We start from the raw sequence: 57,671 nt of genomic DNA, 5'->3' as shown, positions 1-57,671 counted from the left end.
CACATCGCAAGCAGATTACGTATAACACGATGGGATTGAATATGCTCATCTTGACTTAGAATATATGCTCGCGCGTCATTCAGTCGTCCTTGTGAAAATAAAAATTGGAATAATAATTGTGTAGCAAATAATTGTGCTTCTAATTCAATTTTATGTTCACTTGTATAGGTCACTTCGAATGTCTTTTCTAGTACTTCTCTAAAGTCCTGATCATCTGTTAAAAGTACATAATTAATACCAAACAAGAATGCCTTGTTTGGTTCATTCAACTCTATATTTAATTGACTTAACTCATAGAAACTATCTGCAACATGAAAATCATTTACAATATTTTCGTAAAATATTTGCTCTGCTTTTCTACCTAAATTTATTTTCGTTAAACATTGTGCATAATGTAATTGAATATCATAATCTTCAGGTGACAATTCGAGCACTTTGCTATAGTAATTTGCTGCTTTATTATAATCTTGTTGTTGCCATTTTTGTATAGCCATTTTGCGGTAAAAAGTTTCGTCGAAAATCATTGGTATTATCTTATTGTCTTCACGTGCCATTAATTGTCACCTCCTCTATCAACTTTTATATGCATAGGATTACCAAATACAAAGCTATAATCAGGTATATCTTTAGTGATGACCGTACCAGCTCCGACTTTTACATGGTTTCCTATTCTAACTCCTGGTAAAATCGTTACATTCGCACCAATCAATGTATAATGCCCAATGGTGACTCTACCTTGTCGCCATTCATCAATAAGTACTTCATGCGTTAATATTGTTGTATTATAACCAATAACACTATTGTTGCCAACAGAAATTAACTCTGGATAAAACAAGTCAGGTAAAACTTTATATGCAAATGCTGTATTCTGACCTATAGCCATTTTTAAAAACTTGCGATAAATAGAGCGTTTTAGACGCATGCTTGGTATAAAACGAGAAATTTCAATAATAATAGTTTGTTTAAAAACCTTAGGAAATCTCACTATTTTATAAACTTGCCACAGAGGGTTTATGGAGAAACGTTTTTGTTTGTTTAATCGTCTCACCATACACACTACGCCCTTTTACCTGGCCATTGAAGTGGTCCAGAATTTTTAAAAGTTGAAGGTTGATACTTAACTCTTCTATATACAATAAGAATAATGCTAACAACGATAAGAATGACTGATACGAGTTGTGCAACTCTAATATGACTTGTAAGCATTAAACTATCAGTTCGCAGTCCTTCAACGAAGAATCGGCCAATTGAATACCAAATAAGATAAATAAAGAACGTTTCCCCTATTTTTAGATGTTTCCTCAAATTAATTAGAATTATAAAACCGAGAACATCCCACGCAGATTCATATAAAAATGTAGGATGATAATACTGACCATCGATATACATATTTCTAATGATAAAATCCGGTAAATGTAAGTGTTCTAAAAACGCCTTCGATACAGGTCCACCATGGGCTTCATGATTCATAAAATTACCCCATCTACCTATACCTTGAGCTAATATAATACCTGGCGCTACAATATCACCGATTTGTAACGGGTGTAGATTTTTAGACCTACATACGATAACACCTGTAATAAATCCACCAATTAAACCACCGTGGATTGCTATACCTCCATGCCATATCTTCGGTATTTCACCTGGATTTTGCATGTAATATGGCCATTGGAAAATCACGAAGTATAAACGTGCCACAATAAAACCAAATATAGCACTATAGAATATAATATCTATTAATGTATCTTTATGTAAGCCAACATTTTTTAGTGCAGCTTGTGCAATAAAATAACCCAGTAATATACCACATGCGATAATAATTCCATACCAACGAACATGTATAGGTCCAATACTAAAAGCAATTGGATCAATGTATCCTAGAGTTAAACCCATTTCGTACTACTCCTCACTTTTATGACTATTGCGAACGATTTCTTCATTTAAACGCTCACTAAACTCTTCAGCTGTATTAATTCCCATTATATTTAATCGATAATTCATCGCTGCAACTTCAATAATTACGGCAACATTTCGTCCAGGTCTTACAGGAATTGTTTTTTTAGTAATTTCAGTATCGAGGATTTTCAAAGTTTCCTCATTAAGTCCAACTCGATCATATAATTTATCTTTATTCCAATTCTCTAAATTAATATTTAAACGAATTTGTTTCTCAGTCAAAATAGACCCTGCACCAAATAGAGTCATAACATTAATAATTCCCAGTCCTCGAATCTCAAGTAAATGCTCAATCAATTTAGGTGGTTTGCCTATTAATTCGTCTTTAGTGATTTCTTTAATTTCAACATTATCATCAGCGACAAGTCTGTGACCACGTTTAACTAATTCTAATGCAGTCTCACTTTTACCTATACCTGAATCACCTGTAATTAATACACCTACTCCATAAACATCGACGAGTACTCCATGTAAAGATGTGGTTTTAGCTAATTCATGCTCTAAAAATGTAGTCAAACGACTCATCAAACTTGTCGTAGCATCTTTAGCAATAATAATAGGTGTATTTAGTTCTTTTGCTGCAGAAATTAATTCTTCAGGGGGCTCCAATCCTCGCGTCACAATAATTGCTGGAGTTTCAGGTCGACATAATTTTCTCATTCTTCCTTCTTTCTCATCATCAGGAAGTAGATTATAGAAAGATAGTTCAGTAGTTCCTAACAATTGAATTCTATCTGAAGCATAGTGAGAGAAATAGCCTGCCATTTCTAGACCAGGACGTGATATATCCGTATTTTTTATTGGTCTATTTAAGCCTTTTTCCCCAGCGATTAAATCTAGATTAAGTGTATTAACCAGTCTTTCTGTTGTTAACATGGGTTCACCTCAAATTATAATATCCCTTCGTATCTATTCTCTATTCTATTATCATATCAAAAATGAACTCACAATCTATATTAAAATGACGATTTAACTTTTAAAATATTCTTAAATAACCATTAACTTAAATATATGAATGTTAATTTTTTTTAACATCTGAGGTGAGTATTTTAACCATTAATAAATTATAGGTTTGAATTCTTGTATTAAAGTTATAAAACACTCACTTTAACTTGCATATCTCAATAAATACTTTAGAAAAAACTTTATTAGCTATGGACTTGTTGCAATGGTTAATAAGAATTAAAAACTTACAATGAATATATCTTAATTTTAAAAGCTATCATCATGATAAAGAATTAAGGCTAGGACAATATTAATGTCCTAGCCTATCAAAGTTGGTTAGCATTAGTAAAGGTTAACTAAAACTTTGAAGCGTTATCTTTACTAATTGGCTATTTATTCTATACTGTCTCTTTCTAAAACAGGTTTTAAATATGTTCCAGTATAAGAGTCATTATTTTCAGCAATTTCTTCCGGAGTACCAGTACCAACTATAGTACCCCCGCCTTCGCCACCTTCAGGTCCAAGATCAATAATGTGATCTGCAGTTTTAATTACATCTAAGTTGTGTTCAATAATCACAACTGTATCACCGTTTTCTACTAATCGATTTAAAACTTTTAACAAACGGCTAATATCATCAACGTGCAGCCCCGTTGTAGGTTCATCAAGGATATAAATAGAACGTCCTGTGGAACGCTTATGCAATTCAGAGGCTAATTTTACACGTTGAGCTTCACCACCTGAAAGAGTTGTCGCCTGTTGTCCTAAAGTAATATAACCTAAGCCGACATCAACAAGGGTTTGAAGCTTTCGATTAATTTTTGGAATATTTTCGAAGAAATGTGTTGCTTCTTCAACAGTCATTTCTAATACATCGGCAATATTTTTACCTTTATAAGTTACTTCCAAGGTTTCTCGATTATAACGTTTACCATCACACACTTCACATGGTACATAAACGTCTGGTAAAAAATGCATTTCTATTTTAATGATACCGTCACCTTTACAAGCTTCACAACGTCCGCCTTTAACATTGAAACTAAATCTACCTTTTTGATAACCACGTATTTTAGCTTCATTCGTTTGAGCAAAGACATCTCTAATATCATCGAAAACGCCTGTATAAGTGGCTGGATTTGAACGTGGAGTTCTACCAATTGGAGATTGATCAATATCAATAATCTTATCGAGGTGATCAATACCATCAATTGTGTCAAAATCTCCAGGTTTTATTTTAGATTTATTAATTTTTTGGGCAAGTGATTTATATAAAATTTCATTAACTAATGAACTTTTACCAGAACCAGACACTCCAGTAACAACAGTCATTACTGATAAAGGAAATTCAACATCGACGTTTTTAAGATTATTGCTTCTAGCACCTTTTATGCTAATTTTCTTATTAGTTACTTCTCGTCTATGTTCGGGTACATCAATACGTTTTTTGCCACTAAGATATTGTCCAGTTAATGATTTTTTATCTTTCATTACTTTAGCAGGTGTACCACTTGAAACAATTTCTCCACCATGATTCCCTGCACCTGGACCTACATCTACTAAATAATCTGCTGCTCTCATCGTATCATCATCGTGTTCAACAACAATTAACGTATTTCCTAAATCTCTCATTTCTTTTAATGTACTAATTAGGCGATCATTATCTCTTTGATGTAGCCCAATTGAAGGTTCATCTAATACATACAATACTCCTGTTAGTCTTGAACCTATTTGAGTAGCAAGACGAATACGTTGTGCTTCCCCACCTGATAAAGTACCAGATGAACGATTTAAAGTAAGATATTCCAAACCTACGTTATTTAAGAAAGATAATCTTGAAATAATTTCCTTAAGGATTTGGTTTGCTATCGCTCTGTCTTGCTCACTTAATTCAATCTTTTCATAATAATTCAAAGCATTTTTAATGGAGTATTGCACGACTTCACCAATATTAAAACCGCCAACATAGACAGATAAAGCTTCTTGGCTCAAACGTTTACCATGACACGTTTCACATGGAAGTTCTGTCATGTACTTGCTCATCATTTCACGGGTATACTCAGAAGGAGACTCATGGTAGCGTCGATTGATATTAGGAATAACCCCTTCGAATACCATTTTGCGTTTACGTGTGCCCCCATTACGTTGAGTGAAAGTAAACTCAATTTCTTTATCTCCAGAACCGTGCATCAAGATATTCTTTTGTCTATCTGTCAGCTTTTTATATGGTTTATCCATGTTGATCTTATAGACTTCACATACGCGTTTTAACAATGTTGGATAGAAGTCCGAACTTGTAGGCTCCCATGGTTCAATTGCACCTTCATTTAATGATTTATCTTTATCAGGAACAACTAAATCCATGTCTACTGTTAGTTTTTGACCAAGACCATCACATGTTGGGCATGCACCAAATGGACTATTGAAACTGAACATTCTTGGCTCTAACTCACCAATTGAGAATCCACAAATAGGACATGCATGATTTTCAGAAAATTTTAGTTCATCACCATCAATGACATCAACAGTTAAGTTACCTTCCGCTAGTTCTAAAGACGTTTCAATTGAATCTGCTAAACGCGTCTCAATTCCATCTTTAACGACTAAGCGGTCGACAACTACTTCAATAGTATGATTTTTATTCTTATCAAGTTCGGGCACTTCATTGACATCTACAATCTCTCCGTCGACACGTAAGCGTACATAACCCTTTTTACCTATATCTTCAATTAATTTTTCGTGTGTTCCTTTTCTATGAGACACTACAGGTGCAAGTAGTTGGATTTTTGTACGTTCTTCAAGTTCTAGAATTCTATCCACCATTTGTTGAACAGTTTGAGATTCTATTTCTATTCCATGGTGCGGACAATAAGGTTTACCTACGCGTGCATAAAGCAGACGTATATAGTCATAGATTTCAGTTACAGTTGCAACAGTTGATCGTGGATTTTTACTAGTTGTCTTTTGATCAATAGAAATGGCAGGTGATAAACCTTCAATTGTATCAACATCTGGCTTATCCATTTGTCCTAAAAACTGACGTGCATATGCACTTAGAGACTCCACATATCGTCTTTGTCCTTCTGCATAAATCGTATCAAATGCCAAAGAAGACTTACCAGAGCCTGAAAGTCCAGTCATGACAATAAGTTTATTTTTGGGTAGCTCAATATCTACTCCTTTTAAATTATGTGCACGTGCGCCTTTAACGACTATTGACGGTCCTTTCATTTAAACGTCACCCTTCTGCTTTTAATTCAAATAACATATCTCTTAATTCTGTTGCTTTCTCGAAGTCTAAATCTTTAGCTGCTTTTTTCATTTCTTTTTCTATATTTTCAATAGTTTTTTGTCTTTCTTTTTTAGTCATTTTCTTAGGTAGTTCTGTTTGTTTCTGATCATTAGTTTCATCACTTTCTACTGTAGCACTAATAACATCATGTATTTTCTTATTAATCGTTTTAGGAGTTATACCGTGTTCCTTATTATGCGCCGTTTGAATATCTCGACGTCTTTGCGTTTCATCAATTGCATATTGCATTGAATCAGTAATTTTATCTGCATACATAATAACTTCACCTTTATCATTACGTGCAGCACGACCTATTGTTTGAATTAAAGAACGATCTGATCGTAGAAATCCTTCTTTATCAGCATCAAGTATAACTACTAGAGACACTTCAGGTATATCAATACCCTCTCTCAACAGGTTAATCCCTACAATAGCGTCATAAGTTCCCATACGCAAATCCCGAATAATTTCGATACGTTCTAATGTTTTAATCTCAGAGTGTAAATAGTTAACTTTAATACCCGCTTCTTTCATATATGTGGTTAAATCTTCACTCATTTTTTTAGTTAATGTTGTTACTAACACACGTTCATCTCTATCTATCCGTTCTTGAATCTCACTGAGTAAATCATCAATTTGATTTTCAGTTGGTCTAACGTCGATTTTAGGATCGAGTAAGCCAGTTGGACGAATAATCTGTTCAACCATTTCATCAGTATGTTCTAATTCATAAGGTCCAGGTGTAGCAGAAACATATACAAGTTGTTTAGTTTTATCTTCGAACTCTTCAAATTTTAGAGGTCTATTATCAAGTGCACTTGGTAAACGGAACCCATGATCTACAAGCACCTGTTTACGAGCTCTGTCACCGTTATACATACCACGAATTTGTGGTAAAGTAACGTGTGATTCATCAATCATTACAAGCCAATCATCTCCAAAATAGTCAAGCAATGTAAAAGGTGTAGAGCCTAAAGGTCTTAATGTAAGGTGAACAGAATAATTCTCAATACCTGAACAGAAGCCCATTTCACGCATCATTTCGAGATCATAATTCGTGCGCTGTTCAAGTCGCTGAGCTTCTAATAATTTATTTTCATCGCGTAATTCTTTAAGTCTTTCTTCTAATTCTTTCTCAATTCGTTCAATTGCAACTTTCATCTTTTCTTCACGAGTTACGAAGTGAGAGGCTGGGAAAATAGCAAAATGTTCACGTTCACGTATCACTTCACCAGTTAAATAATTGACCTCTCTGATGCGATCAATTTCATCTCCAAAGAACTCTACTCTAATACACATTTCTTCTCTAGATGCAGGAAAAATCTCTACAACATCTCCACGCACTCTAAAAGTACCACGTTGGAAATCAATATCATTACGTGTATATTGAACATCTACTAATTTTCGTAGCAATTCACTGCGATCCATTTCCATTCCAACTCTAACGCTAACTACTAAGTCTTTATATTCTTCCGGATTACCTAAACCATAAATACAACTTACACTAGCAATAATTATTACATCATCGCGTTCAAATAACGCACTTGTAGCCGAATGACGTAATTGGTCAATTTCATCATTGATGGAGGCGTCCTTTTCTATGAAAGTATCAGTTGATGGAACATAAGCTTCTGGTTGATAATAATCGTAATAACTTACAAAATATTCTACTCTATTTTCAGGGAAGAATTCTTTAAACTCACTATAAAGTTGCCCAGCTAATGTCTTATTGTGTGCAATAATCAATGTAGGTTTACCGACTTCTTTGATGACGTTACTCATAGTGAATGTTTTACCTGTTCCTGTCGCACCAAGTAAAGTTTGATGACGTTTTCCATTATTCACACCATCAACAATTTTTTGTATCGCTTGAGGTTGATCCCCCTGTGGTTCAAATTCAGAATTCAACTTAAATGGAACATGTTCAACCATTCTGACATACGCCTCCTATTTAATTTCTCACTCATTTAAAATTTAACACTCACGTTTATAGTCTTAAGTTTCATTATGTATTATTCTAACAAATTTATAACGACTAAAGCAAACGTTTGTTCGCTTGAGATTTTTTGAAAATAAAAACAAACATAGTGAAACACCATGCTTGTTTAAAAAGTTATTTAATTTAAGTCTTTCTCGTTTAAAGATACTATAAAACAATCTTCTGTAACCTTCAAAAGATTTGTTTACGCTTTCTATATATTGATATTTCCTAACTAGAATCATCTTGATTCTTATGAAATTTCAATTTATCAATGATTAAATAACCTGCTAGAAGACTCACTACATCTATAAATATAATCCATTCGTTATGAAAAAAACCTTTATAAATCGAAGTACCTATTAATATTAGCGTTAATAATGTACCTATCCATTTACTTCTAGTGACAACACTAAATAATACCACTAATATACAAGGAAAAAAGGCGGCACATGCATACCAAATCATTATCGTCACCCATTTCTTCTATTTAAGATTGTCATAGTCGTTTCACGTAACTCAGTTCTTGGAATGAAGTTTTCTGTAAGCATTTCAGGAATAACATTATCTATGAAGTCTTTTACTGAATTTAAATGATCAAATTGAATAATTGTCTCTAGACTCATTTCATAAATTTCAAAGAATAAAGGTTCTGGGTTACGTTTTTGAATTTCTCCAAAAGTTTCATATAATAAATCAATTTTGTCTGCCACTGAGAGAATTTGACCTTCTAAAGAATCATCTTTACCTTCTTGTAGTCGTTCTCTGTATACTTTTTGATATTGTTCAGGAATCTCCTCTTTTATGAATGTATCTACCATTTCTTCCTCTACTTGGGAGAATAGTTTCTTTAATTCTCTGCTTGCATATTTAACAGGGGTTTTAATGTCACCGGTAAAAACTTCCGCGAAATCGTGATTTAACGCCTTCTCATATAGACTTTTCCAATTGATTTCATTTCCATAATATTCTTCAACAGTTGCTAAATACTGGGCAATTTTAGTCACTTTAAATGAGTGGGCAGCGACATTATGTTCGAAATATTTAAACTTACCCGGTAGTCTTATTAATTTTTCTAAATCAGAAAGTCTTTTAAAATATTGATGTACACCCATATCACGATACCTCCCTGTAAACGAAATTTGTCTAATTACTTATAGTTATTATATCAATCCATTTTATTATTGAAAGTAAATTCATATTTTTATATATTAATTTTTTATAAAGGTAAGAGATTCTAGTTTGCATATATCTTAGAATATCCTTGTTTGATAATTAAATTTCAATAAGAGTTTAAATCGCTTACTTATTAAGTTGATGACATATAGTGTAACTTGAATAAAAAAGCTGTAACAATAAACACTGTTACAGCCTTGTTTAAAATACATATATTAATTTTTTCTTTTTCACTTTTATAATTTAGTCTTTTAGTGAATATAATTGTAAGAACCTGGATTATAAATTGTTCTATATGATTTAACGTTTACGCCACCGTTCCAGTTCATTTCAGAAACAGTTAATGTACCATTAGGATTTACTGACTCAACAACGCCTACATGTCCATACGCACCAGCACCATTTTGTCCAGGAGCGCTTTGGAATATAGCTCCTACTTCAGGTGTGTTATTTACATTGAATCCAGCTTGGCTAGCAGATGCTGCCCAGTTGCTAGCATTGCCCCATAAACTACCAATTGGTTTTCCTAATTCAGCACGACGATTAAATGCATAGTAAGTGCATTGTCCATCAGTATATAGGTTACCTGCATTCGAAATACTTCTTAAACCATCATAAGAAGTTTGAGAAAAATTGATTGGTGTTTCATAATTTTCATAAGTAACACCTGATTCATCAGTTGAAGTTGACTCAAATGTAGTTTGCGGAATAGAGATTTCTTCACTTTCAAATTGTGATGGATTAACGCCACTCTCTGAAACAACTATTTTATCACCAGGGAAAATAAGCGGTTGGATTCCTGGGTTTAATGTATATAATTGTTCTAAAGTGATGCCGTGTTCTACTGCGATATTATATAAACAATCTCCTGCTTTAACTATATATGTTCCTAAATTAGATTGATTCGTTGTAACAACGTCTGGTGAATTTACGTCCTGTTGAGACGCCTCTGATTCTTGAGCGTTAGCTGCAGTGTTGATTGCAAAAAATGCTGCAATCGAACTTAAAGTTACAGTTAGCGTTTTTTTCATCTAGTTGTCATTCCTTTGCTAGTTTGTTCTTAAATTTACAAGTTCAAATATAGCACACCCCAAGCTTGAGATGTTTAATGTTATAGCGATGTAATATAACAGTAAAAAGAGAATGATTACAAAAACACGATATAAAACGCTAACTATCTTTACAATAACGGTGTAAAGGGTTACTTTTCTAAGTTTGAAACTATATGTGGTAATATTATAAATTGCATATTACATATTATTATTAGATATTTTATTACACAAAACATTACCTACTTAATGTTTATTAAATTAAAAACCTCATTTACTAGTCACTAACACTAATAAATGAGGAACTTAAATTATTAAACTTCTTCATTGTCCATTTCTTTTCTTAAATAAGCTTCTATAAATGGCCCAATATCGCCATCCATGACTGCATCAACCTTACCAGTTTCTTCATTTGTACGATGGTCTTTAACCATTGAATAAGGATGGAAAACATAAGATCGTATTTGACTTCCCCACCCAATTTCTTTTTGTTCACCACGAATTTCAGCCATTTCACGTTCTTGTTCATCTAATTTTAGTTGGTATAACTTAGATTTTAACATTTTCATTGCTGCTTCTCGGTTCTTAATTTGCGAACGTTCATTTTGGTTATTGACTACAATACCTGTAGGATGGTGAGTAATTCTGATCGCTGATTCTGTTTTGTTAATATGCTGACCACCAGCTCCTGAAGCTCTAAAGGTATCAACCGTTATATCATCCGGATTAATTTCTATTTCAATTTCATCATTATTGAAATCTGGAATCACGTCACAAGAGGCAAACGACGTATGTCGTCTACCCGAGGAATCAAATGGTGAGATTCTGACTAATCGGTGCACGCCTTTTTCTGCTTTTAAGTAACCATAAGCATTATGACCTTTAATCAATAGCGTTACGCTTTTTACGCCTGCTTCGTCACCCGGTAAATAGTCCACCGTCTCAACATTGAAGCCATTTTGTTCACAATAACGTTGATACATTCTTAGTAACATACTCGCCCAATCTTGTGATTCAGTTCCTCCGGCGCCTGGATGAAGTTCAAGTATGGCATTATTTGCATCATGTGGCCCATCCAGAAGTAATTGCAATTCAAATTGATCCATTTTATCTTTAAATTGAATGACAGTATTCTCAAGTTCTTCTTTCATATCTTCATCATATTCTTCTTGTAACAATTCTCTAGTTGCACTCATATCATCAACTTCATTGGCTAAATTGTGATACCCATTCACTATCGACTTTAAAGCGTTATTTTTATCTATAATTTCTTGAGCTTTATTTTGATCATTCCAGAAGTTTGGATCTGCCATCATCTCTTCATATTCTTGGATATTAGTCTCTTTATTCTCTAAGTCAAAGAGACCCCCTAATTTGATTTAAATTATTTTGATATTCGTCTATATTACGTTTAATTTCAGATAATTCCATTGATTTTCTCTCCTATTACTGAATGTTTAGCGCTTTTAGCATTTATCATACTATATCTTACATGAAATTCATCTTTATGAAAATTAACATTCAAACTTAAAAAGTTTGAAGTCACGACATTAGTATCAAGAAAATAATAATAAAGACCGAGCCATTAGAATATGCCTCAGTCTTTATTATTGAACATTGCAACATTTAGTGTTGATTTATGCTTGTCCATGGCAATTTTTGTACTTTTTACCACTGCCACATGGACATGGGTCGTTTCGCCCTACTTGATCACCTTTTACAATGGGTTGAGATTTTACTTTTTCTTTACCATCTTCAGCAGTTAGATGTTTACCCTCACCTAAATCTTTTGTTTTTTCACGTTCAATATCATCTTCAAACTGTACTACTGATTTTAAGATATATTTACAAGTATCTTCTTCAATATTTTGCATCATAATATCAAACAGTTCATGGCCTTCGTTTTGATAATCGCGAAGAGGGTTTTGTTGTGCATATGAACGCAAGTGAATACCTTGACGTAATTGATCCATTGTATCGATATGATCTGTCCAGTGACTATCGATAGAACGTAATAAAATCATTCGTTCAAATTCACTCATTTGATCGCCTAATTTTTCTTTCTGACGCTCATAAGCTTTTTCTATTTTCGCCCAAACAACTTCAAAGATGTCTTCAGAATCCTTACCATTGATTTCAGACTCCGCTAAGTCTCCTTCTTGTAAAAAGACATCATTCACATAGTTTATAAACGGTGCATAATCAGGATTATCATCATCTTCATTAACATAATAGTTAATTGAACGTTGTAATGTTGAACGTAACATAGCATTGACTACTTGAGAGCTATCTTCATTATCTATAATTTCGTTACGTTCATTATAAATAATTTCACGTTGTTTACGTAACACCTCATCGTATTCAAGGATACGTTTACGCGCATCAAAGTTGTTACCTTCTACACGTTTTTGAGCAGATTCAACAGCTCTTGAAACCATTTTAGACTCTATCGGAGTTGAATCGTCCATACCAAGTCTATTCATCATTTTTTGTAAACGTTCTGAACCAAAACGAACCATTAATTCGTCTTGAAGTGATAGATAGAAACGACTGTCACCTCTATCACCTTGACGTCCTGAACGACCACGTAACTGGTCATCAATTCGACGAGATTCATGACGTTCAGTACCTATAACAGCGAGTCCACCAAGTTCTTCAACACCATCGCCAAGTTTGATGTCTGTACCACGACCAGCCATGTTTGTCGCAATGGTTACAGCACCTTTTTGACCAGCGTTTGCAATGATGTCCGCTTCGCGTTCATGGTTTTTCGCATTTAATACATCATGTCGGATACCACGTTTTTTAAGTAAATTAGAAATGTATTCTGATGTTTCTACTGCCACGGTACCTAATAAGATAGGTTGTCCTTTTTTATGCTTCTCAACTACGTCTTCAACTACTGCGTCAAATTTACCCTTTTGACTAATATAAATTAAATCTGCCTTATCAACACGTTGGACAGGTTTATTCGTAGGAATTTGAGTTACTGTCATATTATATATGTTGCGGAATTCTTCTTCTTCAGTTTTTGCAGTACCAGTCATTCCAGCTAATTTGTTATACATTCTGAAGTAATTTTGGAATGTAATAGATGCCATAGTCTTAGATTCATTTTGAATCGTAACACCTTCTTTAGCTTCGATAGCTTGGTGCAATCCTTCAGAAAAACGACGTCCAGGCATCGTACGTCCTGTAAATTGGTCCACAATAAGTACTTCGCCATCAACAACCATATAATCCACATCGCGTTGTAACGTTACATGAGCTCTTAATGCAGTATTAATATGACTAATGATTTCAACGTTTTGAACGTCGTATAAATTGTCTACTTTAAACATACGCTCAGCTTTGTCAGCACCTTGTTCAGTTAGATGAACGGCTTTTGTTTTTTCATCATAATTATAGTCATCTTCTGCTTTGAGCATCTTAGCGAATACATTAGCTTGAGTGTATAATGATGTAGATTTTTCAGCTTCACCAGAAATAATTAAAGGTGTTCTCGCCTCATCAATTAAAATAGAATCGACCTCATCAATAATTGCAAAATGTAATGGACGCATAACTCTTTCTTCAGCATAATTCACCATATTATCTCTTAAGTAATCGAAGCCAAGTTCATTATTAGTACTATAAGTAATATCTTGTGCATATGCTTCACGCTTTTCTTCAGTAGACTTACTATTTAAGTTAAGTCCAACAGATAAACCTAAGAAATTATATAATTGAGCCATCTCTTCACTTTGAAAACTTGATAAATACTCATTGACTGTAATCACGTGAACGCCACGACCGGCCAGCGCATTTAAATAAGTTGGCATTGTCGCTGTTAAAGTTTTACCTTCACCTGTTCTCATTTCAGCGATATCGCCTTTATGAATCGCGATACCACCCATAACTTGTACTCTATAAGGTATCATGTTAAATACACGCTTAGAGCCTTCACGTACAAGTGCATATGCTTCAGGTAAAATTTTATCTAAATAATCATTTTGTTTTTTTACATCATCAATTTCGGATAATTCTTTTTGGAACGCTTTAGTTTTTTCACGAATTTCTTCATCAGTTAATAATGCAGTATCTTCCTCTAACGCGAGTACTTTATCTGCAAGTTTACCTAAGCGTTTCGTTTCTTTTTTATTGCCGTCAACAATTTTCGATAAAAATCCCATTACATGCGTCGCTCCTTTAGCTAAAACTGTTTGGCTTACAACAATTTATCTTATCATTAATACCATTAAAATTATACTTATATACTCATACCTTGAGTCTTACTAATATCTTCCTTGTTACTTTCCTCATTGAAAATGAAGTTCTTGTTAGTTATGACTAGTTAGACTATAATCCAACCATCAATTGTAGCTATCCCTATAAATCAACAACATATTTATTTTAACACGATAGAAACAATTTTTTCTCGTCATAAATAAATAATTTTTGAATATATTATAAAAACCGTAGTTTAAATAACTGAAATTGAAATTATACAATTTTAGAATCGTCAAACCACGTTAGCATAATCAAAGATATGTGTCCATCAATTAACGGTTAAATGATTAGTGAAGTAGTATATGCAAATAAACAACTCAAAAATAAAAACTTACTGTAGGAGCAAACAAAATGAACAAGGCTAGAAGCCTAATATAAGCTTCTAGCCGAGTCTAATACACGTATTTTACAATCATGCGATTTTACGCCATATTATCATAGTAGTATTTAATTAATTCATACATTTGTTGCATATCGTAACCCCATCTTGCGTAATACTCATATGGATCAACATGATCTGTTCCGCCCCAGTATCTGCTTACCGCGTTATGACTGATAACAGAACCTTTTCCTTCATTTGTGTCAGCAAGTGTTGGAGTTATTCCATTTTGTTTTAACATAAATGCTGCAAGCCATGCTTGGTTATTCACTGATTTCGCAAAATCTACGAAGTTATACATTCTTACAAGTTCAATTTGATAGAAGTATGGATTCGCTTTAGGTCCAGCCCCCCATACATAATATTTTGAAGGTGCAGTAAGATGTATTTCATTATTATCAACGAATGCGTGTACAAATGCTGTATTGTATGTTGCATACATGTTATCAACCCATTTTTGTAAAGATCGATGGTCTTCCCCTACCTCATGGATTACAACACCAATATAAGTACCTTCCTTATATTCCAATTTTGGAAGAGTGTTCATACGTGGATCATTGACAACGTGAGAATGTTGAAGATGATGTTGGATAATATATTGATTTACTTTAGAGTTTTCAAACGACGGTTCATCATCTGTAGTAGCTTTCTTCGCATTATCAGTATTTCCCGAGAATTGTGTAGTAGTATTATTTTGATTTTGCTGATTCACCATAGTTTGTTTTGAGGATAGACTTTGGGCATGACTAACGGGTGTATAAAAGAGCAACATTGACATCAACATCATACACGTAGAAAAAAGAATTGTTATTTTTGGCATAATTTCTCACCTCTTTCATATTGTTTTAATTATTAAAATTATTATTTAATAATTTCACTTATAGTATTATTCTAATAACAAATTAAAATCAAGTATTTATTTGCATTAAAAGTGAAATATTTGTGTATCTTATTAAGAATTTTCTAAAAAATAAATTTCTATACAATTAATTAGCTAAAAAACCTTAAATTAAAAAAGAGTAGCCTATCTGACCACTCTCTAAATCACCCATTTAAAAAGAGACTTCCTATCAATACAAAATAGAAAGCCTCTTTAATCACTTCACATATTAATCAATGTGTCTATACAAATTTTATTCAGTTGTTTCGATTAATCCGTATTTACCGTCTTTACGTCTGTAAACAATGCTTGTCCCATCTGTCTCTCTATCTGTAAAGATGAAGAAATCATGTCCTAATAAGTTCATTTGTAATACCGCTTCTTCTGAGTCCATTGGTTTTAAACTAAATTGTTTTGAACGGATAATTTCAATTTCGCTATCGCTTACAGATTCTTCAGCACCACTTACTTCCCCAGGTGATGCTTCTTGTACTTCTGCCACAAATACTTCTTGATCTCCACGATCTCTATGTTTACGATTTACACGAGTTTTATATTTTCGTACTTGTCGTTCTAATTTACCAGTGATTAAATCAATGCCAGCATATAAATCATCATGTCTTTCTTCAGCTCTTAATGTCACATCTTTCAACGGAATAGTAACTTCAATTTTAGTAGCTGAATTAGAATAAGTTTTAACTTTAACATGTGCTACTGCGTTTGGCACATTATTAAAATAACGCTCCAACTTACCAATTTTGTCCTCAATATAGTTGCGAATTGCATCTGTGATAGTGAGGTTATCTCCATGAATTTCAAATCTAATCATAGTAATCTCTCCTTTAACCTCTTATATTGGTAATGCTTACTTATATTTTACCACGTTTGGTTTATCGTGCAAACGCAAACACTTTGAATTTTCTGACATTTAACGATAATAATTTACACCCTGCATGATGTATTGTTAATCCAGTTGTATAAATATCATCAATGAGTAGTATTACTTTACCCTCTATGTCAATGTCTTCTTCCTTTACGTAGAACGGATTTGGAGCATTGGCACGTTCTAATTTACCTAACTCAGACTGTTTTGGGCGTATATTTGTTCCTAAAATATTCACATAATCAACCCCCATTTTATCTAAAACTGTAGCTACAGGATTAAATGTCCGTTCAACATCACGTTGAAATGGCGATGGAATCGGAACAATATAATCATAATCTGTTTGAGGTAATTGCAGTTTTTGAGATAACACATTAGAAAGTTCATAGTCTCTCATGAATTTATATTGTTGTAACACGTCTTTCATTACTCCTTGGTAACGATATTGACAATACAATTGATCCATCAATTTGAATTCCTTTTCCAAGAATTGACAATCCAGACAGTCATTTGAATCAGAAGTTTTTATATTAAGACATCTAGAACATCTTTCATCGAGATGAGTTATTCTTATGTTATTCCACAATTGTTCGCATCGTTCACAAAATGGTGTGGGCGGTTTAAAAATATTATATACATGAATAATTTCTTTCAATGGTGTCATACATTGTATACATCTACGCATCTAGCCACCCTCTTTTATAACCTAAACGATTCATCTCTGTAATATCTTTTTTAGCACTCATCATTGATAGACTGACACCCTCATGAAGAAATAGTACAAGTCCATTTGGTTCTTCTATTTTACGCCCTACACGTCCGGCGATTTGTATTAAAGCCGCTTTAGAGAATGTTTCTGCATTTATGACAATAACGTCTAACCTCGCCATGGTAAATCCTCTTTCCAGTATAGTTGTTGTAAAAACGATTGAGTGCTCACCACGGCGAAGTGCTTCTACCTTTTCAAATCTATATACGTCTTCACTATAAACACAGATGAGATTAGGAATATGAGATCGATACCTTAGATATGCATTTTTCATAGTTTCAATGTGATTAAAAAATACCAAAGTATACCGTTGTTGTTTAATTTGCGTTTGCAAAAGGTGAATGAATTGGGGTTGCACTCGAGTTGAGTTTAATTTGAAATATTTAAAGCGAGGTACGGGTAGTGGTTGTCTATGAAATCGAGCTGGAAGTTTAATTATTTTATTAGAAGACATTTGTTTAATAAGTTGACGTGGTGGTGTTGCTGTCATATAAATATGAGAATGAATTGTTTTAGAAGCGGTATCGATTGCTAATGAGAGGTTGGGATCCATAGATAATGGAAAGGCATCGACTTCATCAATAAAAATAGTGTCAAAGTGTTGTTTGAATCTATATAATTGATGCACTGTTGCGATAACAAAATGCCCATTATACTTTTGAGATTGTTTCTGGTGCAAAATATCTATTTCTTCGTTTTTAAAAGCCTCTTTGATGCGATGACTAATTTCAATAACTACATCTACTCTAGGAGATAATATTGCCACATTGTGTCCAAGTTGCCGTGCTAAGCTAATTCCATCAAACATCATTTCTGTTTTACCTGCACCTGTCACTGCATATAATAAGAGATTTTCAGAATTTTTTATAGCTTTAATGATAGCGTCAGATGCATATTGTTGTTGCTTTGACAATGTAAATGGTAATTCAAACTCTCCTTCAGTAGCTAATTGTGTACTTTCGGTAATTCTATAGTCTGTGATGCTATCTATCCTTCCCAATTGAATACATCGCCTACAGTAAATAATTTCTTTGTCCAAAAAGGGAGAATAGTACTTTGACATATAACTATTATCCTCATTACCACATTGAATACAGTAATAATGTCCTTCTTTTTTAATAATGCCTTTCGTAATACGAGCAACTTTTTCATCATTTAACTGAATTGATGGAAAGATAAGTTTACCGTAATGTTTAATCATAAATCCCTACTTTCTAACTAAAAAAGCCTAAAACACTTTAGAAGATTTAGTTCTCTACTAATTACATGTCGTAATTACTAAAGTTCTCATCCTCTTACATGTTTCAGACTTTTTATCAGTAATATTATTAATTAATTTCAATTTTTCTAGGGAAGTAACCTAAACCTAAACCACCAGAACCTAAATGAGATGCAATAACTGGACCGAATTCGGAGTATTGAATATTCACATTAGGGTAGTCTTCTTTAAGTTGTTGTAAAAATGCTTGTCCATCTTCTTTTTTATCCCCATCGATGACAAATACAGTTACTTCATCCAAGTCTTTAATTAATTCAAAGACATTTGATTCTAAAGATTTAAATGCGCGTTTTTTCGTACGCACTTTTTCATGTGGATGAATTTTACCATCTTCTTCAAAGCGAAGTACAGGTTTCATTTTTAATAGCGTACCTACCCAAGCTTGAGCACCTGTAATACGCCCACTTTTTTGTAGATTCTTAAGATCATCAACTATAAGATATGCGCCTATATGTTCTCTTACATCAGTTAGTTCATTAATAATTTCTTTAGCTGTGTAACCTTTTTCTACTAGTTGAATTGCATAGATCACAAAGCTACCTTCAATCATTGCAGCGAGACGGCTATCAAATGTATGCACGTTAACACCATCAACCATTTCTCCGGCTTGTGTAGCAGATTGATAACTTCCACTAATACCACTTGATAAGTTAATTACAATGATATCTGTGTATCCTTCATCTCTAAGTTTTTCATAGTTTTTCAACCATTCACCAATAGCGGGCTGACTTGTTGTAGGTATAGTTTTAGATGAAGCCATCTTCTTATAAAAATCATCTATTGAAAATTGGTCATTCTCTGTAAATGTATGCCCATCATCAAATGTCACACTTAATGGAGCAATCGGTATATTATATTTATCAATGATTTCTTGTGGTAAATAGCCTGTTGAATCGGCCATTACTGCAACCTTCATAGTAGTCCTCCTCAATTATACTCATTGTCATAATACAATATTTTTATGAAAAAGAAAATCTTATTTAAATGATTTAGACTCTTCATAGATATGTGTATAATAATATTATTGAAAAACGTACGAAATTGTAGGTGACAAAAATATATGGTAAAACCGATAATTACTATCAAAGAAGAACATCAAATTGAAAATGTCATTAATAAATCTCGCTTTATCGCACATATTAGACCCGTTCAAAACGAGGAGGAGGCAAAAGCATTTATTAATGAAATCAAATCCTCTCATAAAGATGCAACTCACAATTGTTCAGCCTATACTGTTGGCCCTGAAATGAACATCCAAAAAGCGAATGACGATGGTGAGCCGAGTGGTACTGCTGGTGTACCAATGCTAGAAATTTTAAAAAAATTAGAGATTCATGACGCATGTGTAGTAGTCACACGTTATTTCGGAGGTATTAAATTAGGTGGTGGCGGTCTTATCCGTGCTTATAGCGGTGCTGTTAGAGATGTGATATACGATATTGGACGAGTAGAACTAAGAGAAGCTGTACCTGTAACAGTCACTATAAGTTATGATTTAACTGGAAAATTTGAATACGAGCTCGCTTCAACACCTTATATGCTAAGAAATCAATTTTATACCGACAAAGTGAGCTATCAAATAGATGTTGTAAAAGAGGATTACGATGAATTTATCCAATTTCTTAACCGTATTACAGCTAGTAATTATGATTTAGAAGAAGAAGATTTTAAATTATTACCTTTCGATATCTCAACGACTTAATTTAAATGATGTATAAAAAACGATCACGCATGAGGAGTTATCCTTTTAATCCTTACACGTGATCGTTTTATTAGTGTCTAGGGGGCTGTTGCTCATCATAACGATGTTGCTTGTGGTCCCCTTTTCGAGTAATTAAATTTAAAATTGGACGATAATTATCATCAATCAAACCAGTAAATTCTACAATTAATTCGATTGTAAATATAATGAGGATAAACATCATGAGTGCACCAAGTGGTTGTGATAAGTAAAGAATCACACTTGATAAACTAAACATGATTGCAATTGAATAAATAAGTAGTACGGTTTGTCTATGTGAATATCCCAAAGCTAATAACTTATGGTGTAAATGAGATTTATCAGCTTGCATGATATGTTGACCTTTCTTCATTCGACGAATCATCGCAAACAATGTGTCAATGAAAGGCACCGCTAGAATGACAATTGGGAAGAATAACGCAATAAATGTAATATTTTTAAAACCAAGTAATGATAAGAATCCTATGATAAAACCTATCATGAGCGCCCCACTGTCACCTAAAAATATTTTAGCTGGATGGAAATTATAAAATAAAAATCCAATGAGCGAACCTAATAGCACGCAACATATCATAATAATAAAGATATTCGCTTGTAAAATAGCGATAAACCCGATAGTCATTAATCCAATTGCAGAGACTCCTGATGCTAAACCATCAAGACCATCAATAAGATTGATGGCATTCGTTATCGCAACAATCCAAATAACTGTTATCGGTATACTTAAAAATCCAAAATGAATCGTCGGCCCCATAGGTAATGAAATGAAATCTATAGTAATGCCATATAATGTGACAACTAACGCAGCTACTATTTGCCCCGTAAGTTTAATGTATGGTTTCAAATCATATATGTCATCAATAAGTCCTACAAGGTACATTATGATGGCACCTAAAATAAGAGGCTTCACTTCTCTCTCAATAGGATGCCCTAACCAAATACCTATTAAAAAAGAGAATAATATGACTGTACCACCCATTACCGAAATCGGTTTGGTATGCACCTTTCTAAAGTTAGGACGATCTACCAAGTCTAATTTCTTTGATACTGCAATGATAATGGGCGTAATTATTAAACTGACTATCATGGTAAATGCTATGAGTAGTAAAGTATACATCAGTTCACCTTCATTAAATAAGTTAATCAATTTCTTAAAATTTCTTGTGTAATCATCTCTATCAAATTAATTTTAGACGAAGATGGATGCTACACATAAATTTATAGTATATCCAGACGTATTTTATGCGTTACGATAAAACATAACGCCCCCTCCCTCAATAGTCTAGAACGGATGTTACCGGAATGCCCTTTCCGATGACATGTGTTATTTATCTAATAAGCATTGATAAAAAAATTATCATACTTAAACCTTTTTCAATTCAAATATATTTTTTCTATCATACCATTTAAGCGACTATTTTAACATTAAATTCCATTTTTTGAACAAAATTTCCAAGGCTAAATGATGACAAATTGTAAGTTTTCACTTACAATAGCTAATGGTCAACAAAGGAGTCGGTTTAGAAATGTTTGAAGCAATCATTTACAACATATCTGTCATGGTCGCAGGTATTTATCTATTTCACAGATTACAGTATTCAGAAAATAAAAAAATGGTATTTTCAAAAGAATACGTGACAGTTTTAATGACACTCGTTTCTCTACTCTTAGCTGCATATCCTATTCCATTTAAGAGCGAATATCTCGTTCATTTAACTTTCGTGCCTTTATTATTTTTAGGGCGCTATACAAATATGATATATACACTGGCTTCCGCATTCATTGTTGCATTAGTTGATGTATTAATATTTGGAAATTCAATTATTTATGGCATTACTTTAGTCGTAATTGCTGGTGTTGTAAGTGCTGTAGGTCCATTTTTAAAACAAAATGATATTGTTTCTTTACTAATTTTAAATTTCATTAGCATTATCATTTTATTAATATTAGCATTTGCAAGTCCAATTTATGACTTAATAGAAATATTAGTACTTATTCCTATTTCTTTAATTATTACTATTGCTTCTGCCATTACATTCGTAGATATTTGGCATTTCTTCTCATTAGTTAACCGTTATGAAAATGAGGACAAATACGATTACCTTACAGGTTTAGGAAATGTAAAAGAATTTGATAGACATTTAAATGAAGTTTCACGTATTGCTGAAGAAAAAAATCAAAGTCTAGCTTTACTCTTAATCGATATTGATGGATTTAAAGATGTAAACGATATTTATTCACACCAATCGGGTGATGCTGTACTTAAACAAATGTCACAGCTATTAAAAAATTATGTACCAAATCAATTTAAAATCTTCAGAAACGGTGGAGAAGAATTCTCAGTTGTCATTAGAAATTACTCGCTAGATCAAAGCGTAAAATTAGCTGAAAATATTCGTTCTGGTGTAGAGAAGTCTTCTTTCCATCTTCCAGATAAGGAAGTTATCAAACTTTCCGTTTCAATCGGGGTCGGATACTTAACCCAAGATGATCGTAAATCACAACGTAAAGTATTTAAAGATGCCGACGATATGGTTCATGTTGCTAAAAGTGAAGGACGTAATAAAGTGATGTTTAACCCTATTGTTAAACTATAAGTTTTAAATACTGCTATCATAGATGTAAACCATTTAATCTTATGATTAAAATGAATCTATGTATGGCAGTTTTTTTATATTCATTCTCATAAAAACATCATATTCTATCAATAAACTTCACAACAACTACAACAATATGAAAATTAAAATTCAGCTTTTAATAGTGTAGTGTCTATTGAAAGTTAAAGGCGCAAGTTGTAAACTTCAATTGTTCATTAAAAAAATAAAATTGTCTTGGAGGTGAAGGTGTATGTCGGATTCCATCACGATAATAGATGAAAATAAAGTTATCGATGTAGTATTAATTGCAGGTAGAATCTTACTTGAAGCGGGCGCTGAAACGTATCGTGTTGAAGATACAATGAACCGTATTGCACATAGTTATGGTTTGCATGATACATATAGTTTTGTTACATCTACTGCGATTATATTTTCACTTAATGATCGCACTAGTACACGATTAATACGTATTCGTGAACGTACAACAGATTTGGAGAAAATCGCTCTTACCAATAGCTTATCTCGTAAAATTTCTAACAATCAACTTACGATTGATGAAGCTAAAACAGAATTAATTCACCTTAGACGTGCATCTCTACAGTATTCATTCTTTATGAATTTTCTTGCTGCATTTATAGCTTGTGGCTTCTTCTTATTTATGTTTGGAGGTACCGCTTCTGACTTTTGGATTGCGTGTTTAGCTGGAGGTGCAGCATTTTTAACTTTTAGTTTTGTACAAAAATACATTCAAATTAAATTCTTCTCAGAGTTTGTAGCCTCAGCAGTAGTTATCAGTATCGCTGCAATTTTCACCAAAATTGGAATCGCTAAAAATCAAGATATTATTACTATTGCAAGTGTTATGCCCTTAGTTCCTGGTATCCTTATAACCAATGCCATTCGTGATTTATTAGCAGGAGAATTGTTAGCTGGTATGTCACGTGGCGTTGAAGCTGCGCTTACCGCCTTTGCAATAGGTGCGGGTGTCGCAATTGTATTACTACTATTATAAGAAAGGCTGTTAATAATGTTATTTTATTTATTCCATTTTACAATTAGTTTCATTTCCACAGTCCTTTTTTCAATTATATTTAATGCGCCCAAAAAGTTACTTGTAGCCTGTGGTTTCGTAGGTGCAGTAGCTTGGACAATTTATCAATTCACAGTTGGGATGGACTTAGGAAAAGTAGGCGCTTCTTTCCTAGGAAGTTTAATTTTAGGTTTAATGAGTCATACTATGAGCAGACGATATAAACGACCTGTTATCATCTTTATCGTTCCAGGAATCATTACTTTAGTACCAGGAGGAGCTGCATACGAAGCGACTCGCTACTTAGTCTCTAATAATTATACTTATGCAGTAAATACATTTTTAGAGGTCACTTTAATTTCGGGCGCCATCGCTTTCGGTATACTTGTGTCTGAAATCATCTATTATATTTACACTCGTATTAAACAGTATTATGGTAAAATCAAAGGTAAAACTTATAGAAAATCGTATAATATGAATAATAGAGTTTAACCTTAAGGGGATGATTATAATGAAAGAACAAATTATTAACCGATTAACAAGATATGTAAAAATCGATACGCAATCAGATCCAAACTCTCAATCAACACCGTCCACAGATAAACAGTGGGATTTATTACGTTTATTGGAAAATGAACTTCAAGCATTTGGGTTATCTACTGATATTGATGAATATGGATATCTATTCGCTACTTTAGAAAGCAATGTAGATGATGAGGTGCCAACAGTAGGTTTCTTGGCCCATGTCGATACATCACCAGATTTCAACGCAACAAATGTTCAACCACAAATTATAGACAACTACGATGGGCAAGCGCTCCAGTTAGGAGATACTCATCGTGTGCTAAATCCAAGTGTTTTCCCTGAGTTAAACCAAGTTGTAGGACATACATTAATGGTTACAGACGGTACATCATTACTTGGCGCTGACGATAAAGCAGGTGTTGTCGAAATTATGGAAGGTATTAAATACTTAATTGATCACCCTGAAATTAAGCATGGTCGTATTCGAGTCGGTTTCACACCCGATGAGGAAATTGGTAGAGGACCTCACAAGTTTGACGTTGCTCGTTTTAATGCTGACTTCGCATACACAATGGATGGAAGCCAATTGGGTGAACTTCAATTTGAAAGTTTCAATGCGGCGGAAGCTACAGTTACTTGTCACGGCGTGAATGTTCACCCTGGTTCCGCTAAAAACGCAATGGTGAATGCAATTAATTTAGGCCAACAATTTAATAGTCTTCTACCACCTAGCGAAGTGCCTGAACGTACTGAAGGATATGAAGGATTTTATCATTTAATGAGTTTCGAGGGTAACGTTGAAAAAGCAACGCTCCAATATATCATTCGTGATCATGATAAAAAGCAGTTCGACTTACGAAAAAAACGCATGATGGAAATTCGTGATGACATCAATACTCACTATGAGGATTTCCCTGTAAAAGTCGATGTTCATGACCAATATTATAATATGGCAGAAAAAATTAAACCCTTACAACACATTATTGATATCCCTAAACGTGTATTTGCTAAACTTGATATTGAACCTAATACTGAACCTATTCGTGGTGGCACAGACGGTTCACAATTATCATTTATGGGGTTACCTACACCTAATATTTTCACAGGATGTGGTAACTTCCACGGCCCATTCGAATATGCATCAATAGATGTTATGGAAAAAGCAGTTCAAGTTGTCGTAGGTATCGCTGAAGAAGTTGCTAAAAAAGAATAATCATTCGAAACTTTGATATTAATTTAAAAGCGGGCTAGAAATATAATTTTTTTATGAATTATATTTCTAGCCCGCTTTCTTATCTTATTATCTAAAATAGATTTATTGATTAAGACTCGTTTTAAGTAATTTAAGAGCTTGAACTGTGTAATGGCGTATTTGAATGCCCATTCTAAAATCTGTATACGTTTCAGGCATATCTATAAATGTGTTAAACATTGCAGTCACACCTTGCGATTCAAACAAATCAAACTTATCACTTGTGGCACAAATTGCGATGGCAGGTTTATGATATTTTTGAGTTAAATCAGCAATACGCAAAGTAGTTGTCTCTAGAATTTGATCTTTTTCTTTGAGTCCTTCCCCAAAAATAATTAAGTCGGCTTGCTCAATTAAATCTTCTAAGTGTGTAATTTGATTAACAAGTTCGTGACTTGTTAATATTTCAGCTTGATATAAGCCTTTTAACACTGCAGCAATGCCTCCCCCAGCACCGCCACGTTCTATAGGGCCAATTGCTAATTTGAGTTCACTTTTAAATAGTTCACTAAAATACCAAACTAAATTATCAATTTCAGCAGCTTCGCTTTGATTTAATTGAAACGTTTGATACGTTTGCATAATCTCACTTTGCTTACCATACAATCGACTTGAAAAATCGGACATTAATTGTAATTTGGCATTAGCAAGCTGAGGATGTACATCAGATAAATCAATGCGTCTAATATATTTAATTTTATATGCACCCTCACTCACATCTACAATGTTTGCTTCATCATCATAGAATTTTGCACCAAGCGCTTGTAACATACCGGCACCTGCATCAAAGCTACCAATACCTCCTAGAGATATAACGATATGTTTCGCTTGATTATCCAGTGCTGCTTTTAATACTTCACCTAAACCATAACTAGAACGCTGATCAATCGGCTTTTCACCGTTTAAGAATAAATTCCCCTCAATAACAGTCATTCCACTATCAGTTTGGCCGTACATCGCTTCTACGTCATTCATATCGGCATCATGAGCTTTAACACGATATTTATTTCCAGACTGCCATAGAAATACAGAATCCATTAATTCATGTCTTCCATTAAATAATGGAACCTGTACAATATCTGCATGTTCAATTTGACTTGCTACCGCTTCTTCAACGTACCTATTCGCTTGATAACTGGAAATAATTCCATTGAACTCATCCATGGCTACTAAAACCTTCATTGTCTTAACCACCTTATATCTTTTACTCTTTTTCAAAATGATTTTCAACTTAAATATTGTTTAATGGTTCGCATTTGAACCTATCCGCGTACTTATTTTACAAGTAATATTTATTAGGATATGATTATTCACTTATCTTTATAAATTTAAGGATAATGATGTACTTATACATAATTCACTAACACATTATACATATTTTCTTAGAATTTTTCATAATATACGAAAGGCTTGCCATACATCTTCACTATCAGATGTCTATGACAAGCCACTTAAACATTTAAATTATTTTCATTTATTCCTCAGCTTGTGCAAGTTGAGAAACGTTAATATCATCGTGATCAGCATTCCACTTCATCTCACCATTTACAAAGTAAAAGGCTTGTGGAGATTCATGCTTCACATTCGTTTTTTCTGCAATATAGTCCGATAATTTACGCTCCTGTTGAACGATTAAATAGTAACCATCAATATCTCTTTCATATAAAAATTTATTAAATTGATCATACGCATTTGCAGAAATTGGACAAGTTTCACTATGTTTTAATACAAAAACATATTTATTCTCTTCTAAGACTTGTTCAAACTGGTCAATTGAACTCAGCTTAATAGCCATTCTATTCACCTCTAAAAATATTTATCACATTTTATGAGCATATGCGTGATATTCATATCCCAAGAATCATCTCAGTGGGTACAATTATACACATTCTGCTGTATAATGTTAACCATCGATTTTTATTTTATTTAATTCAAAAAATAACTATTTTACATTTTCTTTAAACTCATAGTATTGCTTGTTAAATTCTTTATCCTTGCTTGAAATATCTTTACCCTCTTTTGGTAATTTATCCACATCAATTTTAGATAATTTTTCACTAATTTCGATAGTGTCTACTCGTGTGTCATAGTAATTTTGTAAACTGTAGTACATTTCAATTGCATTTTTCCTAGCATTATCTACGTGTTGGTCTGAAATATTAGTTTGGTTAATATCTTTAATTTGTTTATCAATCAATGGTGAAATATGATCATTGATTGCTTTTTTAGCTGAATCTGAATTTGTAGTAGAAGAATTGAGATATTTCTTAGCTGTAGATTTGAGTTGCTTATTATTTTCTTCTAATTTAGATGTTAACTGATCAGCATCACTTTTATTAGTAGCTTTATTAATATCGGATTCTACCTCTGATCTATTTTTTTCGAAAAGTTTCGTATAATCTAGTATATCTTCATTATCTTTGATAGAACGATTACATAAATCAACAAATGATTTTAAATCATTAATTGAAGTTTCTTTCTCTTTAACAGTATCTAAATACGAGTTACGTAGATTTTTAACATCATTTGTATTTGCAGGTAATTGATTAGCAGCCTTTTTATATTTCTTAAATTCCGGCATGAGATAGTTATTAATATCTTTTTGAAGTGCAATAAATTCTTTTTTGTTTTTATCTGTCGTATCCGTTTTACTTAAGTTATCTAACTCTTTTAAATGTATTTTATCTATAACTTCTTCAACGTTTTTTTGCTTTTTCTTAACATCACTGAGTTTATTGTCAAAATCATTAAAATCTTTGTTAGTTTTATTTCCACAGGCTGTTAGCGTGGTTATAAATATGACAATTGTTGCAATAAATAGTAATTTTTTCATATCTGCACTCCTTATCATTAAACATTATACATAAACGTATTTATTATGAAAATGAATTGTGTTATAGTATGTCAGACTTTACTGTAAAATTGAGAAATTATAATTCACAAGGAGTAAATCATGTATACTTATGTTCAACCTTTAGTCAAAGAGGACTTAAATGAATCGTTCGCTAAAGAATACCAAAACGTCAAAAATATATTGTTTAATTTATTAGATTCACCAGTTAAATACACTCAACATATTGGTGGCACGCGTCATTTTAATTATGCTACAGAACCCATATTGGATGTACTTGTAGGAGTCAATAATTTACACGATATTACTGCTCTAGATGAAAAACGTTTGAATTATGCTGGTTTTTACCGACTTCACCATTCCTATAAGAAAAAAGTAGTGATGGCTCGATTCAATAATCTTAGTGAACTTAAGCAAGAAGTAAGATTACATATTATACAGTTAGATACCCCTCTTTTTGAACAGTATCAAAAGGTTGACCAATTATTAACACAAGATAAGAAAATTTCTCAATTATTTTCCACGAAAAAACAAAATATATTGAAACATGTGCGAGCCATTCGTATGTATGAAAATCAAAAACAAAGTATATTTGAGGATTTAAGTAGAGACTCAAATTAATTAGAGCATTTACTACACATCAATACGAGAATTCTTACTTTGTCTATTTAATGGTAAAATAATATATTCAAATTTCGCAAATAACTATTAAAGTTGATATAATAATAATGATATTAAGAAGATGAGAAAGGATGTACAAACCGTTGAATAAAAGTGACATCTTAAATGATTTAAAGTCGATTATTCCCGACAATATAATTAAAGTTGATGAACCTCTCAAACGTTATACATATACTGAAACTGGCGGAGAGGCAGATTTCTATTTATCCCCAACAAAAAATGAAGAAGTGCAAGCAATTGTAGCTTACGCTTATAATAATAATATTCCTGTTACATATTTAGGTAATGGTTCAAATATTATCATACGTGAAGGTGGAATAAGAGGCATCGTTCTAAGTCTACTATCATTAGATCATATTGATGTTTCTGACGATGCGATTATCGCTGGTAGTGGCGCTGCAATCATTGATGTTTCAAGAGTTGCACGAGATCATGTTCTTACTGGTTTAGAGTTTGCATGTGGTATTCCAGGTTCAATCGGTGGTGCTGTATTTATGAATGCTGGTGCATATGGCGGTGAAGTTAAAGATTGTATCGACTATGCGCTATGCGTTAATGAGAAAGGTGATTTAATCAAGTTAACTAATGAAGAATTAGAGCTAGATTACAGAAATAGTATTGTTCAAAAGAAACATCTTGTTGTACTTGAAGCAGCGTTCACTTTAATGCCAGGTCATTTAGATGAAATTCAAGCTAAAATGGATGATTTAACTGAAAGAAGAGAATCAAAACAACCATTAGAATACCCTTCTTGTGGAAGTGTATTCCAAAGACCTCCTGGCCATTTCGCTGGTAAATTAATTCAAGACTCTGATTTACAAGGTCATCGCATCGGTGGCGTAGAAGTATCTAAAAAACATGCTGGCTTTATGGTTAATGTAGATAAAGGTACGGCAACAGATTACGAAGATTTAATTCACCACGTACAAAGAACTGTTAAAGATAAATTTGATGTAGAATTAAATACAGAAGTACGTATTATTGGAGAACACCCTAAAAGTTAATTTTAAAAGGAGGTACATCTAATCTATGCCTAATATTCACGGTTCAGTCATTGATAAAGAGACAAGATGTACTCACTATCACTCTTTTTTAGATGTTATTGCAATTAAATTTAAATGTTGTGACAAATATTATCCTTGTTATAAATGTCATGATGAACATGAATCACATTCTATACAAAGATGGACTGAGAAAGAATTTGATAGAAAAGTTATTATGTGTGGTGTGTGCAACCATGAAATGAGTATTCACGACTACATGATGGTTGAAGTGTGTCCTAAATGCAAAGCACATTTTAATAGTAGATGTAAATTTCACTATCATTTGTATTTTGAAATATAACTTACTTTAAAAGTTTTTAATAGTCATTTTGTAACTAAGGTTAAGCAATTGAGTTTGCTTAACCTTTTTATTATATAAAAATCAAAAAACCTTTAGTTATACAACACGGTAAGTATTGTAAACTAAAGGTTTTTCTTCTTATTAGGTTAATATTTATTATTCATCGAATACAAAGTCTTCATCTCGTAACGCTTCAACATTTAATGCTAACGTATAGCCGTCACCTTTTACTGAGAAGAAGTCATGGTTCTTAGTAGATGTATCTAAAGCATTCTCGATAATTGGATTAAATTCACGTTCTTCAAAATAAGGTTCAAAACCTAAGTTAGATAAAGCCTTATTACCATTATAACGAACATAGTTAAGTACATCTTCAGTTAAACCAATATCATCATATAATAAGTGTGTATAAGATACTTCATTATCATAAAGTTCGTTTAATAACTTATACATTTCTTGATCTGCTTTTTGCTTTTCACTCTCTGACAGCTCATTGCGTAAGCTTTGAGCATCTAAACCAGTGAAAACACCGTGAATTGATTCATCTAATAAGATTTTACGAATAATTTCACCAGAAGTCGTCATTTTACCTTGACCAGCAAGGTATAGCGGATAGTAGAAACCAGAGTAAAATAAGAACGTTTCTAAGAATACACTTGATACTCTTGCGATATATTGATCAAAAATTGATGCTTCTTTTCCCCAAAGCTTATGATAGTTGTCGATAATTTTATCTGATTTATATTTTAAATGAGGTTCTTCAATTACCCATGTGTCTAACAAATAGTTCGTTTCACTAGACGGAAGTAATGTTGTGAAGATATGAGAATAACTTTTAGCGTGAATTTGTTCCATCATAGCCATAAATGAGTATACAGCTTTTTTTCTTAAATCAGTCGTATGTAACATAATCAAAGGCATTCCATCGTCTGCTTGATGAGTATCTAGCCCTGTTAATCCTGCTAAAGCCTTTTTAAATGTTTCTTTTTCAGAATCTGTCAATGTTTTCCAACTTGCTATATCTTTTGAAACTTTAAACTCTGTTTCGACCCACATTTGTGAGATGTTTTGACGCCAAAACATATTCGTCATATCTTCTTGGGTGTTCCAGTTGACCGCTTTCATGTAAATCCTCCTGTCATTATTATGTATTGCATAGAGAATTTCAACCACACTAAATATGATAAACATAATTAGCAGTGATTGAAATTTCTAGCATTTTATTTAATTTAAAATATTAGATTGCACAGCTTGTACATTCTTCTACACTAAGTAATTTGTTACGTGTATAATAAAGTGATTTTAGTCCTTTATAGTGTGCGTAAACATATAATCTTGAAAGTTCACGTGTAGAAATTTCTGAATTTACATATAGAATTGTTGAAATACCTTGGTCTACATGTGTTTGTATTGTTGAAACTAAATCGATTAATTTCATTTGATCAGTATTAAATGCTGATTTGTAATACCACATTGTTTCAAGTGATAGGAAAGGCATTGGATAAAATGTTTCAGCATTTCCATAAGTACGACGCTCAATTTGATCTACAATAGGCATTACAGAGCTTGTTGCATTTTGCACATATGAAATACTTTGAGTAGGTGCAATAGCTAAACGGTAAGCATGATAAAGACCATATTGTTCTACTTCTTTTTGTAGAGCTTTCCAATCTTCTGATGTTGGAATATCTAAACCATCGAATAGCTGGCGAACTTTTTCAAATTGTGGCTCAAATTCTTGTGAAGTATAGAATTCAAAGTATTTGCCATTAGCATAATCTGATTGGTCAAAATCTTGATAGCTTTCTCCGCGTTCTTTAGCTATTTCCATTGAACGTTCTATAGAATAATAGTTCATCATCATGAAGAATATATTAGCAAAGTCTTTCGCCTCTTCAGACTCATAACCGATTTTATTTTTTGCTAAATATCCATGAAGGTTCATTACACCTAGACCTACTGAGTGCAACTCACTATTAGCTTTTTTAACACCTGGAGCATTTTGTATATTAGCTTCATCACTCACTACAGTAAGTGCATCCATACCAGTGTGAACAGAATCTCTGAATTTACCTGATTCCATAACATTAACAATGTTTAGAGAGCCAAGATTACAAGAAATATCACGTTTAATCTCATCTTGTGTACCATAGTCATTGATAATAGATGTCTCTTGTAATTGGAAAATTTCTGTACATAAATTACTCATTTTAATTTGACCAATATCGGAGTTGGCATGTACTTTATTTGCATTATCTTTAAACATTAAATACGGATAACCAGATTGTAGTTGAGTTTGTGCAATTGTATTTAACATTTCACGTGCATCTTTTTTCTTCTTATCAATGTTAGGATTAGCAACCATATCATCATAATATTTCTCTAAATCAATATCATCTAATGTCACACCATACTCTTGTTTTACAGTATGTGGGGCGAACATATAGAAGTCTTTACCTTCTTTAGCTAAATCAAAGAACTTAGAAGGAACAATAAGACCTGTTGAAATTGTAGATAAACGTAAATCTTCATCAGCATTGACCTTTTTAGTATCTAAAAATTCTTCCACATCATAATGGAAAATATTTAAATATACAGCACCTGCACCAGGTCTTTGACCTAATTGATCGGCATAACTAAATCCACCTTCAAGTGCTTTAGCTACTGGTAATACACCTTTAGCAACACCTTTAATACCTTTGATTGCCTCTCCACGGGCACGTAATTTTGATAAATTAATAGCGACACCGCCACCAATTTTACTTAGTTGCTTCGCTGTTGAATCAATAAAGTTAATAGAATTTAAACTATCATCAACTTCTAATAAGAAACATGAAACGAGCTCACCGCGACGTGCACGACCTGCGTTTAAGAAAGTAGGCGTTGCTGGTTGATAACGTTGTTCAACCATAGAAGAAATAAATTGTTTTGCTTGTTTAGTATCACCATTAGCTAAATAAAGGGCAACAATTGCAACATGTTGATTATAGTCTTCTAAAAATTGACTTTTATCGTTTGTTTTTAAAGCATAGTCCTTATAGAACTTACTTGCAGACATGTAGCTAGCGAATTGAAAATAGATTGACTTAGCATATTCAGTAATTTCTCGTAATTCTTCTTCAGAGTATTTCTCAAATACATTGAAATAAAAGTCATTATCCACAAGGTAATGTAAACGTTCAATTTCATCATCGAAATAAATTGTTTTATCGTGGATTTCTTCAAGATAAACTTTTAATGCTTCCTGATCCTTCTCTAAATCAAAGAAACCATTATCTTTCCGCTTCGTTACTTCATTATTTAGTTCAATATGATTGTATTTCTTCTCGTTCATGGTTTTCATTGAAATTACCCACCTTATCCTTAAATTCAATTACATCATTGTTCGTACCTTGTACTTCAAATTTCATAAGTAGAGGAACATCATAGTCCTCTGAGATTGTACGGCCTGCTTTAGCAAAATTTTGCCCCCAATTACGATTTCCGCTTGCAGCTACCGCTTGTAATTGAGCGTGATTAACTTCTAAAAAAGATTGAACAGGTTGTGGCACTTCTCCAAATCCAATAGTGCCAGTAACTAAGATATATGGTTCATTTACTGGTTCCGTACAATTGTCTTGAGTAATTTCTAACGTGTCATCAATTTCTGCTCGCTTTATAAAACGTCTAACATTTCCAGAAAATGAGAAATATACTACTTTCATTGGATCACCTTCTTTCTTCAATCTTTAGTTGTCGTGTCTATATTGAGCATTCACAAACTCAAAAAATAAAAGCACCACTACTATAGAGGTGTAAACCGTTTTGATTTTTAATTTCTAAATATTCTTATTTCTTGTAAAAGAAAATTTATTTTAATGCCTTTAGTATGTCTTTAAGTTTATAACCACTACATATAGTACTTAAAACTTAAATAATACTAAATGATAAATTGCTTTATTTGTAACTGATTACTAATTTTGCAATGATTTATCATTTGAATTAGTGTGATTTTGCATTAAAATTTATTAATTTCCCAGTATGAACTTTTAAACTCCAAACACTATATATAGTGTTTGGTTTTAAAAGTTCATACTATATTCTGTGTTTCATTATACATAAGTAGAATGTTTAATGAAAGTTAAAGTTTAATGACGAAAAAACTAAAATTTTTAGAAAGTGCACCACTACGTGTTTAAAGACTAATATTCTGAATAAAAAAATTTTTTCAAGTTTCTTTGCTTGCATTTTACTAAAATTTAGACGTACCTGTTCATTGTGTGACCTGGTAAAATCTCAATATGATAGTATGCAACATATATATACCAATTTGAATATTAATCACTTTCATTACCCACAATTGAGTTGCTTAATAGTCTAGCACTTACTAACAGAACATGTGTTCGTGTGATTATTATAAAACGTCTCTTTTTAATTTGCAAGTACTCATGCATAGCTCCTTTATTTATGCTAATATAGTTACGTTAAACTTATTGTATTGAGGCGATAATATTGAATCCAAAAGTAAAAGGTATTATTGCTATCTTAATTTCTGCTATTGGATTTAGTTTTATGTCTGTATTCTTCAGACTTGCTGGAGACTTACCTGTCTTCCAAAAATCTTTAGCTAGAAATTTAGTAGCTATGTTTATACCTCTATTTTTTATCATAAAATATAAGCAACCTATATTTGGTAAACTGAGTAGCCAACCTTTATTGATTTCACGTTCTACACTAGGTCTCATAGGAGTATTACTGAATATATACGCTATTGACCATATGGTACTTAGTGATGCCGATACACTAATGAAATTGAATCCTTTCTGGACAATTCTCCTAAGTTTAATCTTTTTACATGAGAAGGTTCGTAAATATCAAATATCAGCGATGATTATCGCTATATTAGGTATGTTACTCATTGTTAAACCTGAATTTTCATCATCAGTGATTCCATCAATAGCCGGCTTATTTTCAGGTATATTTGCTGCGTCAGCTTACACATGTGTTCGTGCACTTAGTACACGTGAAAAACCTTATACAATTGTATTCTATTTCTCATTATTCTCAGTTGTTGTCTTAATACCATTCTCAATTTTCACATTTGAACCTATGACAACTGTCCAAGTTTTATACTTGCTTGGTGCAGGTTTATCTGCAGCTGTTGGACAAATAGGTATCACACTTGCATATAGCTTTGCGCCTGCTAAAGACATTTCAATCTTCACATATGCTTCTATAATATTCACAGCATTATTTGGTTTCATCTTATTCGGAGAAACACCAGATATGTTAGCTACTTTAGGTTATGTTGTTATTATTAGCGCAAGTTACTATATGTTTGAAAAGGCACGACGAGAATCAAATATAAAAGAAAGTTAAAGGAGCTAAATTAAATGGCACAAGGACGTCAAAAAGATGAACTTCAAGATATTACTTTACTAGGAAATCAAAACAATACGTATGATTTTAATTACAGACCAGATGTTCTAGAAACCTTTGATAACAAGCATCAAGGTCGTGACTACTTCGTCAAATTTAATTGTCCAGAGTTTACATCGTTATGTCCTATTACAGGCCAACCAGATTTTGCAACAATTTATATTTCATATATCCCTAATGTCAAAATGGTTGAATCTAAATCATTGAAACTATATTTATTTAGCTTTAGAAACCATGGTGACTTCCACGAAGATTGTATGAATATAATTATGAATGATTTGATTGAACTTATGGATCCTCATTATATTGAAGTTTGGGGTAAATTCACACCTAGAGGTGGCATCTCAATTGACCCATATACAAACTATGGCCGTCCTAATTCTAAATATGAAAAGATGGCTGAACATCGTTTGATGAATCACGATATGTATCCTGAAAAGATTGATAATCGATAAATACCACTATCCTCCATTAAAATTAAATGTTTAATGGAGGATTTTTGTTATAAAAAATTATTTTCAAATTTGATAAAAAAAGTATTGCACTTTGACGCGTTAAAGCGTATTTTATTTATATTGATTTATTTCTACACATGCTTATAATTAATCAAATAAAGACACATATTATCTTATAAATGTAGTAAAATCTATAAATTGACTGAATATTCATATTATTTTTATTTTTTGAAAATTGTTGAAACTTATTATTTACAATAGTACAATCGTTTTTAAACAATTAAATATGGTATTAGGGGAAGAAAGGATGGGATGATATTATGACAACGAATAATTCCCATGAGCAAGCAGTTCAAGAAATACCTCAACATGGATTCTTTGGGCATCCTCGAGGTTTAGGCGTACTCTTTTTCGTAGAGTTTTGGGAGCGTTTTAGCTACTACGGCATGAGAGCGATGCTTATTTTTTATATGTATTTTGCGATACAAGATCATGGACTTGGAATCGATAAAACTACGGCAATGTCTATCATGTCTGTATACGGGGCTTTAATATATATGTCTTCTATTCCAGGAGGTTGGATTGCGGACAGAATTACAGGGACACGTGGTGCAACTTTAATAGGTGCAGTTTTAATAATTATTGGACATATCTGTTTAAGTTTACCATTTGCAATGTTTGGCCTATTCGCTTCTATGTTCTTTATTATTGTTGGTTCAGGTTTAATGAAGCCAAATATTTCAAATATTGTAGGTCGTTTGTATCCACAAAATGACGTGAGAATGGACGCAGGATTTGTAATCTTCTATATGTCTGTTAACTTTGGCGCACTTGTTTCACCTATTATTTTGCAACACTTCATTAATGTTAAAAACTTCCATGGCGGATTCTTAATTGCTGCTATTGGTATGGCATTAGGTTTAGTTTGGTATGTATTATTTAATCGCAAAAATTTAGGTAGTGTAGGCATGAAACCAACAAATCCACTATCACCAACTGAAAAGAAAAAATACAGTATAATTATAGCGATGATTACAGTAGTTATAGCGATAGTAGTTATCATTTCTTACATAACTCATACATTATCATTCGATTTAGTTAGTAATTCAGTACTCGTTTTAGGTATTGCATTACCAATAATCTATTTCACTACTATGATTCGTAGTAAAGAAGTAACTGATATTGAACGTTCACGTGTAAAAGCTTTTATTCCTTTATTTATTTTAGGTATGCTTTTCTGGGCAATACAAGAACAAGGCTCTAACGTATTAAATATTTATGGTATAGAGCATTCAGATATGAAATTAAATTTATTTGGTTGGAAAACAAACTTCGGTGAAGCCATCTTCCAATCAATAAATCCTTTGTTTATCTTATTATTTGCACCAGTCGTATCTGCAGTTTGGCAAAAATTAGGTAAACGTCAACCTAGCCTACCAATGAAATTTGTTATAGGCGCTTTAATGGCTGGCGCATCATATATTATGATGGGTATTATTGGTAATATTTACGGAAACACGCATTTCTCAGTAAACTGGGTAATTCTCTCATACATCATATGTGTCGTTGGTGAGTTGTGTCTTTCTCCTACTGGTAATAGTGCAGCAGTAAAATTAGCACCGAAAGCATTCAATGCTCAAATGATGAGTTTATGGTTATTAACAAACGCATCTGCTCAAGCATTTAATGGTACATTAGTTAAATTAATAGATCCATTGGGTCAAACGAATTACTTCATTTTCTTAGGTGTTACTACAGCTATAATTACATTTATTATTCTTGCTTTCAGTCCTAAAATTATAAAAGCGATGAAAGGCATTCGTTAATCGTATCTCTAGCTACAAGTCGATTATTTTCGACTTGTGGTTTTTTTATTTTATAATAGTTATAATTTCTAATTATTTGCTTTTGTTACTCGAAAAAGGGTAACCCTTAAACTAAGAGAATTTTACGAAAGTAGGCATTCAAAATGGAAAATAAATATAACCATGGTGTCTTGTTTTATCATGAACATAGTGGCTTAAAAGATATATATGAAGGACTTGGTGAGGTGACTAAATCACTTAGTTCAATGTGTAAGCACTTATCAATTCAGTTAAGTGAAAACGAAGGCGACATTATCAAATACTGTGAATCTATTAAGAATGATAAATATGGTTCAGAAATAGATATATTATTTATTTTAGGTGGAGATGGTACTGTTAATGAACTGGTAAACGGTGTCATGCAACACGATTTACAATTACCAGTGGGTATTATCCCAGGTGGAACATTTAATGACTTCACTAAAACATTAAACTTAGACTCTAACTTTAAAAATGCAAGTTCCCAATTACTTTCAGCACAAGTTGGTTCATATGATGTAATGAAAGTTAATGATACATTTGTCCTTAACTTTGTTGGTTTAGGGCTAATAGTTCAAAATGCTGAGAATGTCCAAGAAGGTTCTAAGGATGTTTTTGGCAAGCTAAGTTATATTGGATCAACAGTAAAAACACTAATGAATCCTAGTAAATTCAACTTTAAGCTCAACGTTGATGGAAGAGAAGAAACTGGTAATACCTCTATGCTTCTTATAGCTAATGGCCCAAATATCGGTGGCGGACGCGTTCCTTTAACTGACCTCTCTCCTCAAGATGGAAAAGTTGATACGTTTATATTCGATGATCAAAGTTTTAGTATTTTAAATGATATTTTTAAGAAAAGAGATAGTATGAATTGGAATGAAATTACTGAGGGCATAGACCATATTCCAGGTCAACATATTTCTCTATCCACTGAACCTAATATGAAAGTCGATATAGATGGTGAGATTAGTTTAGAAACACCTATTGAAATTGAAGTTTTACCTAAAGCAATACAACTTCTTACTTTTCCAGAATTTGGTAAATCATAAGTTGATTTATTTAGGCTAAGTATTTGATTTAAATAAAGTTAATTATTTACTCGCAACTTCATGAATATAAATCAATTTTAAATAAGAAAACATAAAGTTTTGAATAATAGTGAACGGCAACCTCTATTGAAATAACAATTAGAAGTTGCCGTTTATATGTTTTATAAAGAAATTCTAGTTACCTAAGAAATAATCTTCAACGTCTTTCCAACCACTTACACGGTCAAATCTATCATCATTTATATTATGAGATGCTGTAAACATAATTGATTCACCTTCAAAAATCTCAAGTTGCTTTGGATTATCATCTATTAAATAATCAGCATTCACAATATTTTTTCTCCCACAAAATACAAAGTGTTGTGGGTTTAAGAATGGGAAGAATTCTAATAACCATTCATATTTATCATGAAATGATGTTGGCACATCCATTGCTGCTGTAGCTATATATACGTCATAATGATGATTTAATTTTTCAACTACGTCTTGAGCGTGTGGCATCACTTTCAAACGTCTAAAGAAACCTGGCTCTCTTAATATTTCAGTCACTAATCCTTCATGTTCAGGCATCATATGTTTTAATTTTTTACCATTTAAAGATTCGATGGAAATCCCAAGATTTGCTCTCTCATTTACTGCATCAATAATTTCACCTAGCGTATCAGCTAAGACTTCATCCATATCTATAGCTATTTTCTTTCGAGACATTCTAAAGTACACTCCCTAATGATTTTGAAACTTAAATACATGATTTAGTATAGCAAATATTAAAGTGTAGCACAGTATTCATTCAAAAATCTTCATTCTGCACTACACCCTTTTAACTTTTAAATATATAAATATTAGAACATCTTAATAATTGAAGTCTTTTAATACTTCTAACATCTTCTTATTTTGTTCAGGAAATCCAATCGTAATTCTTACACCATCCGGAAAAGGTCTAGTAATACATCCTACCTTTAGTAACTCATCATATAACGCTTTACTATTGTTGGTTTTTACAAAGATGAAATTAGTTTGACTTGGTAAAAAGTGCTTACTTTGAGGAATTTGATAAAATTTCTCACGTTCTATAGCATTTTTATGAGTAATTTCTTTCAAATACGCTTGGTCTTCTAGTGCAGCAATTGCTGCATATTCTGAGATTCTAGTAACGTTGAATGGTGGTCTAATGATGTTCCACTTTTCAATAGCATCAGAAGAAGCAACTACGTAACCTACTCTTAATCCAGCCAAGCCATAAGCTTTAGAAAATGTGCGCAGTAAAAAAGCATTCTCAAATGTTTCTTGTAACTCTAAAGTGTTAGGAAAATCTGGTGCAGTTACAAATTCAACATACGCTTCATCAATTAATACCGGAATATGACTCGGCACACGTTCCAAGAAATCATTTAGCGTTTCTTGATCAAAATATGTACCAGTTGGGTTATTAGGATTACATAACCAAACTAGAGCTGTATGATCATCAATACTTTGTAGGATACCTTCTAGATCAAACCCACCCTCTTTAAGTGGAACTTGAACAACCTCGGCTGACTCGACGATAGCATTATGATAGTACTGTCCAAAAGTAGCTTCACTCGTCACAATTTTATCTCCAGGTGTTAACACCGCTCTTGAAATCATTAATATTACTTCATCAAGGCCGGCCCCAAATAAAATACGTGATTCGTCGACATTTAAATGTTTACTAATAGCTTTTCTTAGACTTGGTGAGCCACTTTCGGGATAATAATATAGCTCATCTAAATGTTGCTTGATTGCTTCTTTGGCTTTTGGCGTAGGTCCATATAAATTTTCATTTGATGCTAATTTGAATAATTCACCCTCAATACCATACTCTTTTTTTAATGCTTCTGGAGAAAGACCAGGTTCATATGCACATAATTGATTTAACTGACTTTTCATAGTTGAGCATCCCCCTCTAAATTGACTGAAATTTTCAAAAACTTAATATTAATTATAAACAATAATGCATTTTAAAATCAATGAACCTTTAATGGCTGATAAATAAAAATTCCTGACATTTCATCGTGTCAGGAATTCAATAAATATTATTTAATTAACCCTTCTTTTTTCAAATAATCTTTGGCTACTTTATAAGGATCTTGCTTTTTAACTGTTACTTTGTAGTTCATTTCTTGCATTTGTTCATCTGTAATTTTTCCAGCTAATTTATTCAGTGGTTTCTTAACTTCAGGATGTTCTTTAAGGAATTTTTCTTTAAACATTGGTGCACCTTGGTAAGGTGGGAATACGTGTTTATCGTCTTTCAACACAACCATATTATATTGTTTTAATTCAGCATCTGTTGAATACGCATCGATTAAATTAATGTCTCCTTTTTCAACAGCTGTATAACGCAGCTTTGGTTCCATTGTTTTCACATTAGAAATATTAAGATTATAAGCCTTTTTAACGGCTTTAAAACCATCAGGACGATCGTTAAATTCTAATGTAAATCCTGGTTTAAGTTTATCTTCAACCTTTTGTAAATCGCCGATCGTCTTAATATTATTTTTCTTTGCAAAGTCTCGTTTAACTGCTAACGCATACGTATTATTATATTTCATTGGTTTAAGCATCGTCATGTGATCTTTCTTCTCTAAGCTTGTCTTTGCCTGTTGATATACTGCTGGTTCTTTTTTAGATTTTAAGTCTTCTTTAGTAAGCTCACCTAACACAGTACCCGTAAACTCTAAATAACCATCTATATCATCAGATTTCAAGGCATTAAATAAGAACGATGTTTTACCCATCCCATCTTTAACATCAACAGTGTCATCTGTTTCATCTTCAATTAAGATTTTATACATGTTAGTAATAACTGAAGGTTCTGAACCTAATTTACCCGCAAGTGTAATCTTATCACCCTTTTGTGCAAACAGTGGAATTACAATTGCTAATAAAATAACTAGTACAATTGCACCAAGAGTAATTATTATTTTCTTATATGAAAGCTTCTCCATATATCTTAATATTAAATCGAAAATAATAGCTAATAACGCTGCTGGAATCGCACCAATTAAAATAAGTGAACTATCATTACGATCTATACCTAGTAAAATAAGATCCCCTAAACCACCAGCACCAATAAGTGCTGCTAAAGTAGCAGTTCCGATAATTAATACCATTGCAGTACGTATACCTGCCATAATAACAGGCATCGCAATAGGTAGCTCTACCTTCGTAAGTCTTCTAATTGGTTTCATGCCAATACCTTTAGCCGCTTCAACTAAAGATGGATCTACTTCTTCTATACCAGTGTATGTATTACGCAATATAGGCAGTAATGCATATACAACTAAAGCAATGATTGCAGGCACTCGTCCAATCCCAAATATTGGTATCATCAGACCTAATAATGCTAGAGAAGGGATAGTTTGTAATACCGCAGCGATATTCATTACAATCTCTGATATTTTTTTAGTTTTCGTTAATAGTATTCCTAAAGGTACTGCAATAATAGTTGCAATTAATAATGCGATAAATGAAATTTGGATGTGTTCAATAATCGTAGAAAGAAGTTGTCCTTTTCTATCACTTAACGTATTTAGAAACTCATGCATGTGTGACGTTCTCCTTTCTTTCAGCTAAATAGTTGAAGATGTCTTCACGTTTTAGTAAATACTGATTTTGATTGTTACTATCATTAACAATAACAGCATCTGTTTGTGCTAGAAGATGATAAATGTCCTCTACTTTCTGATTCTCATTCACTTCAGGATAACTTGATGTATCTGACATTCCTTCTAAAGGACGATGTATATTTAATTCTTTAATTTTTATATTAGTCAGTCTGTTTTGAGATTGTTGTTCAAGGTGACTTCCCATAAATTGTTTTACAAAGTCAGTTTGAGGATGATCTTTGAAACCTTGTGGTGTATCAATTTGTTCAACATGACCATCATTTAATAGGCAAATTCTATCTCCCAATTTCATTGCTTCTTGAATATCATGTGTAACAAAGACAATAGTCTTTTTAATTTTAGTTTGTAGCTCAATTAAATCATCTTGTAATTTTTCTCTACTTATAGGATCTAAGGCACTAAATGGTTCATCCATAATAATAACAGGAGGATCTGCTGCTAAAGCTCTTACCACTCCTACTCGTTGGCGCTGTCCACCTGACAATTCATCAGGTTTTCGGTTTTTAAATTTTTCAGGCTTTAAACCAACCATATTTAATAATTCGTCTACACGTTGATCGATATCTTTATCTTTCCATTTCTTCATTTGAGGTACTTGTGCAACATTCTCTTTTATAGTCATATGTGGAAATAAAGCAATTTGTTGTAAGACGTATCCAATGTCCCAACGCATTTCATATACAGGGTAATCACTAATAGGTTTATCTTTAAAATAAATATATCCTTCACTTAATGGAATTAAGCGATTAATCATTTTAAGTGTTGTCGTTTTTCCACACCCTGATGGTCCAATTAACACGAAAAATTCCCCTTCTTTGATATTAAAACTTACATTATCTACTGCTGTATTATTCCCATATCGTTTCGTAACATTCTTAAATTTAATCACAATTTCACCTTCGTTCATTCTACTAAAAGTAGACAATTTTTAATCTATATTCCCTATTAAATCACTTTTAATGAGAAAATAACATTTTATTAAGCTTTATATTATTGAATTTTTTAAATTTTCTACACTTATTAAAAATAGTATATGAATCAAATATATTTATGGGCGTTTTAGAAGAGAGTATTTTATTTTTGCAAAAGTGATATCATCAATAGTTCAAAAATTACGCGTTAATTTAAAAACAACGACAAAATCTAGATAAGATAGACTTTGTCGTTGTTAGGATAATGTATTATATACTTGTTTTATAGGTCTGTATTTTTTCTAAAAACTTTGGACAGTAATGCTTCAATTTATAGCTTCCTACTCCATCTATTGAAATCATTTCTTGTTTAGTTTCTGGTTTACGTTTCGCAAATTCTTCAAGTGTATAATCAGAAAAAATATTCACTGGAGGGATATCTAATTTATCACTAAGTTGTTTACGTACTTCAACAAGTTCACTATAAAGTGCGCGATCGACACCTTCGACCGTATTGATATAAACCTTTTCTTTGCTTTTTTGTTTAAACGGCGTAGTATAAACTTTCGTACTATCATTAAGTAAATCTTTAACTGAATTATCACATATGAGGATTTCATCATTTTCATTGAGATAACCTTTAAAACGTAACTCGTCAATTAAATGCGCTAATTCAGATGTAGTGTAGTTTTTCATCAACCCATGAGTTGTAAGTTGATCGTAATCATTGTATTTTATATAGTCTGTAATTTCGCCTCTTAATACTTGAATAATAACGCTATAGCTCTCTTGTTGTTTTATTCTAGCTATACAACTTATTATCATTTTAGCTTCACGTGTCATATCATATGTTTTATTTTCTTGTATACAGTTACTGCATTGATCGCATTCTTCTAAATTTTCATTTGGTTCAAAGTAATGCACAATCGTTGCCTCGAGACATTTCTTAGTCTTTGTATATTGAAGCATTTTAGTGAGTTTTTCACCCATTTTATCCTTATAATCTTCATCTGCTTGTGAAACAGTAATAAAATACTCATGTAAGCCCTTATCTCGTTCACTAAATAATAGGATACATTCACTTTTTAAACCATCACGACCAGCACGTCCAGCTTCTTGATAATAAGATTCTATATCTCCAGGCATATTATAATGAACAACATAGCGCACATTTGATTTGTCTATTCCCATTCCAAAGGCATTTGTTGCGACAACCACTTCTACACGATCGTATAGAAAATCGTTTTGCGCTTCTTCACGTTCTTTATTTGTGAGACCAGCATGATAAATTGTACTTTTAACGTTTTCATTTTCTAAAGCTTCATTTAACTCTTCAACCTGTTTACGAGTTGAACAATAAATAATACCTGCTTGTCCTTCATGACTAGTCACGTAGTCCACTACAAATTTTTGACGTTGGTACGTTGGGTTCACTCTGAAAATTAAATTGCGACGTTTCGTGCTCGTCTTAATTTCGTCATTTTTGCCGATGTTTAACTTTTCCATAATGTCCTGTTGAACTTCAGCCGTAGCGGTAGCTGTTAACGCTACAATCGTGAAATCTTGAGGTAAAGAAAATACTCTGTGAATAACACTTTGATAACTTGGTCTAAAATCATGACCCCATTTAGAAATACAATGTGCTTCATCAAATGCAACTAAATGAATATTAACTTTTCGAAGTAAATTTAAGAAATAAGAGTTCTCAAATCTCTCAGGTGCTACATATAAGAATTGAATGTCACCCTGCTTAAGTTCTTGTTCAACCTCTTTTTGTTGCTTCTGAGTCAGACTACTGTTTAAATAAGCAGCTTTGATGCCCATCGCTTTGAGCTGATCAACTTGGTCTTTCATTAATGAAATAAGTGGACTTATAACAATCGTCGTGCCTCCAAGCATTAGTCCTGGTACTTGATAGCATATTGATTTACCGCCACCGGTTGGAAGAACTCCAAGCGTATTGCGATGGTCTAATATTTTGGTTATAATCTCCTTTTGTCCAGGTCGAAATGTTTCGTAACCAAAATAATGCGATAAAGTTTCTTGCATGATTTCATTCCCCTTATTGTTCTTTTATTTCCTCAAGTTCACTCCATCTTGTGATGTCTGCTTCATATGTTTGTTCAAGTTGTTCTTTTTCTTCATTTAGTTCTTTGATTTTGCCATAATCCGCACTGGCGGCTACCATTTCTTCATCAATGACTTCCAATCTTTCTTCCGTCTCTTCAATACGTGTCATAATTGTTTCGTATTCTAATTTTTCTTTATAAGATAACCCTGATTTCTTTCTTGTTTGCGCCTGTTGTTTAGATTGTTGTGCAGATTGTTTAGCTAATGATGTTTGCCTATCTTGTTCTTTCTTATAAGCCTCATAATCTTCAAATGTACCTTTGATTTTTTCCATGTAACCATCATGAATATACCAATACTCTTGTGCAACTTTGTTAAGAAAATATCGATCGTGACTAACAGTTATTACAGAACCACCGAAATCATCGATATAATCCTCTAAAATAGTGAGCGTTTCAGTATCTAAATCGTTTGTTGGCTCATCTAGTAAAAGTACATTAGGTTTATGTACTAATAGACGTAATAAATAAAGTCTTTTTTGTTCTCCACCGGATAGTTTATAAATTTTCTTACCATGAGTAGAACTTGGAAATAGGAATCGCTCTAATAATTGAGTGACAGAAATCGAAGTTCCATCTTTCTCTTTAGCCACTTCACTTTCTTCACGTAAATAATCAATCATTCTAATGTCGCGATTTAACGTTTCCTCTGTTTGTTTAAAATAGGCTACCTTAACAGTCTGCCCAATCTTTAACTCTCCATCAAAGTCATGGTCCTCATTACTTAGTATATTTAGTAATGTTGTTTTACCTGCGCCATTAGGCCCTACAACGCCTATGCGTTGCCCACTTTGAATAATTTCAGTAATATCTTTAAATAATACTCTGTCTTTAATCGACTTCGTTACATGATCTAATTCATAAACTTGTTTACCAAGCCTAGAATATGCAAGGTTCAATTCTCCTTTATCTTGAGAATGGTGACTCTTTACTTCTGATTCAAGATCATTAAATCGGTTAATACGTGCTTGTTGTTTTGTTGTTCTCGCCTTAGCTCCCGCTCGCATCCAAGCTAATTCTTGTTTATATAGTGCTTTTTGCTTTTGCTGTTGCTTTTGTTCAATTATCTCATTTTCAGCACGCATTGCTATGTAATCTTCGTAATTACCTGGGTATGCATTTAACTTCCCTCTATCTAATTCAATGATACGAGTAGATACTTCATTTAGGAAATAACGATCGTGAGTTACAAATAAAACAGTATGCGGGTATTGTTTTACATAATTAATTAACCAGTTAATGGACTCAAAATCTAAATGGTTTGTGGGCTCATCAAGTAGCAATAAATCTGGTTGTTCAATAAGCGTCTTAGCTAGAACAACGCGTTTTTGTTGACCACCTGAAAGCTCTCGAACATATTTATTAGTATCATTAATGCCTAATTTTGATAATATCGTTTTAATTTCAGCATTATAGTCCCACGCTTCATTCCTATCCATTGCTTCTTGCGCACGCATCATAGTATTTAATTTTGTTTCACTTTGATCAGCTGCATAAGCATTTACAGCACTTTCGTATGCTTTAATAATACTTAATGTAGGTGTGTCCGAACTTAATACTGCTTCAAATACTGTCATATCTCCATCTAAATCTTGCTTCTGAGATGAATAACGTATTCGATATTGATTAGGGTGAATAATATCTGCAGTAAAATCTTCATCTATGCCACCGATAACCTTGAGTAATGTACTCTTCCCTGTACCATTAATTCCTACAAGACCAATTCTTTCATGTTCTGAGATAGATAAATTTAAATTGTCGAATATGACTTTATCTGCATAGGATTTATTTAAATGTTCAATTTTATATGCTTCCATGCTTATCTTCCTTTTCAAATAAAGAATATTGTCAACTATCGAATTTTTAAAATAATTTTGTTAAGCTTAATTCAGTTCTATATATTATACACCTTTTTAGACTTAAATGATACAAGGAGACATACTTATGGCACAATTCTTTGAAAATCTGCCACCATATATTCAAGCACTCACAGCTGGTATCATCACGTGGTTATTAACTGCGCTTGGTGCGGCAGCTGTTTTTGTGTTTAAGAAGGTAAATGATAAAGTTTTAAACTCAATGCAAGGTTTTGCAGCAGGTATTATGATAGCGGCAAGTTTTTGGTCCTTATTAGAACCTGCTATTGAATCGAGTAAAGGAAGTTCGGTTCCATGGCTTCCTGCTGCAATAGGTTTTATTCTTGGAGGCTTCTTTATTCGAGCATTAGATTATGTTATTCCTCATATTCATCAAAATGCTCAAGATAAAAATCAACAGCGTGAAGGTGTGAAAACATCACTCGGTAAAAATACATTACTTGTATTAGCAATTACGCTACACAATATTCCCGAGGGATTATCAATTGGTGTAGCGTTTGGAGGCGTTGTCTCAGGTAATGGACAAGCCACTTTCTTAGGTGCAATAGGTCTTGCTATAGGTATTGGTATTCAAAATATTCCTGAAGGTGCTGCATTATCCATGCCAATCAGAGCTGCAGGTGCTTCTCGATTGAAATCTTTCAATTATGGGCAAGCTTCAGCTATTGTTGAGCCTATTTTTGCAACAATTGGTGCAGCTGCTATCTTAGTTGTAAATCCCGTTTTACCTTATGCATTAGCCTTTGCCGCTGGTGCGATGATCTTTGTCGTCGTTGAAGAACTTATCCCAGATTCTCAATCAAGTAATAATACTGATTTAGCTACAATGAGCTTAATGATTGGGTTTACGATTATGATGATACTTGATGTTGCTCTGGGTTAGTTGTATTTAAGTTACATTAATTAATTTAGATTAATTTTTGCTTATATAAAAAAGAGGACTATCAGATAAATTGTTTCGCGATACGCGAAGAATCTGATAGCCCTCTTTTTTTGTGAAATGGAAAAATCTGGATTGAGTAAACTTGGTTAAGCTACTCAATCCAGATTGATGTGTAGTATTATTTTTTCTCGTTACCTTTAGGACCTGTTTTGTATTCATACTTAGATGGGTTAATTTTCTTGAAGTCAGGATTTTTGTAGAATCTGAATAAGTCACCGTTAAGAACGCTATCACTCATTTCAAGATCTTTCTCAACTTGTTTCTTATTCTTGTCGAAGTCCTTAGGTTTCTTCGTTAGTAATTCATTATCTTTATTTGAGTAAAGCTTACCATTTACGTATTTATAATCTTTAGTAATAAAGTCACCGTTTCTAAATGGTACAACATCATTATGTTGTTTAGAGAACATGTCTGTACCAAACATTAAGTAGTTCTTACTGTCGATACCTACTAGGTGCAGAATTGTTGGCATAACGTCCATTTGGCCAGCATACTCTTTATTTACACCACCTGATTTACGAGGTATTTTCAACCAGAAACCAGTACGGTTTAAATCAGTAAATTTAGCTGGAGTGATTTTCTCACCTAATAGTTTTTCCATAGCGTTGTTATGATTTTCAGAGATACCATAGTGGTCACCGTAAATCATAATAACTGAATTATCGTAAAGACCTTTTTTCTTAAGATCAGTAATGTACTCTTCTAAAGCTTGGTCAAGATAATGTGCTGTTTGAATATAACCGTCTACTGTTGTGTCACCTGTGTTAGGTTTATCAATTGATGCATCTTTTTCATCCAATGTGAATGGATAGTGGTTCGTTAATGTAATCATATGAGAGTAGAACGGTTTTTTCATTTTAGATTGATAGTCAGCTGATGCTTTAAAGAACGGTTTATCTTTAAGACCAAGGTTAACAATATTATCATCAGACATATCAAAATATGTTGCATCATAGAACTTATCAATACCAAAATGTTTGTACACTTGGTCACGGTTCCAGAATGTTTTATAGTCACCGTGCATAACGTTTGAAGTGTAACCTTCTTTTTGGTCTAAAATAGCTGGTAATGATTGATAAGTGTTATCGCCTTTAAGTGAATATGCAGAACCTTGTGGTAATCCATATAAACTATTATCCATAGTAAACTCAGCATCGGATGTTTTACCTTGTCCAGTTTGATGGAAGAAGTTAGGGAAATAAGTAAAGTCTTGTTTACCACTTGATAATTTATTCAAGAATGGGGTAACTTCTTTACCGTTTACCTTTTTGTTAATTAAGAAAGTTTGGAAACTTTCCAAGTGTATTTTAATAATATTTTTCTTTTTCGCTACACCATAATACTCTTGATTTGGTTCAGTGCGCTTTTGCTTTGTATAATTTAAAACTTTGGTTAAATCATCTTCAGAAGCAAGTGCCTTTTGTTGATTGTTTTGGATTGTTTTCACGCCATCATAAACAGTAAAGTTATAAGGACCTAAGTATTTAACAAGATATTTATGGTCAAATGTTCTAGTTAATAATTCAGGTCTATCTGTTTCTGCAAATGCTAAGTTTAAAAAGAATAATGCCACTGAAGCTGCCATTACAACTGGAACAAATTTCTTACTAAATGCTCTTGTATCCAACCAATTACGTTTAAAAATTAAAATAATAAGGTAAATAATCGTATCAATGAAATAAACGAAGTCGTACCATTTAAATGATGCTCCGACAGCGCCACCCATTGATTCAACGTTACCTGCTTGGTTCAATGTGCTAAATGTTAAAAAGTCTGAGAAAAATCGGAAGTACACAACGTTTGCATAAAGTAGAAACGTTAATAGGAATCCCCCAATAAACATGAACCAGAAAGCTTTCTTACCTTTAAAGAATAAGAACACACTCAAAGTTAGTGCAATTAAACTATAAGGATTCATAAGTAATATTAAGTTTTGAACTAATCCCTTAACACCTAAAGAAAAATCAACATAATATGAAAAATACGTCTTCAAGGTAATCGTGAATACCGTTAATAAGAAGAACGCAAAAAGACTAATTTTCTTTTTGGGTAAACTCATGTTTGTTTCCTCCGTTAATAGTAATAAATCATTTTTATACATTTATCACAATGTTTAATAATCAAATAAAAAATTTCAAAGTTGATAATCAGAAATTAATTATAAAACTTAATACGTACTTTGGATTTAATACTTAATTATCAAAATGATATATTGTCGCTTTCCGACAATTCAATATTTACTGGTTATTTTTATTTCCTTTAATGTTCCATTGGCTCAGTGTTTGATAACTATTTATTCATTTTATAAAATTCATTATTAATAATTCAATGTAAGCTAGTTCGTAATAAAGTTTAGTACTAACTCATTCTTTAAAGATGTTAACTTTTTATTAAGAAATTATGATGTTTGTAATCATATTGTAACAATAATACATAGTTCAATTTATAAATATATAGTAATGTGTTACAAATATCAAGTAAAAACACGATATAAAAGTATGTTATTGTCACTAATACAAATAAATCAAATAGTTGTGCGACTCAAAGATTTTATAAAACAATATCTAATTATAATTATTTATCCCAATCATTTCATCATACTTTAGTACTAGCTAATAAAAAACTTTAATTTATCCTCTTCAACTAGCTATTTCATCATTTCAAGTTGCATACGATACTCAATACCATGAAACAGCTGGTTTAACCAGTTACTATACTTAATCAAATTCTTCTCCGCTGTTTCAATATCTATAAATTGGAATTTTAATTTAGACCCTTGAGGTTTTTGAGCTAACTTTGTTAAATGATAACTTGCTATTGTTCCAATTTGAGGATAACTTCCTAATGTATAGTGATCATTTAATAAGACGATAGGTGTACCATCTCTTTTAACTTGTATTGTTCCTTTTTTAACTGATTGATGTGCCGGCATATCATCATAATAGGCTTTGATTTTCTGACCATCTAATAACATTCCTACTCTATTCGTTTTACTAGATACTTTATAATCAGTTAACGTAAAACGTTGAATAGCATCCTTCTTAAAATCCTCGGTACCTTTGTTCTTAACTACATGAAATACGTCTGAAATGTAGTTAAAGGATAGTGCATATCCATCTATTCCCCAATCCGTTGTCCGTGTTTTAGCTAAGTTTTCAAATAATTTAATATGACGTTTAGAATAGTCGCGTTTTAATTCTACTTCATCCCCGTTTTCCAATTTCCTCCCTCTAAAACCACCTATTTTAACATTAAAATCTGTAGACGTAGAATCAAGCCATCTATCTAACTTAAATCCTCCACCAATTGCTAGATATACACGTGAGGTGCGACTTGTTTCTTTAAATTTAAGTACTTCCCCTTTTTCTATAAGATATAATTTATTAGGGTATACTTTTATATTTTGAGTTTCGGCTTTGAAATTACCACCAGTTAAAGCAATCAACGCAGGTTCAGTAAAACGAATCGTTGCCATTTTATGTGTCATTTCAAGCGTAGCTTCATTTTTGTCATTGGCTACAAGTCGGTTTGCAATTTCATGAGCTAAATCATCTAAAGCCCCACCAGGTATTACGCCGTCATGTTCATAACCATCTCGCCCAAAATCTTGAAAACTACTAAATAGCCCACTATTTTCAATTATGATTGACATGTTTAAAATCTCCTAGCTCTATATCGTTTTTCTCTTTCGCTTTGAAAGTTACATTGTCCCCTAATTTAAATAACGTAAAATCTTCTTGATTAGGAAAGAATAATTTAAGTGGTGTATATCCTATGACCAACCAATCGTTATACGTATCAGTAGTTACAATTCCACATTTTTTCCCCTCAAGAATAACTGAACCAGCTGGGATAAATTTTTTGTGTTTACTCGTATGATTAACATGTAACTTTTTATGCATACCCGTTAAATATGGAAATCCAGGAGAATATCCCATCATTGAAACAAAGTAGTTCGCACCGGTATGTAATTGTATAAAGTCCGATAATTTAAGTTTAAGATGCTTCAATAATTCAGGGAGGTCTGGACCAAATTCATCACCATATACGATGGGTACCTCAATAAGTTGTTGTTCACCCTCATGGTGGTTAATTTCCATTTGTATTGAATCAATTAAAGCTTTCATATATAAAAATGGTGATTGAATATTGTGATGTTTAATCATGTCTCTAGCATCATAGCAAATCATCAAATCAGATTCTGTAGGTACAATTTCAGTAATAAATGGATATGCTTTATCAATTAAATATGATCTTAATGCTAATAAATCCTCTGTAAGGTTTTGAGATACATCTTTTTCAATAGATACAACAATAGCTTGGTCGCCTTGACTGTATATTTTCATATTTCCACCTCATACAAATTAGTAATGATAAAACACATTCATTAAATCAATGACATGCGGCATCAACGATTTTATTAAAAGATAAACCAATAGACATGCACATAGGCTAGTTATCGTTGCACAAATTCGTGCGTAAAGCATTTTATTTTGCGATAACAATTTTTGAACAATATATTTATTTAAAATTGCGAGCACAACTAAGATAACTAACCATAAGATTGTCATAGGCTACCTCTTCTTTTAAATATTCAAATTTCTTTCATATTAATTTTATAGATAAATTTTGACATCGGCAACCTCTCGTAGACTATTGATTAAATAGACATTAATTTGTTTTCTTTGTAATTTCTTTCTAAAATCATCTATATCTATATTCTTCGTTTTTAATTTACCTTGATCAATAAGTGATTGACGCATACAACCTCGTAGAAAGTCATCGTTATAACATGGTGTGTACCATTCATTTCCTTCCTCGATCATAATGTTGCCAATGTCAAATTCCAAAATTTTTCCATTTTCATCATATAAAAGTATTAAATCTGTTTCATGACTATGTTCTAGATAATGACGTTCAGAAGTTTTATTAACGATAATCAATTCTTTTACTAGATGAGATCTTTGAACCATTTTTGCTGTAAAAAATGTCTTATCTGCTAAAGGTGCGAGTACATAATTTAATTGCCCATTTTGTTCTAAAGTTAACTTCAAACGATATTTGCCATTTGGATATGTCGTCTTTATCATTTGAGTTAACTCATACCATTGCTGTTGATCAAAATTAAATTTTAACTCTTTGCTTGATTCTGTAATTCTTTTTAAATGATAAACTTCTCTATATATACAACCATCTTCAAGTTTCATTGTTTCAAATAATTGCATCTTACAAATTCTCCAAGATTTTAGTTTTGTCGTGAAATTCTTGAACTTCATTTTCAGGGATAGAATCAATAGTAATACCAGCGCCAACGCCATAGATTGCACTTTGATTTCTATATTCAATCGTACGTATTGGAATATTAAAAATCATACGTCCTTCTGGTAGTAACATACCTATCGTTCCACAATATATTGAGCGAGGGGATGATTCTAATTGTTCAATATATTTCATGGTACTTAATTTAGGTGCGCCTGTAATTGATCCACAAGGAAATAAAGCAGTTAAAATATTTATGAGCTTCATTTCTGACTCCAGCTGTCCAGTAACCATGCTCGTCATTTGAAATACTGTGTTATAACGCTCAATCATAAATGGTTTGTATACATTAACTGTGCCACTTTGTGAAATTCGAGAAATATCATTTCTTAACAAATCTACTATCATGACATTTTCGGCTCTATCTTTATCAGAATGTATTAATTTATTATATAATGTTTCGTCTTCCTCTATAGTTCGACCTCTGGGCATAGTTCCTTTCATAGGTTTACTAACAATGATGTTGCTCTTACCTTTAAATTTTCCTTTTTGAAAGAACAACTCTGGAGAAATAGACGCTACTTTTATATCTGGTGTATCGATTAGAGCTGTATAACTACCATTTTGTTGATTATTCAGTTTGTCATATAGTGCTTTAATAGGTAACTGAATATCTGAAATTAATCGCGTAGTGTAGTTAACTTGATATGTATGGCCATCTACTATGGCTTTTTGAATGTGCTTTATTTTGTCAATCATTGCTTCATCACTTTCTATGAATTTAAAATGATGCGATAAAGCATTATTTGTATGAGCACCATCATGACGACGATTTCTCTCTACATCTCGACCACACTTGAAAGAATATGCAGCTGCTAAAATCTTTGCTTCCCCTGTTGTATTTACACACATATGCTTATTAAAATAGGGAGCCGCTTCATACGCTATATATACTGCGACATAGTAACCTTTTTGCTGTTCATTTTCAGCAAAATGAATAACATTCCCCACTTCCTCAACACTGTATGCAATCTTAGAATCTAGATATTCTTCCATCAGAATATGATAATCCGTACAACTTTCTTCATCTTCAAAATATCGGTAATTGAATTCAACATGCATATTCAACGCCTGCCTCATTTAAAAATAATTTAAGTTGGTCATGACCATATTCACTTAAAATAGATTCTGGGTGGTATTGCACACCGTAAATGGATAAATATTGATGTTGAACTGCCATAATAACATTCTCGTCATTAGTCGCAGTGACCTTTAAAGTGTTTGGTATGTATTCTGAATCTACCATTAATGAGTGATATCTCATCACGTTAAACTCTTGAGGAAGTCCTTTGAAAATACCTTCATTGGTATGGCGTAGAGTAGTGGTATGACCATGTATAGGTTTAGGGCTATGAATAATACGACCACCATAATATTCAACAATGAGTTGGAAGCCTAAACAAACGCCAAGAATTGGAATAAGTTGGTCATAATGAGAAATAATGGTTGAAAGTACCGGATAATCACTTGGTTTACCGGGCCCAGGTGAAATAATAATAGCTTTAGGACTCAACTTTTTAAGCTTTGTAATTGATACTTCATCAACTGATATAACTTTAACCTCATCAGTCGTTTGAACTTTAAGATAATCTATTAAATTATAAGTAAAAGAATCATGGTTATCTATCATTACAATCATAAGTTTGCTCCGAAAAATTAAATTTTATTTTTTTATTATATTTGTCACTCTATTATCACAGAACGTGACTTGATTTTATACAGTATATCGTTTATTCTATTTTGCGTACAAAATTAATAAAAAAGAGGTTCCTAGCCGAAACCCTCTATAAAAAACTAGACGAGTATTCAACTCCAATGAATGTGAGTATACATATACTTTTGGTTATTTGATTAAAACTATATGTGTTCTTACATCCTCGTGTCTATCTTTTTTATAGAGATAGACTTTTTTTATGTCAAATTTTAATGATGAGGAGTAATTGCTATGACTAAAAGTACCTTAGACAAAGACAAAGCTATCGTAGTATTTAGTGGTGGTCAAGACAGTACGACTTGTTTATTTTATGCAAAAAAACATTTTAAAGAAGTAGAACTTGTCACATTTAACTATGGTCAAAGACACGATACTGAAATTGAAGTCGCTAAAAAAATTGCAAATGAACAAAATTTAAAACATCATATCTTAGATATGTCTCTTTTATCTCAACTCACACCTAATGCATTAACACAACATGATTTAGAGATTGAAGAAAATGATGATGGTATACCTAATACATTTGTTCCTGCACGTAATTTATTGTTTTTATCATTTGCCGGAGCCTTAGCTTACCAACTTAATGCTAAACACATCATCACTGGCGTATGCGAAACTGACTTTTCAGGATACCCAGATTGCAGAGACAGTTTCATTAAATCAATGAATGTGACATTGAGCCTTTCAATGGATAAAGATTTTGTCATTCATACTCCATTAATGTGGCTAGATAAAGCTCAAACATGGGAATTAAGTGATGAATTAGGTGTATTAGATTATGTACGCCATAATACACTAACGTGTTATAACGGTGTTATCGGAGATGGATGTGGAGAGTGTCCTGCTTGCAAGTTAAGAGCACGTGGTTTACATCATTATTTAGAAAGTAAAGGAGTCGAGTAATATGTTACAACAAATCTATCCAAGTGTAGAGCACCCCTACCAATTCGAATTAAATAAAGACTTTAATTTTTCTGCTGCACATTATATCCCCTGTGAAGATGCTGGTAAATGTATGAGGACACATGGTCATACGTATTTCGTAAACATAACTATAGCTGGGGATGAATTAGATCATAATGGTTTCCTTGTAAACTTTGCCGATTTGAAAAAGTTAATCCACAATCAATTCGATCATCATTTATTAAATGATTTAGAACCATTTAAAGGCAAAAATCCATCTACAGAAATTGTCGCACAAACAATTTATACTATGGTAAAAGACTACTTGAGTAAACGTGATAATCAGCCTAAATGTGTTCAAGTATTCTTACGTGAAACACCAACAAGCTATGTAGTTTATAGACCAAAGGATGCTCAGTAATTTATGGCTAAGATTCCTGTTTTAGAAGTATTTGGACCTACGATTCAAGGCGAAGGTCGTGTAATTGGCCGTAAAACGATGTTTGTGCGTACAGCTGGTTGTGATTATCGTTGTAGTTGGTGCGACTCAGCATTTACCTGGGATGGTAGTGCTAAGGAAGAT

General features: G+C 32.6%; 52 protein-coding genes and 1 riboswitch (2 of these 53 cut by a window edge). Of the genes, 16 read left to right on the top strand and 36 right to left on the bottom strand.

Annotated features, from left to right (window positions below; genetic code table 11):
- The 16 genes from HMPREF2642_RS06790 to fakB1 all read right to left on the bottom strand — a co-directional run.
- Positions 1-554, bottom strand: partial view of a tetratricopeptide repeat protein gene (locus tag HMPREF2642_RS06790; RefSeq protein WP_023350650.1) — the start only. It extends 886 nt beyond the left edge of the window; 554 of the gene's 1,440 nt are visible here — the first part of the coding sequence; the start codon lies at positions 552-554; its stop codon lies off the left edge, out of view.
- A complete protein-coding gene (locus HMPREF2642_RS06785; RefSeq protein ID WP_030061174.1) occupies positions 554-1,048 on the bottom strand; it encodes an acyltransferase in 495 nt (164 codons plus the stop codon). Before HMPREF2642_RS06785 ends, HMPREF2642_RS06790 begins: the two co-directional genes overlap by 1 nt.
- A gap of 8 nt (positions 1,049-1,056) precedes the next feature.
- Entirely contained in the window at positions 1,057-1,893 is an 837-nt protein-coding gene (lgt, locus tag HMPREF2642_RS06780; protein WP_030061172.1) for a prolipoprotein diacylglyceryl transferase, read from the bottom strand.
- 6 nt (positions 1,894-1,899) lie between these two features.
- Positions 1,900-2,832 carry an HPr(Ser) kinase/phosphatase gene (hprK, locus tag HMPREF2642_RS06775; RefSeq protein WP_037548404.1) on the bottom strand — a complete coding sequence of 311 codons (933 nt, stop codon included), beginning with the start codon at positions 2,830-2,832 and terminating at the stop codon, positions 1,900-1,902.
- Positions 2,833-3,294: 462 nt separating this feature from the next.
- The gene (gene uvrA / locus HMPREF2642_RS06770; protein ID WP_030061168.1) at positions 3,295-6,129 is read right to left on the bottom strand and encodes an excinuclease ABC subunit UvrA; all 2,835 of its coding nucleotides are present in this window, start codon (positions 6,127-6,129) and stop codon (positions 3,295-3,297) included.
- A 7-nt stretch (positions 6,130-6,136) separates the two neighbouring features.
- Positions 6,137-8,122, bottom strand: coding sequence for an excinuclease ABC subunit UvrB (uvrB, locus tag HMPREF2642_RS06765; protein ID WP_002433232.1), 1,986 nt, complete (start codon positions 8,120-8,122; stop codon positions 6,137-6,139).
- Positions 8,123-8,399: 277 nt separating this feature from the next.
- The gene (locus HMPREF2642_RS06760) at positions 8,400-8,636 is read right to left on the bottom strand and encodes a CsbA family protein (RefSeq protein ID WP_049428760.1); all 237 of its coding nucleotides are present in this window, start codon (positions 8,634-8,636) and stop codon (positions 8,400-8,402) included.
- Positions 8,637-8,641: 5 nt separating this feature from the next.
- Positions 8,642-9,283 carry a YfbR-like 5'-deoxynucleotidase gene (locus HMPREF2642_RS06755; RefSeq protein ID WP_002433218.1) on the bottom strand — a complete coding sequence of 214 codons (642 nt, stop codon included), beginning with the start codon at positions 9,281-9,283 and terminating at the stop codon, positions 8,642-8,644.
- Between the two features lie 312 nt (positions 9,284-9,595).
- Positions 9,596-10,375 (bottom strand): COG3942 and LysM peptidoglycan-binding domain-containing protein, encoded by a 780-nt coding sequence (locus HMPREF2642_RS06750; RefSeq protein WP_023350653.1) that lies wholly within the window; start codon positions 10,373-10,375, stop codon positions 9,596-9,598.
- Between the two features lie 332 nt (positions 10,376-10,707).
- A protein-coding gene (prfB, locus tag HMPREF2642_RS06745) for a peptide chain release factor 2 (protein ID WP_096389352.1) occupies positions 10,708-11,824 on the bottom strand; the annotation gives its coding sequence in 2 pieces (ribosomal slippage) (positions 10,708-11,751 and positions 11,753-11,824; 1,116 coding nt in all).
- A gap of 206 nt (positions 11,825-12,030) precedes the next feature.
- Positions 12,031-14,565, bottom strand: a complete 2,535-nt coding sequence (gene secA / locus HMPREF2642_RS06740; protein ID WP_023350656.1) for a preprotein translocase subunit SecA — start codon at positions 14,563-14,565, stop codon at positions 12,031-12,033.
- 519 nt (positions 14,566-15,084) lie between these two features.
- Positions 15,085-15,861, bottom strand: a complete 777-nt coding sequence (locus HMPREF2642_RS06735; RefSeq protein WP_030062663.1) for a peptidoglycan recognition protein family protein — start codon at positions 15,859-15,861, stop codon at positions 15,085-15,087.
- 313 nt (positions 15,862-16,174) lie between these two features.
- Positions 16,175-16,750, bottom strand: a complete 576-nt coding sequence (hpf, locus tag HMPREF2642_RS06730) for a ribosome hibernation-promoting factor, HPF/YfiA family (RefSeq protein ID WP_023350658.1) — start codon at positions 16,748-16,750, stop codon at positions 16,175-16,177.
- Between the two features lie 61 nt (positions 16,751-16,811).
- Positions 16,812-17,489: a ComF family protein gene (locus HMPREF2642_RS06725; protein WP_030064727.1), complete on the bottom strand. Its 678-nt coding sequence runs from the start codon at positions 17,487-17,489 to the stop codon at positions 16,812-16,814.
- Positions 17,482-18,774 carry a DNA/RNA helicase gene (locus tag HMPREF2642_RS06720; RefSeq protein ID WP_037582567.1) on the bottom strand — a complete coding sequence of 431 codons (1,293 nt, stop codon included), beginning with the start codon at positions 18,772-18,774 and terminating at the stop codon, positions 17,482-17,484. The genes HMPREF2642_RS06725 and HMPREF2642_RS06720 overlap by 8 nt, the downstream gene beginning before the upstream one ends.
- A 127-nt stretch (positions 18,775-18,901) precedes the next feature.
- Positions 18,902-19,768 carry a fatty acid kinase binding subunit FakB1 gene (gene fakB1, locus HMPREF2642_RS06715; protein WP_002433264.1) on the bottom strand — a complete coding sequence of 289 codons (867 nt, stop codon included), beginning with the start codon at positions 19,766-19,768 and terminating at the stop codon, positions 18,902-18,904.
- A 144-nt stretch (positions 19,769-19,912) separates the two neighbouring features.
- Between fakB1 and HMPREF2642_RS06710 the strand changes: the two genes are divergently transcribed.
- Complete coding sequence (locus HMPREF2642_RS06710) at positions 19,913-20,554, top strand: YigZ family protein (protein WP_030064722.1); 642 nt, start codon at positions 19,913-19,915, stop codon at positions 20,552-20,554.
- 70 nt (positions 20,555-20,624) lie between these two features.
- On the opposite strand, the gene HMPREF2642_RS06705 is transcribed toward HMPREF2642_RS06710, so the two are convergent.
- On the bottom strand, positions 20,625-21,710 hold the full coding sequence (locus HMPREF2642_RS06705) for a glycosyltransferase family 4 protein (RefSeq protein WP_023350662.1): 1,086 nt from the start codon (positions 21,708-21,710) through the stop codon (positions 20,625-20,627).
- 409 nt (positions 21,711-22,119) lie between these two features.
- Between HMPREF2642_RS06705 and HMPREF2642_RS06700 the strand changes: the two genes are divergently transcribed.
- The 4 genes from HMPREF2642_RS06700 to pepT all read left to right on the top strand — a co-directional run bounded on the left by HMPREF2642_RS06700 (position 22,120) and on the right by pepT (position 25,958).
- Positions 22,120-23,190 (top strand): GGDEF domain-containing protein GdpS, encoded by a 1,071-nt coding sequence (locus tag HMPREF2642_RS06700; RefSeq protein WP_002433106.1) that lies wholly within the window; start codon positions 22,120-22,122, stop codon positions 23,188-23,190.
- Between the two features lie 250 nt (positions 23,191-23,440).
- The gene (locus HMPREF2642_RS06695) at positions 23,441-24,202 is read left to right on the top strand and encodes a threonine/serine exporter family protein (protein ID WP_023350663.1); all 762 of its coding nucleotides are present in this window, start codon (positions 23,441-23,443) and stop codon (positions 24,200-24,202) included.
- A gap of 15 nt (positions 24,203-24,217) precedes the next feature.
- On the top strand, positions 24,218-24,712 hold the full coding sequence (locus tag HMPREF2642_RS06690) for a threonine/serine exporter family protein (RefSeq protein WP_070597740.1): 495 nt from the start codon (positions 24,218-24,220) through the stop codon (positions 24,710-24,712).
- 19 nt (positions 24,713-24,731) lie between these two features.
- Entirely contained in the window at positions 24,732-25,958 is a 1,227-nt protein-coding gene (pepT, locus tag HMPREF2642_RS06685) for a peptidase T (RefSeq protein ID WP_030064719.1), read from the top strand.
- A gap of 102 nt (positions 25,959-26,060) precedes the next feature.
- On the opposite strand, the gene HMPREF2642_RS06680 is transcribed toward pepT, so the two are convergent.
- The 3 genes from HMPREF2642_RS06680 to HMPREF2642_RS06670 form a co-directional block, all read right to left on the bottom strand.
- A complete protein-coding gene (locus HMPREF2642_RS06680; RefSeq protein WP_030064717.1) occupies positions 26,061-27,179 on the bottom strand; it encodes a glycerate kinase in 1,119 nt (372 codons plus the stop codon).
- A 292-nt stretch (positions 27,180-27,471) separates the two neighbouring features.
- Positions 27,472-27,792, bottom strand: a complete 321-nt coding sequence (ytxJ, locus tag HMPREF2642_RS06675) for a bacillithiol system redox-active protein YtxJ (RefSeq protein WP_002433080.1) — start codon at positions 27,790-27,792, stop codon at positions 27,472-27,474.
- Between the two features lie 147 nt (positions 27,793-27,939).
- On the bottom strand, positions 27,940-28,830 hold the full coding sequence (locus HMPREF2642_RS06670) for an EMYY motif lipoprotein (RefSeq protein ID WP_030064715.1): 891 nt from the start codon (positions 28,828-28,830) through the stop codon (positions 27,940-27,942).
- A gap of 120 nt (positions 28,831-28,950) precedes the next feature.
- Here HMPREF2642_RS06670 and HMPREF2642_RS06665 point away from each other — a divergent pair, with 120 nt between their 5' ends.
- The 3 genes from HMPREF2642_RS06665 to HMPREF2642_RS06655 all read left to right on the top strand — a co-directional run bounded on the left by HMPREF2642_RS06665 (position 28,951) and on the right by HMPREF2642_RS06655 (position 30,873).
- Positions 28,951-29,469, top strand: a complete 519-nt coding sequence (locus HMPREF2642_RS06665) for a GrpB family protein (protein WP_030064713.1) — start codon at positions 28,951-28,953, stop codon at positions 29,467-29,469.
- 131 nt (positions 29,470-29,600) lie between these two features.
- Positions 29,601-30,533, top strand: a complete 933-nt coding sequence (gene murB / locus HMPREF2642_RS06660) for a UDP-N-acetylmuramate dehydrogenase (RefSeq protein ID WP_002433388.1) — start codon at positions 29,601-29,603, stop codon at positions 30,531-30,533.
- Positions 30,534-30,558: 25 nt separating this feature from the next.
- A complete protein-coding gene (locus HMPREF2642_RS06655) occupies positions 30,559-30,873 on the top strand; it encodes a CHY zinc finger protein (protein ID WP_030064710.1) in 315 nt (104 codons plus the stop codon).
- 156 nt (positions 30,874-31,029) lie between these two features.
- Here HMPREF2642_RS06655 and nrdF read toward each other — a convergent pair whose 3' ends face one another.
- From nrdF to nrdI, 3 genes are all read right to left on the bottom strand, one after another.
- Positions 31,030-31,998, bottom strand: coding sequence for a class 1b ribonucleoside-diphosphate reductase subunit beta (gene nrdF / locus HMPREF2642_RS06650; RefSeq protein WP_002433452.1), 969 nt, complete (start codon positions 31,996-31,998; stop codon positions 31,030-31,032).
- Positions 31,999-32,110: 112 nt separating this feature from the next.
- Complete coding sequence (gene nrdE, locus HMPREF2642_RS06645) at positions 32,111-34,216, bottom strand: class 1b ribonucleoside-diphosphate reductase subunit alpha (protein ID WP_070597739.1); 2,106 nt, start codon at positions 34,214-34,216, stop codon at positions 32,111-32,113.
- Entirely contained in the window at positions 34,179-34,577 is a 399-nt protein-coding gene (gene nrdI, locus HMPREF2642_RS06640; RefSeq protein ID WP_023350668.1) for a class Ib ribonucleoside-diphosphate reductase assembly flavoprotein NrdI, read from the bottom strand. Before nrdI ends, nrdE begins: the two co-directional genes overlap by 38 nt.
- Before the next feature lie 787 nt (positions 34,578-35,364).
- On the opposite strand from nrdI, the gene HMPREF2642_RS06635 reads away from it, so the two are divergent.
- The 4 genes from HMPREF2642_RS06635 to HMPREF2642_RS06620 all read left to right on the top strand — a co-directional run bounded on the left by HMPREF2642_RS06635 (position 35,365) and on the right by HMPREF2642_RS06620 (position 39,642).
- On the top strand, positions 35,365-36,231 hold the full coding sequence (locus HMPREF2642_RS06635; RefSeq protein ID WP_002433090.1) for a DMT family transporter: 867 nt from the start codon (positions 35,365-35,367) through the stop codon (positions 36,229-36,231).
- Between the two features lie 14 nt (positions 36,232-36,245).
- Positions 36,246-36,746 (top strand): preQ(1) synthase, encoded by a 501-nt coding sequence (gene queF / locus HMPREF2642_RS06630; RefSeq protein WP_002452724.1) that lies wholly within the window; start codon positions 36,246-36,248, stop codon positions 36,744-36,746.
- Positions 36,747-37,066: 320 nt separating this feature from the next.
- Complete coding sequence (locus HMPREF2642_RS06625; protein WP_030064705.1) at positions 37,067-38,572, top strand: peptide MFS transporter; 1,506 nt, start codon at positions 37,067-37,069, stop codon at positions 38,570-38,572.
- A 143-nt stretch (positions 38,573-38,715) separates the two neighbouring features.
- Positions 38,716-39,642, top strand: a complete 927-nt coding sequence (locus tag HMPREF2642_RS06620; protein ID WP_002433375.1) for a diacylglycerol/lipid kinase family protein — start codon at positions 38,716-38,718, stop codon at positions 39,640-39,642.
- A gap of 174 nt (positions 39,643-39,816) precedes the next feature.
- On the opposite strand, the gene HMPREF2642_RS06615 is transcribed toward HMPREF2642_RS06620, so the two are convergent.
- The 6 genes from HMPREF2642_RS06615 to HMPREF2642_RS06590 all read right to left on the bottom strand — a co-directional run bounded on the left by HMPREF2642_RS06615 (position 39,817) and on the right by HMPREF2642_RS06590 (position 48,155).
- Positions 39,817-40,350, bottom strand: coding sequence for a 5' nucleotidase, NT5C type (locus HMPREF2642_RS06615; RefSeq protein WP_070597738.1), 534 nt, complete (start codon positions 40,348-40,350; stop codon positions 39,817-39,819).
- Positions 40,351-40,494: 144 nt separating this feature from the next.
- On the bottom strand, positions 40,495-41,550 hold the full coding sequence (gene hisC, locus HMPREF2642_RS06610) for a histidinol-phosphate transaminase (RefSeq protein ID WP_049428777.1): 1,056 nt from the start codon (positions 41,548-41,550) through the stop codon (positions 40,495-40,497).
- A gap of 146 nt (positions 41,551-41,696) precedes the next feature.
- Positions 41,697-43,211: an ABC transporter permease/substrate-binding protein gene (locus tag HMPREF2642_RS06605; RefSeq protein ID WP_002433273.1), complete on the bottom strand. Its 1,515-nt coding sequence runs from the start codon at positions 43,209-43,211 to the stop codon at positions 41,697-41,699.
- Entirely contained in the window at positions 43,204-44,181 is a 978-nt protein-coding gene (locus tag HMPREF2642_RS06600; protein ID WP_030063472.1) for an ABC transporter ATP-binding protein, read from the bottom strand. Before HMPREF2642_RS06600 ends, HMPREF2642_RS06605 begins: the two co-directional genes overlap by 8 nt.
- 292 nt (positions 44,182-44,473) lie before the next feature.
- On the bottom strand, positions 44,474-46,255 hold the full coding sequence (gene recQ, locus HMPREF2642_RS06595) for a DNA helicase RecQ (RefSeq protein WP_030063470.1): 1,782 nt from the start codon (positions 46,253-46,255) through the stop codon (positions 44,474-44,476).
- 10 nt (positions 46,256-46,265) lie between these two features.
- Positions 46,266-48,155: an ABC-F family ATP-binding cassette domain-containing protein gene (locus HMPREF2642_RS06590; RefSeq protein WP_172969465.1), complete on the bottom strand. Its 1,890-nt coding sequence runs from the start codon at positions 48,153-48,155 to the stop codon at positions 46,266-46,268.
- 121 nt (positions 48,156-48,276) lie between these two features.
- On the opposite strand from HMPREF2642_RS06590, the gene HMPREF2642_RS06585 reads away from it, so the two are divergent.
- Positions 48,277-49,092, top strand: a complete 816-nt coding sequence (locus HMPREF2642_RS06585; RefSeq protein ID WP_002433109.1) for a ZIP family metal transporter — start codon at positions 48,277-48,279, stop codon at positions 49,090-49,092.
- Between the two features lie 178 nt (positions 49,093-49,270).
- Here HMPREF2642_RS06585 and ltaS read toward each other — a convergent pair whose 3' ends face one another.
- From ltaS to HMPREF2642_RS06555, 7 genes are all read right to left on the bottom strand, one after another.
- Positions 49,271-51,211, bottom strand: a complete 1,941-nt coding sequence (ltaS, locus tag HMPREF2642_RS06580; protein WP_070597737.1) for a polyglycerol-phosphate lipoteichoic acid synthase LtaS — start codon at positions 51,209-51,211, stop codon at positions 49,271-49,273.
- A 588-nt stretch (positions 51,212-51,799) separates the two neighbouring features.
- Positions 51,800-52,804 (bottom strand): 5-oxoprolinase subunit C family protein, encoded by a 1,005-nt coding sequence (locus HMPREF2642_RS06575; protein WP_002433206.1) that lies wholly within the window; start codon positions 52,802-52,804, stop codon positions 51,800-51,802.
- Positions 52,788-53,498: a 5-oxoprolinase subunit B family protein gene (locus HMPREF2642_RS06570; protein WP_002433099.1), complete on the bottom strand. Its 711-nt coding sequence runs from the start codon at positions 53,496-53,498 to the stop codon at positions 52,788-52,790. The genes HMPREF2642_RS06575 and HMPREF2642_RS06570 overlap by 17 nt, the downstream gene beginning before the upstream one ends.
- Positions 53,499-53,516: 18 nt before the next feature.
- A complete protein-coding gene (locus tag HMPREF2642_RS11775) occupies positions 53,517-53,723 on the bottom strand; it encodes a hypothetical protein (RefSeq protein ID WP_049307326.1) in 207 nt (68 codons plus the stop codon).
- 45 nt (positions 53,724-53,768) lie between these two features.
- Positions 53,769-54,377 carry an aminotransferase class IV gene (locus HMPREF2642_RS06565; RefSeq protein ID WP_070597736.1) on the bottom strand — a complete coding sequence of 203 codons (609 nt, stop codon included), beginning with the start codon at positions 54,375-54,377 and terminating at the stop codon, positions 53,769-53,771.
- 1 nt (position 54,378) lies between these two features.
- A complete protein-coding gene (pabB, locus tag HMPREF2642_RS06560) occupies positions 54,379-55,533 on the bottom strand; it encodes an aminodeoxychorismate synthase component I (protein WP_030063462.1) in 1,155 nt (384 codons plus the stop codon).
- Positions 55,523-56,110 (bottom strand): anthranilate synthase component II, encoded by a 588-nt coding sequence (locus HMPREF2642_RS06555; protein ID WP_049428783.1) that lies wholly within the window; start codon positions 56,108-56,110, stop codon positions 55,523-55,525. Before HMPREF2642_RS06555 ends, pabB begins: the two co-directional genes overlap by 11 nt.
- Positions 56,111-56,228: 118 nt before the next feature.
- Positions 56,229-56,275: riboswitch (PreQ1 riboswitch) on the top strand.
- 141 nt (positions 56,276-56,416) lie between these two features.
- On the opposite strand from HMPREF2642_RS06555, the gene queC reads away from it, so the two are divergent.
- The 3 genes in view from queC to queE are tightly spaced (at most 3 nt apart) and all read left to right on the top strand, a layout consistent with a single transcriptional unit that may run on beyond the window.
- Positions 56,417-57,088, top strand: a complete 672-nt coding sequence (gene queC, locus HMPREF2642_RS06550; RefSeq protein WP_002433505.1) for a 7-cyano-7-deazaguanine synthase QueC — start codon at positions 56,417-56,419, stop codon at positions 57,086-57,088.
- Between the two features lies 1 nt (position 57,089).
- Complete coding sequence (queD, locus tag HMPREF2642_RS06545; RefSeq protein ID WP_002433142.1) at positions 57,090-57,509, top strand: 6-carboxytetrahydropterin synthase QueD; 420 nt, start codon at positions 57,090-57,092, stop codon at positions 57,507-57,509.
- A 3-nt stretch (positions 57,510-57,512) separates the two neighbouring features.
- A protein-coding gene (queE, locus tag HMPREF2642_RS06540) for a 7-carboxy-7-deazaguanine synthase QueE (protein WP_030063457.1) crosses the window boundary here: on the top strand, positions 57,513-57,671 show its beginning. Its footprint extends 555 nt past the window's final position; 159 of the gene's 714 nt are visible here — the first part of the coding sequence; the start codon lies at positions 57,513-57,515; its stop codon lies off the right edge, out of view.

It is taken from the genome of Staphylococcus sp. HMSC055A09 (assembly GCF_001809655.1).
GTDB classification, from domain to species: Bacteria; Bacillota; Bacilli; order Staphylococcales; family Staphylococcaceae; genus Staphylococcus; species Staphylococcus capitis.
This window is presented reverse-complemented; position numbering and strand designations above follow the sequence as displayed.

Coding starts and splice junctions, on each gene's coding strand:
- HMPREF2642_RS06750 (WP_023350653.1), bottom strand. CDS start 10,375: ATGAAAAAAACGCTAACTGTAACTTTAAGTTCGATTGCAGCATTTTTT.
- HMPREF2642_RS06605 (WP_002433273.1), bottom strand. CDS start 43,211: ATGCATGAGTTTCTAAATACGTTAAGTGATAGAAAAGGACAACTTCTT.
- HMPREF2642_RS11775 (WP_049307326.1), bottom strand. CDS start 53,723: ATGACAATCTTATGGTTAGTTATCTTAGTTGTGCTCGCAATTTTAAAT.
- fakB1 (WP_002433264.1), bottom strand. CDS start 19,768: ATGAAGGTTGCAGTAATGGCCGATTCAACAGGCTATTTACCACAAGAA.
- HMPREF2642_RS06575 (WP_002433206.1), bottom strand. CDS start 52,804: ATGTCAATCATAATTGAAAATAGTGGGCTATTTAGTAGTTTTCAAGAT.
- uvrB (WP_002433232.1), bottom strand. CDS start 8,122: ATGGTTGAACATGTTCCATTTAAGTTGAATTCTGAATTTGAACCACAG.
- HMPREF2642_RS06725 (WP_030064727.1), bottom strand. CDS start 17,489: ATGCGTAGATGTATACAATGTATGACACCATTGAAAGAAATTATTCAT.
- HMPREF2642_RS06690 (WP_070597740.1), top strand. CDS start 24,218: ATGTTATTTTATTTATTCCATTTTACAATTAGTTTCATTTCCACAGTC.
- uvrA (WP_030061168.1), bottom strand. CDS start 6,129: ATGAAAGGACCGTCAATAGTCGTTAAAGGCGCACGTGCACATAATTTA.
- nrdI (WP_023350668.1), bottom strand. CDS start 34,577: ATGAAAGTAGTATATTTCTCATTTTCTGGAAATGTTAGACGTTTTATA.
- queF (WP_002452724.1), top strand. CDS start 36,246: ATGGCACAAGGACGTCAAAAAGATGAACTTCAAGATATTACTTTACTA.
- nrdF (WP_002433452.1), bottom strand. CDS start 31,998: ATGAAAGCGGTCAACTGGAACACCCAAGAAGATATGACGAATATGTTT.
- HMPREF2642_RS06570 (WP_002433099.1), bottom strand. CDS start 53,498: ATGAAAATATACAGTCAAGGCGACCAAGCTATTGTTGTATCTATTGAA.
- HMPREF2642_RS06710 (WP_030064722.1), top strand. CDS start 19,913: ATGGTAAAACCGATAATTACTATCAAAGAAGAACATCAAATTGAAAAT.
- lgt (WP_030061172.1), bottom strand. CDS start 1,893: ATGGGTTTAACTCTAGGATACATTGATCCAATTGCTTTTAGTATTGGA.
- ltaS (WP_070597737.1), bottom strand. CDS start 51,211: ATGAGTTTACCCAAAAAGAAAATTAGTCTTTTTGCGTTCTTCTTATTA.
- queC (WP_002433505.1), top strand. CDS start 56,417: ATGACTAAAAGTACCTTAGACAAAGACAAAGCTATCGTAGTATTTAGT.
- HMPREF2642_RS06680 (WP_030064717.1), bottom strand. CDS start 27,179: ATGAAGGTTTTAGTAGCCATGGATGAGTTCAATGGAATTATTTCCAGT.
- HMPREF2642_RS06665 (WP_030064713.1), top strand. CDS start 28,951: ATGTATACTTATGTTCAACCTTTAGTCAAAGAGGACTTAAATGAATCG.
- HMPREF2642_RS06735 (WP_030062663.1), bottom strand. CDS start 15,861: ATGCCAAAAATAACAATTCTTTTTTCTACGTGTATGATGTTGATGTCA.
- HMPREF2642_RS06555 (WP_049428783.1), bottom strand. CDS start 56,110: ATGATTGTAATGATAGATAACCATGATTCTTTTACTTATAATTTAATA.
- HMPREF2642_RS06695 (WP_023350663.1), top strand. CDS start 23,441: ATGTCGGATTCCATCACGATAATAGATGAAAATAAAGTTATCGATGTA.
- HMPREF2642_RS06720 (WP_037582567.1), bottom strand. CDS start 18,774: ATGATTAAACATTACGGTAAACTTATCTTTCCATCAATTCAGTTAAAT.
- hisC (WP_049428777.1), bottom strand. CDS start 41,550: ATGAAAAGTCAGTTAAATCAATTATGTGCATATGAACCTGGTCTTTCT.
- HMPREF2642_RS06585 (WP_002433109.1), top strand. CDS start 48,277: ATGGCACAATTCTTTGAAAATCTGCCACCATATATTCAAGCACTCACA.
- nrdE (WP_070597739.1), bottom strand. CDS start 34,216: ATGAAAACCATGAACGAGAAGAAATACAATCATATTGAACTAAATAAT.
- HMPREF2642_RS06625 (WP_030064705.1), top strand. CDS start 37,067: ATGACAACGAATAATTCCCATGAGCAAGCAGTTCAAGAAATACCTCAA.
- HMPREF2642_RS06760 (WP_049428760.1), bottom strand. CDS start 8,636: ATGATTTGGTATGCATGTGCCGCCTTTTTTCCTTGTATATTAGTGGTA.
- ytxJ (WP_002433080.1), bottom strand. CDS start 27,792: ATGGCTATTAAGCTGAGTTCAATTGACCAGTTTGAACAAGTCTTAGAA.
- HMPREF2642_RS06755 (WP_002433218.1), bottom strand. CDS start 9,283: ATGGGTGTACATCAATATTTTAAAAGACTTTCTGATTTAGAAAAATTA.
- HMPREF2642_RS06615 (WP_070597738.1), bottom strand. CDS start 40,350: ATGTCTCGAAAGAAAATAGCTATAGATATGGATGAAGTCTTAGCTGAT.
- HMPREF2642_RS06670 (WP_030064715.1), bottom strand. CDS start 28,830: ATGAAAAAATTACTATTTATTGCAACAATTGTCATATTTATAACCACG.
- queD (WP_002433142.1), top strand. CDS start 57,090: ATGTTACAACAAATCTATCCAAGTGTAGAGCACCCCTACCAATTCGAA.
- secA (WP_023350656.1), bottom strand. CDS start 14,565: ATGGGATTTTTATCGAAAATTGTTGACGGCAATAAAAAAGAAACGAAA.
- murB (WP_002433388.1), top strand. CDS start 29,601: ATGTACAAACCGTTGAATAAAAGTGACATCTTAAATGATTTAAAGTCG.
- HMPREF2642_RS06565 (WP_070597736.1), bottom strand. CDS start 54,377: ATGCAATTATTTGAAACAATGAAACTTGAAGATGGTTGTATATATAGA.
- pepT (WP_030064719.1), top strand. CDS start 24,732: ATGAAAGAACAAATTATTAACCGATTAACAAGATATGTAAAAATCGAT.
- HMPREF2642_RS06700 (WP_002433106.1), top strand. CDS start 22,120: ATGTTTGAAGCAATCATTTACAACATATCTGTCATGGTCGCAGGTATT.
- HMPREF2642_RS06705 (WP_023350662.1), bottom strand. CDS start 21,710: ATGTATACTTTACTACTCATAGCATTTACCATGATAGTCAGTTTAATA.
- hprK (WP_037548404.1), bottom strand. CDS start 2,832: ATGTTAACAACAGAAAGACTGGTTAATACACTTAATCTAGATTTAATC.
- HMPREF2642_RS06620 (WP_002433375.1), top strand. CDS start 38,716: ATGGAAAATAAATATAACCATGGTGTCTTGTTTTATCATGAACATAGT.
- pabB (WP_030063462.1), bottom strand. CDS start 55,533: ATGCATGTTGAATTCAATTACCGATATTTTGAAGATGAAGAAAGTTGT.
- hpf (WP_023350658.1), bottom strand. CDS start 16,750: ATGATTAGATTTGAAATTCATGGAGATAACCTCACTATCACAGATGCA.
- HMPREF2642_RS06655 (WP_030064710.1), top strand. CDS start 30,559: ATGCCTAATATTCACGGTTCAGTCATTGATAAAGAGACAAGATGTACT.